This is a genomic window from Geodermatophilus normandii (assembly GCF_003182485.1).
Taxonomy (GTDB): domain Bacteria; phylum Actinomycetota; class Actinomycetes; order Mycobacteriales; family Geodermatophilaceae; genus Geodermatophilus; species Geodermatophilus normandii.
Map to the genome: position 1 here is coordinate 447,239 of NZ_QGTX01000001.1, position 57,671 is coordinate 504,909.

Sequence of the window (57,671 nt, forward strand, 5' to 3'; positions counted from 1 at the left end):
CTGGGCAGCGCCGTCGACGAGATCGGTGACTCCGTGCTCGGCGGCAGCGGCGTGCGGGAGGCGCTGCGCGAGCTGCTGCGCCGCGGCATGGACGGCCGGCGCGGCCTGGACGAGCTGCGCCGCTCGGTGCGCGAGCGGCTGCGGCAGGCGCGCACCGCCGGCCGGATGGACGGCACGCTGCAGGAGGTCCGCGAGCTGCTCGACCGGGCGCTGGACGCCGAGCGCCGCGCGCTGTTCCCCGACCCCGACGACGCCGCCCGCCTGGCCGAGGCCGAGCTCGACGCGCTCCCGCAGGACACCGCGGGCGCCGTGCGGGCGCTCAAGGACTACCCGTTCCGCTCCCCGGAGGCGCGGGAGGCCTACGACCGCATCCAGGACCTGCTGCGGCGGGAGGTCCTCGACAGCTCCTTCGCCAACATGAAGCAGGCGCTGGAGAACGCCAGCGAGCAGGACATGCAGGCGGTCAAGGACATGGTCGCGGACCTGTCCCGGCTGGTGGACGCGCACAACCGCGGCGAGGACACCGACGAGCAGTTCCGCGAGTTCATGGACCGGCACGGGCAGTTCTTCCCCGACGACCCGCAGTCGGTGGAGGAGCTGATCGACTCCCTCGCCCGCCGGGCGGCCGCCCAGGAACGCATGATGGCCGGCCTGTCGCCGGAGCAGCGGGCCGAGCTGGCCGACCTCATGGCCCAGACCATGTCCGACATGGGGCTGGCCAGCGAGATGGCGCACCTGCAGGACGCGCTGCGCCGGGCCCGCCCGGACCTCCCCTGGGGCCAGCGCGGCCAGGTCCCCGACGGCGAGCAGGCCCTCGGCCTCGGTGACGCCACCAGCGCCGTCGCGGAGCTGGCCGACCTCGAGGCGCTGTCCAACCAGCTCTCGCAGGGCTACGCCGGCGCCTCGCTGGCCGACGTCGACGAGGAGCTGCTCGAGCAGGCGCTGGGCCGCGAGGCCGTCGACGACCTCGCCGCGCTGCGGCAGATGGAGCGCGAGCTGGAGCGGCAGGGCTACCTCAACCGCTCCGACGGCAAGCTGGAGCTCTCCCCGAAGGCGGTGCGCCGGCTCGGCGCCACCGCGCTGCGGCGGGTGTTCGCCAAGCTCGACGCGGCCGGCCGCGGGGAGCACGACGTCGCCGACGCCGGTGCCGCCGGGGAGCTCACGGGCAGCTCGCGGGAGTGGCAGTTCGGCGACGAGCAGCCGCTCGACGTCGTCCGGACGGTCCGCAACGCGGTGCTGCGCACCGCCGGCACACCCTCCGGGGACGGCGACCGGAAGGTCCGCATCGCGGTCGAGGACTTCGAGGTCGTGGAGACCGAGCGGCGCACCGGGGCCGCCGTCGCGTTGCTGGTCGACCTGTCCTACTCGATGGCGCTGCGCGGCACCTGGGGTGCGGCCAAGTCGACGGCGATGGCGCTGCACTCGCTGGTGACGACGCGCTTCCCGCAGGACGCGATCCAGATCATCGGCTTCTCCTCCACCGCCCAGGTGCTCAAGCCCGAGACGCTGGCCGAGCTGTCCGTGGACACGCTGCAGGGCACCAACCTGCAGCACGGGCTGATGCTGGCCCGCCGGTTCCTGGCCCGGCACCGCGACGCCGAGCCGGTGGTCCTGGTGGTCACCGACGGTGAGCCGACGGCGCACCTGGAGGAGGACGGCACGCCGTACTTCTGCTGGCCGCCGATGCCCGAGACGATCGCCAGGACCGTCGCGGAGGTGGAGCGGGTGGCCCGGTCGGGCGCGACGCTGAACGTGTTCGCGCTCGACCCGGAGCCGAGCCTGGTGCACTTCGTCCACGACATCACCGCGCGGGCCGGCGGCCGGGTGTTCACCCCGGACAGCGACCGGCTCGGCGAGTACGTCGTCGCGGACTACCTGCGCACCCGCCGGGGCGCCGGGCGCGCTGACCGGGCCGCCGCGGGCTGCGCGCCCGCGGCGGCCCGCCGGACGACGTCGAGGAGACTGGGCCGGTGACCAGTGAGCCCGCGGCCGTCTCGGTCGAGGAGGTCGGCGTCGACGTGGTGCTGCCCCTGCGCAGCGCCGTCCTGCGCGACGGCGGGCCGGCGGCGCTCCCCGGCGACGACGACCCCGCGACCGTGCACCTGGCCGCGCGGACCCCCGACGGCCGGGTGGTGGGCGTGGTCCGGCTCGCCCCCGCCCCCTGCCCGTGGCGGCCGGCGCGGGAACCGTGGCAGCTGCGCGGCATGGCCACCGACCCGGGGGTCCGGGGCACCGGCGCCGGCCGCGCGCTGGCCGCGGCGTGCCTGGCGGTGGTCGCGGCACGCGGCGGCGACCTGCTGTGGTGCAACGCGCGCGTGACGGCGGCCGGCTTCTACGAGCACATGGGCTTCACCGTGGTGACCGACGCCTTCGACGTCGACCCGATCGGCCCGCACGTCGGCATGCTCGCCCCCGTGCCCGGCCGCTGAGTCCCGTCGGCCCGACCGGTCACCCCTGGCATGACCGGGTACGTGCGCACCGCGGAGGGCACCCGCACCGCTCCGGGCCGCAGTGGCCGCTGTTCGAGCGGATGGCGCCCACCCTCGAGGCCGACGCCGAGGCGCTCGCCTTGACGCAGGCGGCGCCGCGGGCGCGGCTGTGGGCTCCGGTCACCGCGCACGCGGTCGTCCTGCTCGGGACGGAGACCTCCCCGTTCACGGCCGGGGCGGCCGACTCGCTCGTCGCCGCCCTGACCTCCGCGGAGCGCGTGGAGGTGCCCGGCCGCGACCACCGCTGGGAGGCGGCCGGCCTCGCCGACGTGCTGGCCGCCTCCCTGCCGGTCAGCGGCGGATCGGGTGCGAGCCGCTCGAGCTGATGCCCGGGATGCGCCCGGCGCGGAAGGCGTCGACGAACAGCCGGTGGTCCTCCTGCGTCTGCCGGGCGTAGGAGTGCGCGAAGTCGACCAGGTCGGCGACGAACTCCTCGCGCCGGTCGCCGACCATCGCCGCGACCGCGTCCTCGGTCTGGAAGTCGACCAGGGTGTGGTCGCTGTCGGCGTCGCCGACGCAGTGCATCTTGGCCGTCGCCCGGCCGAGCTGGGCCACGACCGGCGCCATCTCCTCGGGCTCGGTGAGGTCGTCCCAGTCCAGGTCGACCTCGTAGGGCGAGAGCTCCTGGACGACGAACCCGACGCCGTCGATCTCGGTGTGGCCGAGGAACTGCGAGGCGTTGGCCTGCAGTGCCCGCTGGCTGACCGCGGTCCGGTGCCCGTGGTGCTCGAAGTACGACCCGATCCGCTCGTCGCGGACGATCCGGCTCGGCGCGGCCACGTTGCCCTGCTTCAGCGACAGGACGACGTCGTTCTCCAGCGCCTGGTCGTAGCCCTCGAGCAGCACGTTGTAGGCGGGCAGCCCCGCGCTGCCGATGCCGAAGCCCCCGGTGCCGATGACGTCCTTGACGTCGTAGGCGACGTCGCGGCGGCGCACCGGCGGGTGGACGGTCTCCCGCCACCGGTCGAGCGCGGCCAGCACCCGCCCGCGCTCGTCGTCGTCGAGGCGGCGGGTCCGGCCGCCGTCGGTGAAGCGCCGCTGGTAGCCCTCGACGACGGTCATCCGCTCCAGCAGCGAGGCCCGCGTCCGCGTCGTCGTCTCGAGGATGGCCTCGCGGACGGCGCCCTCGGTGTTCGCGAGGGTCAGCGCGAAGCTGCGGTCGTCCTCGGAGCGGCGGAACGCCTCCACCTGGTCGAGGTAGGCGCCCAGGTAGGTGCGCAGCAGGTCGGCGATGACGTCGTCGCCGAGCGCCTTGCTCCACGACAGCAGCGCGAAGCTGGCGGCGAAGCGGCGCAGGTCCCAGGTGACCGACCCGACGTAGGCCTCGTCGAAGTCGTTGACGTCGAAGACGATCCGCCCGGCACCGTCCATGTAGGTCCCGAAGTTCTCCGCGTGCAGGTCGCCCTGGATCCACACCCGGGCGGTCCGCTCGTCGACCCACGGGTCGTCGGAGGCGGCCATGTCGGCGTAGAAGAGGCAGGCGCTGCCGCGGTAGAAGGCGAAGGGGTCGGCGGCCATCTTGCGGAACTTGGTGCGGAAGGCGTCGGCGTCGGCGGCCATGAGCTCGGAGAAGGCCTCGACCAGGACGTCGACGATCAGCTGCGAGCGGTCCCCGGACGTTCTCCCGGAGGCCACCCGTCGGGGGGATTCGGGCACGGGGGGCACCGTAGAGGGCGGCTAGCCTGCAGGACAGGCGGTTGTGCGGGGGGACGATCGGAGTGGCGGTGACCAGAGCGGGCACGGCACGGCGGCTGGCGTCCGCCGCCGCGTACGGCGGCGGCGGCCTCGGCCTGGCCGGTGCGGGCCTCCTCGGGCTGCTGCGCCTCGAGGCCCGGGCGGCGCGCAGGCGGGTGGAGGCGCGGACGTCGAAGCAGGACCCGCCTCCCGGCGACGGCGTCTACGGCCGCGGCCGCGGCAAGCCGCTGGTCTTCACCGTGCTCGGGGACTCCAGCGCCGTGGGCCTGGGCGTCGAGCGGGCCACCGAGACCCCCGGCGTGCTGCTGGCCGCCGCGCTGACCGAGCTCGCCGAGCGTCCCGTCCGGCTGGTCCGGCTCGCCGTCTCCGGCGCGGAGTCCTGCGAGCTGGACCCGCAGGTCGAGCGCGCCCTGGCCGAGCGCCCCGACGTCGCCCTGATCATGATCGGCGCCAACGACGTCACCACCCGCACCCGCCCCGCGGTCTCGGTGCGCCACCTCGCCGACGCGGTGCGGCGGCTGCGCGAGTCGGGCGCGGAGGTCGTCGTCGGCACCTGCCCCGACCTCGGGACGGTCCGGCCGATCGGGCAGCCGCTGCGGCTGCTCGCACGGCGGTGGAGCCGGCAGCTGGCGGCGGCGCAGACGATCGCCGTGGTCGAGGCCGGCGGGCGGACGGTGTCGCTGGGCTCGGTGCTCGGGCCGAGCTTCGCGCAGGACCGCTCGCTGTTCAGCGTCGACGAGTTCCACCCGAGCGCCGCCGGCTACGCGCAGGCCGCCGCCGTGATCCTCCCGGCGCTGGCCGACGCGCTCGGCGTCTGGCCGACTCCCACCGGGCGCCGCCGGGAGCGCCGCGGCACGGTGCGTCCCGTGGCGCGGGCCGCGGCGCGGGCGGCCGGCCGGCCGGGCACCGAGGTCCGGGCCACCGAGGTCCGGGGCTCCCACACCGGGCCGCTGGGCACCTGGGCGCGGCTGCTGCGCCGGCGGCCCACCGAGCTGCCGACGCCCGAGGAGGCCGGGGAGGCCGCCGAGGCCGTGGAGGTCCCGGTCGGGTAGGCCGGCCTGTAACACCCCGGGGGTCTGTAGCAGGCGCGGCCGCAGGAGATCCGGGGTACGGGGGTAGTTTCCGGGGTGACCGATCCCGGCGCTCCCGGCCCCGGGAGCCCCTCAACGCGGAGGACCCCATGCCCGAAGCCGTCATCGTCGCGACCGCGCGCTCCCCCATCGGGCGCGCGTTCAAGGGGTCGCTCAAGGAACTGCGTCCCGACGACCTCGCCGCCACCATCGTCCGCGCGGCGCTGGACAAGGTCCCGGCGCTGGACCCGACCGACATCGACGACCTGATCCTCGGCTGCGGCCTGCCCGGCGGGGAGCAGGGCCACAACATGGGCCGCGTCGTCAGCGTCCTGCTCGGCATGGACCACCTGCCGGGCACCACGATCACCCGCTACTGCTCCTCGTCGCTGCAGTCCACCCGCATGGCGATGCACGCCATCAAGGCCGGCGAGGGCGACGTCTTCATCTCCGCCGGCGTCGAGATGGTCTCCCGCTTCGTGAAGGGCAACAGCGACTCGCTGCCCGACACTCACAACCCGGTGTTCGCCGAGGCCTCGGCCCGGGTGGCCAAGACCGCCGAGAGCGGCGCGGACTCCTGGACCGACCCGCGCGAGCACGGCGACGTCCCGGACATCTACATCGCCATGGGCCAGACCGCCGAGAACCTGGCGCTGCTCAAGGACGTCTCCCGCCAGGAGATGGACGAGTTCGCCGTCCGCAGCCAGAACCTGGCGGAGAAGGCGATCGGCGAGGGCTTCTGGGAGCGGGAGATCACCCCGGTGACCACGCCCGACGGCACGGTCGTCAGCAAGGACGACGGCCCGCGCGCCGGCACCACGCTCGAGGGCATCTCCGGTCTCAAGCCGGTCTTCCGCCCCGACGGCCGGGTGACCGCGGGCAACGCCTGTCCGCTCAACGACGGCGCCGCCGCGGTCGTGGTCATGAGCGACACGAAGGCCCGCGACCTCGGCCTGACCCCGCTGGCCCGCATCGTCTCCACCGCGGTCACCGGCCTGTCGCCGGAGATCATGGGCTACGGCCCCGTCGACGCCTCGAAGCTGGCGCTGCAGCGGGCCGGCATGACCATCGACGACATCGACCTGGTCGAGATCAACGAGGCCTTCGCCGCGCAGGTCATCCCCAGCTACCGCGACCTGGGCATCGACATCGACAAGCTCAACGTGCACGGCGGCGCGATCGCCGTCGGCCACCCGTTCGGCATGACCGGCGCCCGCATCACCGGCACGCTGCTCAACGGCCTGCAGACCACGGACGGCACCTTCGGCCTGGAGACCATGTGCGTCGGTGGCGGCATGGGCATGGCGATGGTGCTCGAGCGCCTCAGCTGATGTGAGGACCTCCTGACACGACAGTGGCCCGGCCCCCGCGAGGGGACCGGGCCACTGTCGTGTGCGGCCCCGCTGCCCACGCCGGGCGTGGGACAGCGGGTCGTTGCTCAGTTGTCCTGGAAGTAGGACAGCAGTCGCAGGATCTCCAGGTACAGCCAGACGACCGTGACGAGCAGGCCGAAGGCGATGTACCAGGCGAACTTGGCCGGGGCGCCGCGGCGGATCGCCTGGTCGGCCATGTCGAAGTCGAGCAGCAGCGAGAAGGCCGCCACACCGATCACGACGAGGCTGAAGACGATGGCCAGCGGGCCGCCGTCGCGCAGGCCCAGGCCGCCCGGGACGAAGAACGACACGAGCAGGTTGACCAGGACGAGCGCCAGGACGCCGAACAGCGCGCCGACGATCCAGCGGGTCAGCTTGGGGGTGACCCGGATGGCGCCGGTCTTGTAGACGACCAGCATGCCGGCGAAGACACCGAAGGTGCCGATGATCGCCTGGACCACGATCCCGGGGTAGATCGTGTTGAAGGCCTCGCTGATGGCGCCGAGGGCGACACCGTAGAGCGCGCCGTAGGCCAGCGTCGCCACCGGGTTGGCGATCTGCTTGAAACTGATCACCAGGCCCAGGACGAAGGCCACGAGCACGGCGGGCAGCGCCAGGCCCCACGCGGCCTGGCCGGGCAGCGCCCAGACGGCGGCGGCGGCCAGGACGGTGACGAGGAACGACAGGCCCGTCTTCTGGACGACGTCGTCCATCGTCATGTAGCGGGTGGTCGGCGGGCCGTACGGAGCGCCGGCGGGGGCCGGGGCGCCGTACTGCTGGTCGTAGCCCTGCGGGGCGCCGTAGGGCTGGCCGTACTGCTGGCCGTAGGCGGGAGCGCCGTAGCCGGGGGCGCCGTACTGCTGCTGGCCGTACCCCTGCTGGCCGTACTGCTGCCCGTAGCCCGGGGCGCCAGGGCCCTGCTGGCCGTACTGCTGGCCACCGCCTGATCCGGCGTTGGCGAAGCCCCGGCCGAAGACCGGGTTGTGGCTGGGCATCGTCATCTCCTCGAGGTGACTGGTCGGTCGGTGGGCCACGATCTCGCATCCCACTCGGTCGGTACAACGCAGCAGGTGGCCCGCGCGTTCCGCTGGGGACCACCTACCCCGGGAGGGTGACCGGACACGCCGGGGGCGCGGCACCGTGCGGTGCCGCGCCCCCGGACCGGGTCGCTCGGACAGTCAGATCTCCTCACCGCCGTGGTCGTGGTCGTGGTCCGGCGAGAGCCCGCCGCCGCCGGCCTTCTGCTCGGGCGTCACCCGGAACTGGCGGTCCGTCGGGTCCCCCTGGAAGGTCCCGCCCGGCACCGGACGGCCCTGGGCGCCGTTGACCCGCGAGGTGTCGTAGGACAGCGTCAGCACGGAGTACGCGATGGCGTCGGAGTTCGTCTCGAGCGCCTTCGGGTCGACGTTGCCGATCGTGTCCCCGGCCTGGTGGTAGTTCCGGTCGTAGGCGACACCGGCGAGACCGCCGTACAGCGGGACCTGGTACTCCTGCTTGAGGACCTCGGCGCCGGTGAACAGGCCACCGGAGGGGATCTCGGCCTCGATGAAGGCCTGGTAGTCGCTGCGGCCGCTGAACTCGCTGCCCTCGTACCACAGGCCCTGCGCCTCGAAGTAGTCCTCGAGGACGTACTCGATCTGGTCCGACCCCTCGGGCACGGCGACCGGGGCGGTGAAGTCCGACTGGTCGCCGTCGTAGATGAACCGGGCGAAGTTCGGCGACCCCACCATGTCGAAGTTCAGGTAGAGGCCGATGTCGGCGACCTGCGCGTCGCTCAGCTGCGAGACGTAGTGCTCGGAGCCGAGCAGGCCCAGCTCCTCGGCGCCCCACCAGGCGAACCGGACGGTGTTGACCGGCTTGACCTCCGCCATGTTCTCGGCGACCTCGAGGATCGCCGCGCTGCCGCTGCCGTTGTCGTTGATGCCCGGGCCCGCGAGGACGGAGTCGAGGTGCGCACCGGCCATGACGACGTTGTCCGAGGTGCGGCCGGGCAGCTCCGCGACGACGTTGTAGGTGGTGCGGGTCTCGCTGGTCGAGTCGACCGCGAGGTCCACGGTGGTGCCCGGCGCGGCGAGCTCCTGGCCGAGGGCCGTCGAGACGCCGATGACCGGGATCCTGGTGCCGGGGGCGCCCAGCGTGCCGGCGAGCGGCCCGGCGGTGTTGTTGAAGACGATGACCGCGCTCGCGCCGGCCAACTGGGCGTTCTGCGCCTTCACGGCGAAGGCGCAGCCACCGCGCTGGACGAGGGCGACCGTCCCGGCGGCGAAGCCGGTGAAGTCACCGGTCTCACAGCCGCTGCCGAGACCCGTGGCGGGGAGGTCGACCGGGGTGACGACGCCGTCGTCCACCGTCCCGGCGGCGGTGTAGGTCATGGGGGTGAAGTCGGCGGCGGAGTAGGTCGCCGGCGCGGGCGTGACGCGGCTGAACGAGCTGCTCCTCAGCTGGAAGAACGGGAACTCGAAGGACTGGCGGGTGGACTCGTAGCCGGCCGCCTGGAGCCGCTGCTCCACGTACTCGACCGAGGCCTCGTAGCCGGGCGTGCCGGAGGCGCGGTTCCCCTCGTTGTCGTCGGCGATCTCCTGGAACGCCTCCAGGTGCTCGGTGACACCCTCGAGCGTCACGCACTCGGTCAGCTTCGCCACGGTGTTGTTGTTGCGGTTCTCGCAGCCGTTGCCGCCGCCGGCCGCGGCCGGGAGCGCGGTGACCACGCTGCCGGCCAGCGCCAGCACGCCGCCGGCGGTGCCGGCCACGGCGATGCGCGATCGGCGGGACGGATGGGACTGGGTCATGGACGTCTTTCCCCTCGAGCGTCGGTGAGCTCCGTTGCTCACGAGGGGTAACCCTGTCAATACGGTCACGGGGGACGTCAAGACCTGTATTTCCTGCGGCCGGTGGTGTATAGGGCAGGAAGAAGTCGTGAGGTCCGCGCAGGACCGCTGGGGTGCCCCCGGTGGGGTTCGAACCCACACTGCGACCCTTTTAAGGGGCCTGCCTCTGCCGGTTGGGCCACGGGGGCGGTGCGGGCCGTCGGCCCGCCGGTGTCAGCCGGCCTGCGCGCGGTCGGCGGGCGACGGCGAGGGCAGCTGCGCGGTCCCGCCGGAGGTGGCCGCGGTGACGAACTCCCGGCGCGGGTCCTGCAGCTGGCCGAGCGCCACGACCTCGCGCCGGAACAGCGAGGCCAGCGTCCAGTCGGCGACCACGCGGGCCTTGCGGTTGAACGTCGGCACCCGGCTGACGTGGTAGCTGCGGTGCATGAACCAGGCCGGCCAGCCCTTGAGCTTGACCCCGTAGACCTGCGCGACGCCCTCGTGCAGGCCGAGGCTGGCCACCGACCCGGCGTAGGCGTGCCGGTAGGGCCGCGGCTGCTCACCGCGCAGGGTCGCCGCCACGTTGTCGGCCAGCCGCTTGGCCTGCCGGACGGCGTGCTGGGCGTTGGGTGCGGTGGTGGCCCCCGGGTCGGGCTTGGTGAGGTCGGGGACGGCGGCGAGGTCACCGGCGGCCCAGGCGTCCTCGAGCCCGCTGACCTGCAGCGTCGGCTCGCAGCGCACCCGGCCCCGCTCGTCGAGGGGCAGGTCGGTCGAGGCGAGCAGCGGGTTGGGCTTGGTGCCGGCGGTCCACACGAGGGTGTCGCTGGCGTACTCCTCGCCGTCGGAGAGGCGGACGACGCCGTCGGAGACCGACTCCAGGCGCGTGTTCAGCCGCACGTCCATCCCGCGGGCGGTGAGCTGCTTGACCGTCCAGGCGGCCATGTCCAGGTCGACCTCGGGCAGGATCCGGCCGGTGGCCTCGACCAGCACCCACCGCATGTCACCGGGCGACAGTCGCGGGTAGTAGTGGGTGACGGCGTAGCGGGCCATGTCCTCGAGTTCGGCGAAGGCCTCGATGCCGGCGTATCCACCGCCGACGAACGTGAAGGTCAGCGCGCGCTGCCGGACCCGGGGGTCGTCGGTGGAGGCGGCGGCGTCGAGCCGGGCGAGGACGTGGTTGCGCAGGTAGATGGCCTCCCCCACCGTCTTGAAGCCGATGCCGTGCTCGGCCAGCCCCGGGATCGGCAGCGTGCGGGCCACGGACCCGGCCGCCATCACCAGCACGTCGTAGGACAGCTCGTACGGGTCGCCCTCGGCGGGGAGGACCCGGGCCCTCCGGTCGGCGTGCGACAGCCCGACGACGGCACCGGTGACCACCCGGCAGCGCGGCAGCGTGCGGCGCAGCGGGACGACGACGTGCCGCGGTTCCACCGAGCCGGCCGCCGCCTCGGGCAGGAACGGCTGGTAGGTCATGTGCGGCTGCGGGTCGACCACGACGATCTCGGCGCGGCCCCGGGACAGCTTCCGCTGCAGCCGCAGCGCCGTGTAGAGGCCGACGTACCCCCCGCCGACGACCAGCACCACCGGACGGGACCCCAGATCCGGACGAGACGCCATGGGCCCACCCTAGGGGCGCACGCCCCGGCCGCGACCCGGTTCAGCCGGGGCCGGCGAGCTCCGTGGCCCGGGACAGGACGGCGTCGAGCATGGGCTCGGTCAGCCGGCCGGTGAAGGTGTTCTGCTGGCTCACGTGGTAGCTGCCGAGCAGCGTCAGCGGCCCGCGCGGACCCTCGAGCGTCACCTCCACGCCGTGCCCGAAGGCCGGCCGCGGCCGGGGCAGCGGATAGCCGGCGCCGGCGAGGACGGGCCACAGCGCCGTCCAGCCGAAGCCGCCGAGGACGACGACCACCCGCAGGTCCGGCAGCAGCGCCAGCTCGCGCGCCAGCCAGGGCGAGCAGGTGTCGCGCTCGGCCGGCGTCGGCGCGTTGTCGGGAGGCGCACACCGGACCGCGGCGGCCACCCGCACCCCGGTGAGCTCCAGGCCGTCCCCGACGTGCGTCGACGTCGGCTGGTTGGTCAGGCCGGCCCGCCACAGCGCGGCGAAGATCCAGTCCCCGCTGCGGTCACCGGTGAAGACCCGGCCGGTGCGGTTGCCGCCGTGCGCGGCCGGCGCCAGCCCGACGACGGCGATCCGCGCGGAGGCGGGACCCAGCCCCGGCACCGGGCGGCCCCAGTACTCCTCGTCGCGGAAGGACGCCCGCTTGACCCGGGCGACCTCCTCGCGCCAGGTGACCAGCCGCGGGCAGGCGCGGCAACCGGAGATGCGGGCGTCGAGCACGGCGAGGTCGCGGGCGCCGCGCGCGGAGCGGGCCACCCCCGCCGGTGTCCGCGTGACCGGGAAACCCTGCGCGTCGACCGCCACGCGCCCAGTGGACCACCCGGCGGCGGTGCGGTCGCCGGGTGGGGTGCGCCCGTGCATCTCCCCCTTCGGAGGGTCGGCGGCGGGCCGCCCGGTCCCTACGCTCGCTGTCGTCAGCGACCCGGCCGGACGGCGGGAGGCGCCGGACGGAGAAGGGGTGGGAACCGGTGAGTGCTGCCGTGGGTGCGTCCAGGAGCGGGCCCGGGCCCGCGGCCGCACGTCCGATCCCTCCCCCACCGACCCCGGGACGGCCGCGCACCGCGGTCGTCGCCGACCACGCGGGCCTCGACGCGCTGGCCGGGGCCTGGGACGACCTCTGGCGCCGCACCCCGGCCGCCACCGCGTTCCAGACGCACGCGTGGAGCAGCGCCTGGGCCCGGGCCTACGTCCCCGCCGGGCGGCTCGCCGTCGTCACGGTGTGGACCGGTGACACGCTCGTCGCCGCCGCGCCCCTGCACCGGGTGCGCCGCGGTCCGGTCGTGACCCTCGCGCCGCTGGGCGGCCCCCTCAGCGACTCCACCGACGTCCTGGTCGACCCGCGGGTCCCGGACGCGGGGGCGCGGCTCGCCGAGGCGCTGCTGCGGGTGCCCGGGTGGCGGGTCCTGGACCTGCCGGAGGTCCTGCCCGGCTCCGCCGCGCAGGCGTGGTCGCGGACCTGGCCCGGCCGGGTCCGCCGCGCACCGTCGTCGCTGAACCTGCAGCTCCCCGTGCTGCCGCAGGCCGACGTCCTCGCGCGGGTCCCCGCCCGGACGGCGGGGACGCTGCGCCGCAAGCTGAAGAAGGTCGACCGGGCCGGCATCGAGCGCACCGAGCTGACGCCCGACGCCGTGCCCGCCGCCGTGCCCGAGCTGGTCCGGCTGCACGAGGCGCAGTGGGCGGGCCGGCGCGGCAACCCGGAGCACCTCACCGCGCGGTTCCGCACGTTCCTCACCGGGGCCCTGGTGCCGATGGTGGAGCGCGGCCAGGCGGTGGTGGTGGAGTACCGTCTGGACGGCCGGCTGGTGGCCAGCGAGGTCGACCTCGTCGGGGAGCGGCAGCTGGCCTACTACCTCGCCGGCATCGACCCCTCGCTGCGGCAGGCCATCGACACCTCGGTGCTGCTCGTGAGCGGCGCGCTGGGACTGGCCCGCCGGCTGGGGCTGGCGGAGTACTCGTTCCTGCGGGGCGACGAGGACTACAAGCTGCGCTGGCGCCCCGACCACGTGACCGCCGAGCGGGTGCTGCTCGCGCGGCCGGGGCTGCTGGGGTCGGGCGGCTACCTCCCCGTGACCGCCGCGTCCTCCGCCGTCATGGCCCTCGCCCGGCGGGTGCTGGCGGGCCGCGCTCGGGAGCTGGCCCGGGCGGTCATGCACCGCGTCCGGCAGCTCCGCGCGAGCGGGTAGCTCGCCCGGACCGGGGGTCCACCCGGCCGGGGACGCGCGGGCCGCGGGGACGCCAGGCATGATCACCCCCATGGCCCGCAAGCAGAAGCCGCCGTTGACCTGGAAGCTGCTGGGGACCGGCTCGGCGACCCTCTCCGGCATCGCCGTCCGCAAGCTCACCGACGCGGCCTGGTACGCGGCCCGCGGCAAGACCCCGCCGAAGAACCCCGCCGCACCGGGCGTCACGTGGCCCGAGGCGCTGGCCTGGGCGGCGTTCTCCGGGCTCACGGTGGCCGGTGGCCGGCTGCTGGCCGCCCGGGGTGCCGCCGCGGCCTACCAGTCCCTGACCGGAAAGCTCCCGCCCGGGCTCAACGAGGCCGGCTGAGGCGGCGGAGCCGACGGTCCCGCGGCCCCTTCCCGGGTCCCGCCCCGAGCCTGCGAGGGGTGGGGAGGAAGGGGGTCCTTCATCCGCGGGCGAGCCGCAGCGCGATGCCGTCGAGGATGTCGTGCTCGCTGACGACGACCTCGTCCAGGGCGAAGGCGTCCATGACCACCCGCAGCACCAGCGCGCCGGCGCCGATGACGTCGACCCGGCCGGGGTGCATCACCGCGGAGGCGGCCCGCCGCTCGCGGGTGGCGGTCAGCAGCCCCGCGGTGACCGAGCGGACGGCGCCCACCGGGATGCGCGAGCCGTGGATGGCCTCGGCGTCGTAGCCCGGCAGCCGCAGCGCGAGGGCGGCCACGGTGGTCACCGAGCCGGCGAGGCCCACGAGGGTGGCCGCCTCGCCCACCGGGACCGCCGCGGCGACCTCGGCCAGCGCGGCCCGGATGTCGGCCTCGGAGGACCCGATCTCGTCCGCCGTCGGCGGGTCGCCGTGCAGGTGGCGCTCGGTCAGCCGCACGCACCCGACGTCCACCGAGCGCGCGGCGCGCACGCCGGCGGCGTCGCCGAGGACGAACTCGGTGGACCCGCCGCCGATGTCGACGACGAGGTACGGCGGGCGCGGGGGCGGGCCGCCGTGGGCGGCGGCCGCGGCGTCGAGGGAGGCGGTGGCGCCGAGGAAGGACAGCCGCGCCTCCTCGTCCCCGGCGACGACGTCGGGCGGCTGGCCGAGCGTGGCCTGCACCATCGCCTCGAAGTCGGCGCGGTTGGCGGCGTCGCGGGTGGCGCTGGTGGCGACCATCCGCACGGCGGTGGCGCCGAGGTCGCGGGCCTGGGCGGCGTACTCGGCGAGCACCACGCGGGTGCGCTCGATGGCCTCGGGCGCCAGGCGGCCGGTGGCGTCCACGCCCTGGCCGAGCCGGACGACCTCCATCCGGCGCAGCAGGTCGGTGTGCGCACCCTCGGGCGGCACGTCGGCGACCAGGAGGCGGATGGAGTTGGTGCCGCAGTCGACGGCGGCCACACGGGTCACGACGCCTCCTCCGGCTGCGCGCAGGGGCCGGCGGCCCACCACTCCCCCATCTCGGCCACCGCGCGGTCACCGACCGGGTTGACGCCCGGCCCCGCGGCGAGCGCGTGACCGGCCAGGGCGTGCAGGCACTTGACCCGGTCGGGCATGCCGCCGGCGGTGCTGCGGGTGGGCAGCTCGCCCAGGGCGTCGCGCTCGGCCAGGTATGCCTCGTGCGCCGCCCGGTAGGCCGCGGCGAGGTCGGCGTCGGTGCCCAGGTCGGCCTGCCACTCGCGCATGCGGCCGGCCGACTCCAGCCGGCTGGCGGCCGCCGACGCGCGCGGGCAGGTCAGGTAGTACAGCGTCGGGAACGGCGTGCCGTCCTCCAGCCGCGGGGAGGTCTGGACGACGTCGGGCTGGCCGCACGGGCACCGGTGCGCCACCGCCCGGACCGCGCGCGGCGGCCGGCCGAGCTGCCGGCCGACGAGCTCCCGCTCCTCCGGGGTGATCGGCTCGGAGACCCGCTGTCCCGGGGCGGTCACCCGTCCTCCCCGTCGGCGTCGGCCACCGAGCCGAGCAGCTCCTCGTACCAGCGGCGCGGAGCGGCGTCGAGGGCAGCGGGCAGCGTGCCGGCGTCACCCTCGGCCGCCTCGCCGTCGACCACGACGACGAGCCGGTCACCGGGCAGCACGTAGGCCAGCCGCTCGCGGGCCTCGCGGGCGGTCCAGGCGGGATCGGACTGGCGCTCGAGCTCGGCCTGCAGGTCGGTGATGCGCTCGTCGTAGGCGGTGCTCTCGGCCGCCAGCCGGGCGATCTCGGCGCGCCCCTCCAGCCACTGCCGCACGGGACCGGCGAGGGTCAGCGACAGCAGCAGGAGCAGGCCGACGAAGACGACGGCCCGGCCGGTGAACAGCGGCCGGCGGGCCGCCGCGGGACGGGCGGGCGTGCGTGGCGTGCGCCGGCCGGGACGCCGGGCGTCGGGACGGCTGCCGGCGCCCGACCGCGTCCCGGCCGGGACGGGCCGGGACGCGGCGTGCGACAGCGGGCGGCCGGTCGAGCGCCGCCGCCCCGTACCGGCGCTCACCGGGTCAGGAGGTCCGCAGGCGCGGGAAGGCCGCGGCGCCGGCGTAGCGCGCGGCGTCGTCGAGCTCCTCCTCGATGCGCAGCAGCTGGTTGTACTTGGCCACCCGCTCGCTGCGCGCCGGCGCGCCGGTCTTGATCTGCCCGCAGTCGGTGGCGACGGCGAGGTCGGCGATCGTGGTGTCCTCGGTCTCGCCCGAGCGGTGGCTCATCATGCAGCGGTAGCCGTTGCGGTGCGCCAGGTTGACGGCGTCGAGGGTCTCGGTGAGCGTGCCGATCTGGTTGACCTTCACCAGGAGGGCGTTGGCGGCCCCGCGCGCGATGCCGTCGGCCAGCCGGGTGGGGTTGGTGACGAACAGGTCGTCGCCGACGATCTGCACGCGGTCGCCGAGGGCGGAGGTCAGGGCGATCCAGCCGTCCCAGTCCTCCTCCGACAGCGGGTCCTCGATCGAGACGATCGGGTAGTTCGCGACGAGGTCGGTGTAGTACTCGGTCAGGTCGGCGGCCGACAGGGTCCTGCCCTCGAAGGCGTAGCCGGCCTCGCTGTGGAACTCCGTCGCCGCGACGTCGAGGGCGAAGGCGATGTCGGTGCCCACGGAGTAGCCGGCCTGGTCCACGGCCCGGACGATGAGGTCGAGGGCCGCGCGGTTGCTGGTCAGGTTCGGGGCGAAGCCGCCCTCGTCGCCCAGGCCGGTGGCCAGGCCGTCCTTCTTCAGCACCGACTTCAGCGCGTGGTAGGTCTCGGTGCCCATGGCCAGCGCCTCGGCGAAGGTCGCCGCGCCGATCGGGGCGATCATGAACTCCTGCACGTCGACGTTGCTGTCGGCGTGGGCGCCGCCGTTGAGGATGTTCATCATCGGCACCGGCAGCAGGTGCGCCGAGGGCCCGCCGACGTAGCGGAACAGCGGCAGGCCGGTGGAGTCGGCGGCCGCGCGGGCGACGGCGAGGCTGACGCCCAGGATCGCGTTGGCGCCCAGCCGGGACTTGTCGGGCGTGCCGTCGAGGTCGAGCAGGCGCTGGTCGACCAGCCGCTGCTCGGTGGCCTCGTAGCCGACCAGCTCCGGGCCGATGACGTCGAGGACGCCGTCGACGGCCTTGGTCACGCCCTTGCCGCCGTAGCGCTCGTCGCCGTCGCGCAGCTCCACCGCCTCGAAGGCGCCGGTGGAGGCGCCGCTGGGCACCGCCGCCCGGGCGATCGTCCCGTCGTCGAGGGCGACCTCGACCTCCACGGTGGGGTTACCGCGCGAGTCCAGGATCTCCCGCGCGCCTACGGCATCGATGCTCGGCACGGGGAGCAGCCTAGCGAGGAGGGCAGGCTCGTCCGACCACGACGCGTGGGCGCGGGACTCCTGTAACGGAGCGGTCACGGTGCGGCCTCGGCGGAACCGATCCGGCGGTAATCTCGTCCCTGCGGGCGTCTCCCCGCACGTCTGCGCCGTCGGAGGACCCGATGACCGAGCGCCAGCAGCAGCGCCTCCCCGCGGACGCGGACGCGGAGACCCGTCCGTCCATCCTCGGCTTCCCGACGGACACCGCCGAGGACGCCGACCAGGACGTGGAGCCGGTCCCGGACGGCACGGAGGTGGCCGGGGTGGCGGTCCCCCGCGACGGGCTGGTCTACGTGCGGCGCCCCGACCTGGCCGGCGGGGTGCTCGCGCTGCTGGCCGGCGTCGCCGACGCGGCGAGCATGTGGCTCCCGTGGGAACGGGGCGGGGAGACCACCGGGCTGCAGCTGGTGGTGCGGTCCGTCGACGCGGTCCGTGAGGGGGTCGCCGAGCTCGGGCGCACCGGCCTCTGGCAGCCGGCGGCGGTGGCGGTCGGCGGTGCGGTGCTCGTCGTCCTCGGGCTCCTGCTGCTCCGTCCCGCGCGCGGCCACCGGGTGTCCGGGGTGCTGGCGCTGGCGGTCACGCTGGCCGTGGCCGCCGCGGTCGTGGCCCGGGCGGTGGACGCCGGCTGGGACGCCCGCCTGCTCGGGCCGGGCGTCTGGTGCGCCGCCGCGGTCGCCGGGCTCGGTGTGCTCGGCGCCCTGAAGGCCATGCTCACCGCGCCGCGGGTCACCACCGCGCCGGCCGAGCCGCTCCCCGTCAGCTAGGGGCGGCCGGCGCCGCCGCGTCGGCGGCCGCGTCCAGCTCACCGGCGTAGCGGCGCACGGCCTCGCGCAGCGCGTCCTCGGCGTCCCAGCCGCGCTGCTCGGCCGCGGCGACGACGGCCAGCAGCCGCTCCCCCAGCTCCTCCGGCGAGGTGGAGCCCAGGTCGGCCGGCTCCGGCGTGGGGAACCCGGCGCGCGCGGCCCGCCGCACCAGCGCGGACCCCCAGGCGGTGGCCGGCTGCGAGCGCGAGACGCCCTCGGTGGGCGAGCGCCGCTGCTTCTCGGCCTTCTTGATCTCCTCCCAGCCCGCCTCGACGCCGGCGACGTCGCGCGGGCCGGCGTCGCCGAACACGTGCGGGTGCCGGCGGACGAGCTTGTCCACCAGGTCACCGGCCACGTCGTCGACGTCGAACCGCCGGCCCTCCCCCGCCTCCGCGGCGACCCGCGCGTGGAAGACCACCTGCAGCAGCACGTCGCCGAGCTCCTCGCGCATCGCGACCGGGTCGTCGTCGACGATCGCGTCGTAGGCCTCGTGCGCCTCCTCGAGCAGGTAGCCGCGCAGCGAGGCGTGCGTCTGCTCGGCGTCCCAGGGACAGCCGCCGGGCGAGCGCAGCCGGTCCATGACGGCCACGACGTCGAGCAGGCGGGCGCCGGGGGGCTCGGGCGCGGCCTCGGCGACGGGCGCGCCGGGCACCTCCTCCCCCGGGCCGGCCAGCACGGCGACCGCACCGGGCAGCGCGTCCGCGGCCGCGGCGTCGGGCACGTCGGTGACCTCGCGGCCGGCGGCCCGCAGGGCCTCGGCGGTGGCCGCCGCGCCGGGCAGCGCGGCGAGCGGGCGGTCGGCGAGCGCGGCCCAGCCGGCGGGACCGAGCAGGCCGGGCAGCCGCGCGCTGACCGGGACGACGACGGCGACGGGCACCGCGCGTCAGCCCCCGGTGCCGGGCGCGGTCGCCGGAGCGGCGCCGGTGCCGTCGTCGAGCAGGTCGACCACGCCGCCCTGGGCCTCCTGCACGACGTCCTCGTCGGTGAACTCGCCGTAGCGCGGGTTGACGGTGACGCCCACGTCGTCGCGGACGCCGTCGACGACGGTGGCCCCCGCCTCCTCCGCGCCGGTCGCCGCCTCGCTCTCCAGCTGCGGGCGGACCTCCTCGAACGACGGCGTGACCCGCTGCCCGACGAAGGCGACGACCACGCCCTGCAGGTCGGGGACGGTGACGCTGAAGCCGGTGTTCGGCGCGGCGGCGGTGACGCCCTCGGCCAGCGGCGGCGGCACGTCGGCGGTGCCGGTGGGCTGCAGCGCCGGGAGGTTCACCTCGCCCGGGTAGCGGGCCGCGACGGCCGGGTAGGACGCCGGGGCGGCGGCCAGCTCGGCGACGACGGCGTCGGCGGTGAGCTGGTCGGGGACGACGAAGTAGCCGAGCTCGACCTGCTCGAGGCTGCCGCGCACCTCCTCGTAGCGGGCGCGCAGCGCGGCGTCGTCGGTGCCCGGGTCCTCCCCCGAGGCGACGCCGAGCTCCCGGCGCAGCAGCTGCTGGCGGGCGCTCTCCCGGACGTCCTCGGGCGAGTACCCCTGCGCCGCGGCCTGGGCGTAGAGCTCGGCCTCGTCCCGGCCGGCCAGGGCCGCGTCGACGAAGGCGGTGACGTCGGCGTCGGTGACCTCGACGTCGTTGCGCCGCGCCGCCTCGGCGTAGAGCTCCTCGCGCACGAGCAGCGTGAGCACCTGACGGGTGAAGCCGCTGCCGGCGCCGCCGACCGCCTCGGCGACCGCCGGGTCGGCCAGCCGCTCGTCGACGGCGGACTGCAGCTCGGCCACCGTCACCTGCTCCTCGCCGACGTACGCGGCGACGTTGGGCGAGGTCCGGCAGCCGGCCAGTGCGGCGACGGCGGCCAGGCCGACGGCGAGCGACGTGGTCAGCCGGCGGGTCAGCACGTGCGGAGCGTGCCACACCCGGTGTGGTGCACGGCGCAGGCGGCGGGCCACCCGGGAGGGTGGTGTCCCCAGGAGGGGGGATGGCCGCGGTCCCGGCCGCTGCCAGCATCGCCGGCATGCCGCCGTCCGCCCGCGCGCGCCCGGGCCCCCGGGCGTGACCGTCACCGTCGTGCCCCTGGTGGCCGGCGACGACGAGCTCGCGCGCGCGGAGTCGGTGCTCACGCCCGGCGAGCTCGCCCGCGCCCGCCGCGGGACGCCCGCCGTCCACCGGCGCCGGGTCCTGCTGCGTGCCGCCCTGCGGACCGCGCTCGCCGCCGAGCTGGGCACCGACCCGCGCCGGGTGCCGCTCACCACCGCCGCCACGGGCCGCCCGGAGCTGCCGGCGGCCACGCGCCTGGACGCCGGCTGCTCGGCCGGCGGCGACCTGGGCGTGGTCGCGGTGGGCCGCCGTTCCCGGATCGGCGTCGACCTGGAGCCGGTGGCGCCCTGGACGCCGGACGTCGCCGACGAGGGCTGGCTGTCCCCCGTCGAGCTGCGGGCGATAGCCGCCCTGCCGCCCGCCGCCCGCCCGGCCGCGGCCACCCGCGCCTGGACCCGCAAGGAGGCCGTCCTCAAGGCCCGCGGCACCGGCCTGCGCGACGACCCGGCCGCCGTGGTCACCGCCGTCGGGCGCACCGGCGGGACGGTGGCCGGCTGGTCCCTGCACGACGTGCCCGTTCCCGACGGGTGGGTGGCCAGCCTCGCGGTCGCCCCTGACGAGGAGACCCCCCGATGACGCTCGCCCCCGCCGCTCCCCAGCTCGCGCTCTTCCGGGCCCGCTGCGAGGAGGTGGCCGGCACCGCCCTGGACGCGCCCGGAGCCCTGCACGCCTTCTCGGTCGAGCGGCCCGCGGAGTTCTGGCGCACCCTGCTCGACTGGTCCGGGGTGCCGTGGTCCGGCTCGGCCGACGTCGTCCTCACCGGCACCGACGTCGAGACCGCCCGCTTCTTCCCCGACCTGCGGCTGAACTACGCCGAGGCGCTGCTGCGCCCGCTGGAGGGCGCCGGGGACGACGCGCCCGCGCTCACCGCGGTGCACGCCGACCGCCCGGCCGACTCCTGGACCCGCGGCGAGCTGCGCGACGCCGTCGCGCGGACGGTGACCGCGCTGCGCCGGCTCGGGCTCGCCGAGGGCGACCGGGTGGTGCTCATCGCCGGCAACACCGGCGAGACCGCCGTGGCCGCCCTCGCCGTGGCCGCCATCGGGGCCGCCGTCTCCACCGCCGCACCGGACATGGGCGCGGCGTCCCTGCTGGGCCGCTTCGGCCAGGTCGACCCGGCGGTGCTCGTCCTCGACCGCCGGGCGGTCGGCGACGACGTCGTCGCCGAGGTCGTCGCCGGCCTGCCGACCCTGCGCCGGGTCCTGCTGCTCGACGACGGTCCCCTGCCCGACCTCGGCCTGCCGGTGGACCGGCTGGCCGACGCCACCGCGGACGCCGAGCCCACCCGCGACTGGCCGCGGCACGCCTTCGACACCCCGCTGTTCGTGATGTTCTCCTCGGGCACCACCGGCCCGCCGAAGGCGATGGTGCACGGCGCCGGCGGCACGCTCCTCGAGCACGTCAAGGAGCACCGGCTGCACGTCGACCTCGGCCCCGGCGACACGCTCTACTTCCACACCACCACCGCCTGGATGATGTGGAACTGGCAGCTGTCGGCCCTGGTCACCGGCGCGCACGTCGTCGTCTACGACGGTCCCGTCGCCGGCCCGGAGACGCTGTGGGAGCTGGCGGCCGACCACGGCGTCACCGTCTTCGGCACCAGCCCGGCCTACCTGCAGCTCGGCCAGGACGCCGGTCTGCGTCCCGCCGAGGCCGCCGACCTCTCCCGGCTGAGGGCCGTGCTCTCCACCGGCGCCGTCCTGCACGACTGGCAGTTCGACTGGGTGGCCGAGGCCGTCGGCCCGGTGCCGCTGCAGTCGATCTCCGGCGGCACGGACATCATCGGCTGCTTCGTCCTCGGCGCCCCCGACCGGCCGGTCCGCCGGGGCCGCAGCCAGACCCGCAGCCTCGGCCTCGACGTGGCGGCGGTCGACGAGGACGGCCGCGAGGTCGTCGGGCAGGTCGGCGAGCTCGTGTGCCGGCGCCCCTTCCCCAGCCGTCCCGTCGGTTTCCTGCGCGACCCCGACGGCCGCCGCTTCCACGACGCCTACTTCGCCGACCACCCCGGGATGTGGACCCACGGCGACCTGGTCGAGTTCGACGCCGACGGCTCCTCGCGGCTGCACGGGCGCTCCGACGGCGTCCTCAACATCGACGGCCTGCGCATCGGGCCCAGCGAGATCTACACCGTCCTGCGGCAGGTGCCCGAGATCGCCGACGCGATGGCGGTGGAGCAGCGCGACGGCAGCCGGCCCGGGGGCTCGCGCATGGTGCTCCTGGTCGTCCTGCGCGAGGGCGCCCGGCTCGACGGCGGCCTGGACCGCACGATCCGGCGCACGCTGCGCCGGGAGGCGTCGGCGGCGCACGTGCCCTCGCTGGTCGTCGCGGTCGGCGACCTGCCGCTGACCCACAACGGGAAGCGCTCCGAGCGCGCGGCCCGCGACGCCGTCAACGGCGACCCGATCGCCAACGCCGTCGCGCTGCGGAACCCCGGGTGCCTGGAGGAGATCGGCCGGGCGGTCGCCGCGGCCTCCGCCGCGCCGGCCGCGCCGGAGGAGGACGACGGCCTGGTCGGCCGGGTCTCCCGCATCTGGTGCGAGGTGCTGGGCCTGCGCTCCGCCGACCCCGACGACGACTGGTCCGACCTCGGCGGGACCTCCCGCCAGGTGCTCAGCCTGCTGCGCCGGGTGCGCCTGGAGCTCGACGCCGACGTCCCGGTGCAGCGCTTCGCCGAGGACCCGACGCCGGCCGGCCTGGCCCGGGCCGCGGAGGCCGCGACCTCCGCCGCCCCGGCGGGCGTGGCCGTCCTGCGCGCCGGGGAGGGCCGCCCGGTGTTCCTCGTGCCGGACGCCTGGGGCCAGCTCAACCTGTACGCGGGGCTGGTCGACCGGCTCGCCACCGCGCGGCCGGTGGTCGGCCTGCGGCTGCCGCTGCTGGACGCCGAGGGGCGGCACCGCACCGTCGAGGACGTCGCCGCCGACGCGCTGGCGCAGGTGCGCGAGACCCAGCCGGAGGGCCCCTACACGCTGCTCGGCTACTCCTTCGGCGGCCTGGTGGCCTACGAGGTCGCGACCCGGCTGCGCGCCGCGGGCGCGGCGGTCGGCTGCCTGGGCCTGCTCGACGCCCGGCCGCCGCAGGCGGCACTGCGCCGCTGGGAGGTCGAGCGGGTCCGCTGGGCCGGCCGCTGGGCCACGCTGCGCTCCGGCGACCCGCTGCGCAGCGCGCTGCGGCGGCTGACCGGCCGGCGACGGCCGCCGGCACCCGCGACCGCCCCCGCGGCGCCGGACCCCGAGCTGCGCTTCTTCCTCGGGACGCAGGAGGTGTCGGAGGCCTACCGGCCCGGCCGCTTCGACGGGCCGGTCGACTACTTCCTGGCCGAGGGCTCACGGGCGGCGGCGTCCCGGACCCTGGGCGCCTGGCGGCGCCGGGTCCGGGAGCTGCGGGTCGTCGACGTCCCCGGCTGGCACGGCGACCTCGACGACGAGCGGATCGGCATGCTCAGCGACCGGCACGTCGGCACGCTGGCCGGCCACGTCTCCGCGGCCCTGGACCAGGAGGCCTCCGGGGTCGGCCCCGTCCAGGGCACCGCCCTGAGCCAGCTGTACTGATCAGCGAAGGGCGGGGAGGACGGGGTCCTTCTGCGGCTGCTCGAGCACCGCCTCCAGCAGCGAGTGCAGGTGCTCGAGCAGCGCGACGTCGCGCAGCGAGGTGCGCCGGTCGGGGCCGACCGGGACCTTGAGCGACACCGTCTCGACGGCGGACTTGTACGTGGCGCCGTCGGCCATCCGGGCCAGCCGCATCTGCTGGGACTCCCGCAGCGGCACCGGCGAGATCCGGATGACCCGGCCCTGCAGCGACACCTCGGTGATCCCCAGCTCCCGCATCGCGACGCGGAAGCGGGCCACCGCCAGGAGGTTGAGCACCGGCGCCGGCGGGGTGCCGTAGCGGTCGGTGAGCTCGTCGAGGACGGCCTGCGCCTGGTCGTCGTCCTGCACCGAGGCGACCTTGCGGTAGGCCTCCATCCGCAGCCGCTCGCCGGGGACGTAGTCGTGCGGCAGGTGCGCGTCGACCGGCAGGTCGACCCGGACCTCGACCGGCTCGGCCGGCGCCTCCTCGCCGGTGACCTGCGCCCGGTAGTCGGCCACGGCCTCGCCGACCAGCCGGACGTAGAGGTCAAAGCCGACGCCGGCGATGTGCCCGGACTGCTCGCCGCCGAGCAGGTTGCCCGCGCCGCGGATCTCGAGGTCCTTCATGGCCACGGCCATGCCGGCGCCGAGGTCGGTGTTGTGCGCGATCGTCGTCAGCCGGTCGACCGAGGTCTCGGTCAGCGGCCGCGAGGGGTCGTAGGTGAAGTAGGCGTAGGCGCGCTCGCGGCCACGGCCCACCCGGCCGCGGATCTGGTGCAGCTGCGACAGGCCGAAGGTGTCGGCGCGGTCGACGATCAGGGTGTTGGCGTTGGGGATGTCCAGGCCCGACTCGACGATCGTCGTCGCGACCAGGACGTCGTACTCCTTCTCCCAGAAGCCGACCATGATCCGCTCGAGCTCGTGCTCCTTCATCTGCCCGTGGCCGACGGCGACGCGGGCCTCGGGCACCAGGCCGCGGATCTTCGCGGCGGCCTTGTCGATCGACTGCACCCGGTTGTGGATGACGAAGACCTGGCCGTCGCGCAGCAGCTCGCGGCGGATGGCGGCGCCCATCTGCTTGTCGTCCCAGGCGCCCACGTAGGTGAGCACCGGGTGCCGCTCCTCGGGCGGGGTGAGGATCGTCGACATCTCACGGATGCCGGTGAGGCTCATCTCCAGCGTGCGCGGGATCGGGGTGGCCGACATCGACAGGACGTCGACCGCCGTCCGCATCGTCTTCAGGTACTCCTTGTGCTCGACGCCGAAGCGCTGCTCCTCGTCGACGACGACCAGCCCGAGGTCCTTGAACCGGGTGGTCGGCTGCAGCAGCCGGTGGGTGCCCACGAGGATGTCGACCTCGCCGGCGGCCAGCTCGCGCAGGATCTGCGTGGACTCCGCGTCGGACTGGAAGCGGGAGAGCACCCGCACCTCGACCGGGAACTGGGCGACCCGCTCGGAGAACGTCTTGTAGTGCTGGTTGGCCAGCAGCGTCGTCGGCACCAGGACGGCGACCTGCTTGCCGTCCTGCACCGCCTTGAACGCGGCGCGGACGGCGATCTCCGTCTTCCCGTAGCCGACGTCGCCGCAGATGATCCGGTCCATCGGGACCGGGTTCTGCATGTCCGCCTTGACCTCGTCGATCGCGGCGAGCTGGTCGGGGGTCTCCTGGAACGGGAAGGCGTCCTCTAGCTCGCGCTGCCAGACGGTGTCCGGGCCGAAGGCGTGGCCCTTCGTGGCCATGCGCGCGGAGTAGAGGCGGATCAGCTCCGCGGCGATCTGCTTGACCGCCCGGCGCGCCTGGCCCTTGGTCTTCGCCCAGTCGGCGCCGCCCAGCTTGGACAGCGCCGGCTGCTCGCCGCCGACGTAGCGGGTGAGCTGGTCGAGGGCGTCGGTGGGCACGAACAGCCGGTCCGGCGGCTGGTTCCGCTTGCCCGGCGCGTACTCGACGATGAGGTAGTCGCGCTGGCCGCCGTGCACGGTGCGGCTGACCATCTCCACGTAGCGGCCGATGCCGTGCTGCTCGTGGACGACGAGGTCGCCGGGCTGCAGCTGCACGAGGTCGACGGCGTTGCGGCGGCGCGCGGGCATCTTCACCGCGTCGCGCATCGTGGTGCCGCGCTGGCCGGTGAGGTCGTGCTCGGTGAGCAGCGCCAGGCCCACGCCGGGCAGCGCGAAGCCGGACTCCAGGCCGCCCTGGGTGATCGAGGTCAGGCCGGCCTCGGGCGCGGACTCGATCCCGGGCACCAGCCGCACGCCGAGGTCGGCGCCGGTAAACTGGTCGGCGGCCCGCTGGGCCGGACCGGGGCCGGCGAAGGTCACCACGACCCGCCAGCCGTCCCGCGTCCAGCCGCGCAGCGACTCGACGGCGCGGTCGACGTCGCCGGCGAAGCGCTCGACCGTCGTCGCGTCGAGTGTGACGTGGATGTCGTCGTCGTCGACGGCGAGGGTGAACGCGCCGGTGGTCCACCACGGCAGGCCCCGGCCGCGGGCGGCGGCCTCGACGTCCTCGAGGTCCCGGAACGACGACGCCCCGAGGTCCAGCGGCGCCTCGCCCGCCTCGGCCGCCGTGGCCCAGGACGCGGCCAGGAACTCCTCGGCGGTGCGGACCAGGTCCGCCGCGCGGGTGCGGACCCGCTCGGGGTCGGCGACCAGCACGTGGGTGCCCGCCGGCAGCAGGTCGGTGAGCAGCTGCATGCGCTCGTCGCCGATCAGGGCCGGCGTGAGCGACTCCATGCCCTCGACGGCGATGCCCTCGGCCAGCTTGCCGAGCACCTCCAGCAGGCCGGGGTGCTCTCCCGCGAGGGCGGCGGCGCGGGCGCGCACCTCGTCGGTGAGCAGCAGCTCGCGGCACGGCGGCGCCCACAGCCGCTCGGGGCGGTCGTCGAGGGAGCGCTGGTCGGCGGCGGAGAAGTAGCGCAGCTCGTCGACCTCGTCACCCCAGAACTCCACGCGCACCGGGTGCGGCTCGGTGGGCGGGAAGACGTCGAGCAGGCCGCCGCGGACGGCGAACTCGCCGCGCTTCTCGACCAGCTCGACGCGGGTGTAGGCGGCGTCGGACAGGGCGCGGGCGACGTCGTCGAGCTCGGCGGTGTCGCCCGGCCTCAGCTCCACCGGCACCAGGTCGCCGAGGCCGGGGGCCAGCGGCTGCAGCACGCTGCGCACGGGGGCGACCAGCACGTCGATCCCGCCGTCGCCCTCCGGGTGGGTGAGCTCGCGCAGCACGGCCAGCCGGCGGCCGACGGTGTCCGCCCGCGGGGAGAGGCGCTCGTGCGGCAGCGTCTCCCACGCCGGGAAGGTCTCCACGCGGCGGTCGGGCAGGAAGCAGCGCAGCAGGCCCGCCGCGGCGTCGGCGTCGCGCTCGCCGGCGGTGACCAGCAGCACCGGCACGCCGGCACCCGGCGCCCGCGCCGCCAGTGCGGCGGCCACCAGCGGCTGCACCGGCGGCGGTGCGGTCACGGCGAGCTCGGCGGACCCGGCGGCGGACACCACGCGGGCCACGCCGGGATCGGTGAGGACGACGTCGAGCACGCCGCGCAGACTCACGAGGGACTTCCTCCGGGGTAGGTCGGCCCGCAGAGGTGCCGCCGAGTGCGGCGCCGGGCCCATCCCGAGGTTAGTCCGCGAGCCGGACGCCCGCCGGGGTGCGGACCGGAGGGAACGATCCCGCTGCCGAGGAGCCGAGGATCACGGGCGAGCGCCGTCCGTCGTGGGCAGGAAGGGGTCGGCGGCTCGGCCTCGAGCCCGTGGAGCGACCTTCTCCAACCAGATGGCGCCGCCGCGGACGCTCCGGTTCTCCGGGGCGACGAGTTCAGGGTGCTCGGTCGCCAGCCAGTCGACGAACAGCAGCACCCGGAAGCGCTCGTTGTAGGCCAGGAAGGCCTCGAGGAAGTACGCCTCGTTCCAGTCCCGCCCCTCGCGCAGCCACTGGTCCGGGTACTCGAAGGGCCAGTGCACGTCGTGGACGTGCACCAGGACGCCGTCCGGGAGCTCCGGCAGGACGCGCAGCAACAGCCATGCGACGTCCGACCCCGCCTTGACGACGTGACTGGAGTCGATGAGCAGGACGTCGCCCGCGGTCATGCCCTCGGTCAGCTCGCCGACCCCCACGTCCTGGACGGGTTCCTCGTGCAGGGTCAGCCGGTCGGCGTCGCCCGGGCGCAGACGGGAGCGAAGCCGGTCCGCGTAGGGCTCGACGCAGGTGATGCGCAGGTCGGGCAAGTGTCGTTCGGCCACGTCGAGGGCCAGCGCCGTGGAGTACCCGGAGCCGATCTCGACGATCCGCCGCGGACGGAAGTGCAGCAGCATGCCGCGGAGGACGGACGCGTCCGCAGCGCCGTACATCGAGTTGTCCGGGATCCAGCGGTCGGACGGTGGGCGGCTGAGGTCCAGTTGCCCCGCCAGGCGGCACTGGTCGTCCTCCCGGAGGTCGACCGCCCTCGACGGCCGGCTGCGTCCGGCGATGGCCCGCTCCCGGTCCGCCGGCGTGGTCGCCGGGTTGTAGAAGTGGCCCGGCGCCGTGTACGGAGGTGCGACCACGTCACGCGCGACGGCTCGGCCCGCCCTGACCAGGTGGTCACGCACCCTGCCGCCGATCCTCATGCCAGCGGCTCCGGATCGACGCTGCGGGAGGCCGCGGGCCCCAGCGGTCCGGTCACCGCCACGGGTTCCAGGTCCGCGGCCGTCGGGCGGACCGTGTGCGAGTCCGTGGTCCCGGAACGGTCGGCACGCCACGACTCGGTCCCGGCAGCGGGACGCGGACTGGGGAGCATCCAGTCGCCGCGGTCGTCGTCCTGTCCGGCGCCGGCAGGCATCCGGGTCGCGACGAGCGCCCTGAGCAAGTCGGCGCCGGACTCCGCTGGCGCGGCGGCGCGGACGCCCCGGGGCCGCACGCTCCCGACCGCGTCGGCCATCCCGAGCGCCCGGCGGTGCACGCCGACGTAGCGGATGGCCTGCTGCGCCCAGTCGAGGTCCTCGACGGCCCGCTGTCGCGCGGCCAGGGACAGCGCGATCCGGCGGTCGGGGTCGTCGAGCAGCGCGGCCACGGCGTCAGCCAGCCCTGCGGCGCCGGCACGCGGGTCCACGAGGACACCGGTGTCCCCGGCCGACACCCGCGTCTCGGTCAGGTCGAAGGCCACCACCGGAACGGCGTAGGACATGTACTCCATGACCTTGTTCATCGTGGAGACGTCGTTGAGCGGGCTGCTCGGGTCGGGACACAGGCCCACGACGGCCGTGGAGAGGTAGCGGGCGATCATCTCGGTGTCGGCCCGCCCGGTGAAGGTGACGTGGTCGTCCAGCCGCAGCTCGGTCGCGAGACGGCGCAGGTCCCCGAGGGAGTCACCGAAGCCGAGGAGAGCGAGGTGGACGTCCTCGCGGCCACGCTCGTGCACCAGTTCGGCCATCGCGTGCAGCGCGATGTCGACGCCGTCCTGCGGACCCATGATCCCGAGGTACACCAGCAGTGAGCGATCGTGTCGCAGCCCCGGCTCCGGCGGCCGGGGACGCATCCGCGAGGTGTCCGGCCCCGAGCGCACGACCGTGACGTGGTCGGGATCGCAGTTCCCTCGGGTGACCGCTACGCGGCGGTAGGACTCGTTGGTCGAGATGACCTCGTCAGCGGCGCGGTAGGTGCAGCGCTCCAGCCAGGTGAGGGCGCCGTACTCCAGCCGGGCTCGCACACCGCGGGGCTCACCGAACCGGGAGCGGAAGACCTCCGGGTTGAGGTCGTGCTGGTCGTAGACGAAGCGGACACCCCGTGTGCGCCACAACCGGGCCAGGAGCCAGTAGGTGTCCGGCGGGTTGCAGGCCTGGATGACCGAGAAGCCGTCGCGCCGCCACACCCGCAGTGACAGCAGCGCCGTGCGTATCCAGCAGTACACGAACTCGAAGAGGTAGGACAGCGCTCCCGAGGTCGCCGGCGCCGGCCGGTACTTGTAGACGGGGACTCCGTCGATGACCGCGAACGACGGGTCGCCGGGGCCCTTGGGGCAGATGACGGAGACGCCGATCCCCTCAGCGACGAGGGCCTGGCACTCCAGCCACACCCGGCGGTCGAGCGGCACAGGGAGGTTCTGGACGATCACGAGGACTCGGGCCTTCGAGCGCTGGGACATGCATCCCCCATGGTGAGCACGGCGTCGTGCAGTGACCCGCAGTGACGGGTTGTCCTTCCGGCGACCGTCCCGTCCGCGGCGAGCGCGGCGGACAGTAGTGAGGCGCCGACCTGCACAGGGCCTTCCGCAACCCGGCGGAACCACTCGAACGGGGGAACAGCCCGTCGACGGCCCGGCGCGCGCTGTACGCTCCGTTCCCCGCACTCTCGGTGACCGCTCGGATAGCCGCGCGCGAGGCCATGGTCAGGACTCTGAGCCCCGGCCATCATCTCGCTATGCAGCGCAACGGGGATGGACCGGGACGAGTGCGCCGCCGGCCAGATGCCGACTCCCCACCGGGCTACGTCTGCTTCTCTGCCCAGGACTGGTGGTATCACAACCAGGCCCACTCGGACTTCCAACTCATGCGCCGGGTCGCGCGGACCCGCCCCGTCCTGCTGGTCAACTCGATCGGCCTGCGGATGCCGCTGCCAGGTCGCAGCTCGCAGGTGCTGAGGCGCATCGCTCGGAAGGCGGCCAGCACGGCGAAACTCGTCCGGCGTCCGCTACCGGACACGCCGCGATTCCATGTGATGACCCCGCTGGTCCTGCCGTTCTACGGCAGGCCTCTGTTGCGGCGCCTGAATGCCTGGAGCATCCGCGCTCAGGTCCGCCTGGTCAGCCTGCTCATCGGCATGCCGCCCGACCCCGTCGTCGTCTGCACCATCCCGACGGCCTGGGACGTCGTGCGGCCGATGTCCCGCCGCGCGCTCCTCTACAACCGGTCCGACCGGCACTCCGACTTCCCGGAGAGCGACCGCTCCACCATCGCCGCGCTCGAGGAGGCGCTCCTGCGCTACTCCGACTCCGTTCTCTACGTGAGCCGGGCGCTGATGTCCGAGGAGGCGGCACTGACCGGCGGGCGAGCCTGCTTCCTCGACCACGGCGTGGACCTGCAGCACTTCGCACCGTCGGCCGGCCCGGAGCCGGCCGACCTGGCGCCCATCACCCACCCTCGCATCGGCTTCTTCGGCGGCCTCGACTCATTCCTCGTCGACTTCGACCTGCTGGAGCGGGTCGCCCTCGAGGTGCCGGAGGCACACCTGGTGCTCGTCGGCGACGCCGACCGTTCGACCGACCAGCTCACCCGGCACCCGAACGTGCACCGGCTGGGCCGTCGGCCCTACGAGCAGATCCCGCGGTACGGCGCCGGTTTCGACGTGGCCCTGATGCCCTGGCTCGACAACGAGTGGATCGCCCGGTGCAACCCCATCAAGATGAAGGAGTACCTCGCGCTGGGACTCCCGGTGGTGAGCACCGACTTCCCGGAGGTCCGGCGCTACGTCGACACGGTCGCCGTCGCCGCGGGCCCCGACGACTTCGTCGACCTCGTCCGGCGGGCCCTCAAGGACGGCGGACCGGCCGACCCTGCGCGCCGGCGCGCCGCCGTCCAGTCCGACTCGTGGGACGCCCGCGCCGCCGACCTGATCACCGCGGCCGAGCGGAAAGGGACGGCCGGCTGATGTGCGGCATCGCCGGCGTCCACCGGTGGGACGGTGAGCGTGTCGACCCGGACCTGCTCGACGCGATGACCGAGCAGCTCGCCCACCGCGGACCCGACGGGCACGGCAACTGGATCTCCGGCGGGACCGGGTTCGGCCACCGCCGTCTGTCGATCATCGACCTCGAGCACTCGGCGCAGCCGATGGCCGGTCCCGGCGGCCGGCAGCACCTCACCTTCAACGGGGAGGTGCTCAACTACCGCGAGGTCCGGCGCGCCTGTGCGGGCTACCCGTGGACGACCGACGGCGACACCGAGGCCATCCTCGCGGCCTACCGGCAGTGGGGCGTCGACTGCGTCCGCCGGCTACGCGGCCAGTTCGCCTTCGCACTCCACGACGCCGACACCGGCGAGCTCCACCTCGTCCGCGACCGCATGGGCGTCCTCCCGCTCTACTGGTATGCCGACGACCGAATGGTCGCCTTCGCCAGCGAGGTCAAGGCCCTGCTGCCTGCGCTGCCGACGGTGGACGTCGACCTGCTCAGCCTGGGTGACCACCTGGCGCACCGGTCGGTCCCTGCGCCGCACACCCTCGTCTCCGGGGTCCGCAAGCTGCGTCCGGGCCACCGGCTCCTCGTGCAGCCCGGCGGCCGGATCAGGGAGGTCTCGTACTGGGAGCTCCCCACCGACCCCCCAGCGGAACGGGCGCACGATCCGCGGGAGGCGGTCGAGGACCTGCACGCGACCCTGCGGGCGGCCGTCGAGGAGGCGCTGGTCGCCGACGTCCCCGTCGGCGCCTACCTCTCCGGCGGCATCGACTCCAGCCTGATCGTGGCGCTGGTGTCGGAGGTCCGTGGCCGGCGGGGAGTCTCGACCTACGCTGCTGGCTTCGACGATCCGCGGGTCGACGAGCTGCCCTGGGCCCGCAGGGTCGCGGACCTCGTCGGCGCCGACCACCACGAGGTCACGGTGGGCGCCGCGGACTTCACCGCCCTGCTGCCAAAGCTCACCTGGCACCGGGACGCTCCGCTGTCCGAGCCTGCCGACGTCGCCGTCCACCGCCTGGCCGAGCTCGCCCGCCGGGACGTGACCGTGGTGCTCTCCGGCGAGGGGAGCGACGAACTGTTCGCTGGCTATCCCAAGTACCGTGCCGCCGCGCTGGCGTCCTGGGTGGGCCGGGTGCCCCGGGCGGTCCGCGGGCCGGCCCTCTACACCGCTGCCCGTGCCCTCCCCCCGCGCTTCTCCCGGGCCGCTGTCCTCATGCGCGCCCTCTCCGCCGACGACGAGGCCGAGCGTATGCGCAGCTGGTTCGCGCCCTTCTCACCGCGGGAGCGCCATCGGCTGCTCGGCGACCTGCCGTCCCGGCCCGCCGCGGCCGCCTATCGGCGGGCGAGCGGCGACGTCGTACGGCGGATGCTCTACGCCGACTGCCACGCCTGGCTGTCGGACAACCTCCTCGAGCGCGGCGACCGGATGTCGATGGCGGCCTCGCTCGAGATGCGCCCCCCGTTCCTGGACGCACGGGTCGTCGACCTGGCCTTCTCGCTTCCGACGGAGGTCAAGCTGCGGGGCCCCGTCGGCAAGTGGGTGGTCAAGGAGGTGGCCCGGAGGTACTTGCCCGACGAGGTGGTCGACCGCCGGAAGTCCGGCTTCAAGGTCCCGCTCGACGCGTGGTTCCAGGCCGGGGACCTGCGGGACATGGCGCGCGACCTGCTGCTGCGGCCGGCGTCGTTCGTAGGGGAGGTGCTCGACCGAGCGGCGGTCACCCGGGTGCTGGACGATCACGAGGCGGGCCGCAGCAACGAGGCGAGTCGTCTATGGGCCCTGATGGGCCTCGAGGTCTGGCACGACACGGTGGTCCGCGGCGGCAGGCCCGACGCCATCACGTCATGAGCGATCTGAGCGCCCGTGCCGGCGCCCCGCACGGGACCGGCGTCCCCGCCGCGCCTGCGGGGACCACCCCGCTCACCCACGTGCTCCTGACGCGGTTCAACCTGCCCTCGAAGGGCCACGAGAGCATCGTCCGCGCCAAGGAGAACTGGCTCCGGGACCGGGTGTCGCTCTTCGAGCGGTACTGCCTGCCCACCGTGCTGGGACAGAGCGAGCAGTCGTTCACCTGGATCGTCTACCTCGACCCGCAGAGTCCCGGCTGGCTAATGGACTGGGTCCGCGGGCACGAAGCCCAGCGCCACTTCCATCCCGTGCTCCGGGAGGAGGTCCCCCGACGCGTCCTCCTCGCCGACATCCAAGCCATCACGGGGTCGGACGGGCGGGGTGACCTGCTCACCACGAACCTCGACAACGACGACGGCCTGGCGCGGGACTTCATCGCGAGGCTGCAGTCAGCACCGACGGCCGGCGACCCGACGGCGGTCTACCTCGGCGACGGCCTCATCATCAGCGGCGAACGGCTGTACCGCCGGACCGATCCGCACAACGCCTTCTGCTCGGTTCGGGAGAGTTGGCGCGACCCTGTGACGTGCTGGAGCGAGTGGCACAACCGGCTGCCCGAGTTGATGCCTGCGGTCGTGCTACGGGGCGCGCCCGGCTGGCTCCAGGTGGTGCACGGCGCCAACGTCAGCAATCGGGTGCGAGGACGGCGGACGCCGCCGGCCCCATACCGGCCCGCGTTCCCACGTCTCCTCGACGAGGTCGCCGACCCCGGGCGGGCAGACCTGCTCCGAGAGGCCGCGCAGGTACCGCTGCGCCAGTTCCGCGAACTGGCCCGCGCAGGTGTGAAGGCGGCGGTCGTCCGGCTCCTCGGGAAGGACGGTCTTGACCGCGCCAAGCACCGGTGGGCGTCCGTCGGAGGTCGGCATGCGTGACTGTCGCCAGCGGGCCGACAGGCTCCCGGGACGGGTTCGGTTGACCGTACGCAAGACCGGTGACGGGGGCTTCACCTGCCCGTATGGTGCGCACACCCCGAGGCACCGCGCGGGGCGTGGCGGGGGTCGTCCACCGCGTCACCCGACGACACGGCGAAGAGACGGATGACCGAGACGCCCACGGCAGACGAGCCGGCAGCCCCGCGGCCGGCCGCTGCGGTGACCGCTCATGCGGTTGTAGGCCGCCGCTCCCGGACGGCGGTCCTCGCGCTGGGCGACCCGACCAGGTCCGAGCGGCACGCCGTCATCGCGGTAGGCACCTACGCCGTCGCGCTGTTCGTCTTCCCGTCGAACATGGTCCTCGAGGTCGTGGGCGGACAGGGATCGGTCGCCGGGCTCCTCGCCCTCACGCTGTTCGTGGTCTACGTCGCTTCGACCCTTATGGGCTCGCACGACCCCCTGACCGTGCGCCACCCGACGAGGGGCGCCCTGTTCCTCCTCACGGTCATGAGTCTCGTCGCCTGGGCCCTGACTCCCTTCCACGGCCTGACCGCGACGCAACAGGTCGGCGCCGACCGGTGGGTCCTCATGCTCGCCGGCTTCGCGGGGGTCGTCCTGGTCGCCGCGGAGGGCCTCCGGACCGTCGACGGGCTGGTGCGCGTGTTGCGGCTCGTCGTGCGGGGCGCCGCCTTCTGCTGTGCCGTCGCGCTGGTCCAGTGGCTCTTCCGCTTCGACCTCAGCGCGCTGCTGCGCCAATCGCTGCCTGGGTTCTCCGTGCAGTTGTCGCACGACGTGTACGAGGACAGGGCAGCGCTGCAGCGTGTCTTCGGGACGACGGCGCACCCGATCGAGCTCGGGGTCATCGCAGGCATGCTGCTGCCGCTGGCTCTCGTCCTCGCGACGCAGGACCGGTCTCACTCCCCCGTCCTCCGCTGGGGCCCGGTCGTGCTCATCGCCACCGCCATCCCGGCCTCGGTGGCCCGGTCGGCTGTCCTGGCCGTGATCGTCTCCTCGGCCGTCCTCGTCGCGTGTCTCCCGGCCCGTCCGCGGGTGACGGCGATGGTTCTCCTCCCGCTCGGGACCTTCGTCGTCGGCCTGGCGCGCCCTGGCTACCTTCGGACGCTCGCCGACCTCGTCGGGGCGGGGGCCGACGACGCGTCACTGCAGGGCCGGCTGGTGGACCTGCCGCTCGTCGGCCGGTTGGTGTCGGAGCACCCGTGGTTCGGCACCGGCCCAGGGACCTACACCGCGGCCAACGCGCTGGACATCTTCGACAACCAGTACTACACGAGCGCAACAGAGCTGGGACTACTCGGTCTCACCGGCCTGCTGGCCTGGTACCTCGTCCCCGTGGTGACCGCCGCCGCGGCCCGCCACCGGTCCTCGGACCCGCCGCTCCGTGCGGTGGCGGGAGCGCTCGCCGGGGCCGCCACCGCCAGCGCCGTCTGCGCCTTCACCTTCGACGGCCTGTCGTTCAACATGTACGCCGGCCTGCAGGCACTCGTCGTCGGGTGCATCGGCACCTGCTGGATCCTCTCCGGCCGGGAGGGGCGGGTGGCCCGGGCAGCGGGCCGCGACGCGCACCCGGCCGCTCCACCACCGTCGCACGGGAGCTGACCCATGGACCTTCTCGCGATCGTGTCGTCACTGCGGCGGCACTGGGTGATCACCGTCGTGATGACCTTGCTGACCGTCGTGGGGGCGCTCGGCGTGGTGGCCCTTACCCCCCGCGTCTACAACAGCAACGCCTCTTTCGTCCTGGTCAATCCCGAGCCCCAACCGTCCGGGGCCGAACTGTTGGTCGACCCGTCACTGGCCGGCGTCAACTGGGACAACCCTTACCTCCGCTTCGCCAACGAGGGCACCGTGGGACAGGTGCTGGCTGCTCGCATGAGCAGCGACAGCGTCCGGGGGGCTCTGTCCGGCCAGGGCGCCGACCCGGACTACGAGGTGTCCCAATCCGCCGTGTCTTCGCAGATCATCGATGTGGTGGGCACCGGTTCGACTGCGGAGGCCGCTGACGCCACCCTCGCGCTGGTCAACCAGCGCATGGAGGACGAGCTGGCGGCCATGCAGAAGGTCTACGGTGCAGATGACCGGACACTGATCACACTGCTACCCGTCGCGACCCCGACCTCGGCGCACCTTATGGTCTCCGGAACCATCCGGACGCTGGTCGGCGTCGGAGCGGCCGGAGCGCTCCTCCTCTTTGCCGCGATCTCCCTCGCGGAGGCCCGCAGGCACGCTCGCGAGGAGGTAGAGGAGGCCAGGAGGCCCACCACGGGTCGGCACGGCTACACGGGCCCCCAGTCACCGGGTGGCAGACGAGAGAGATCCGGCAGCACCGCGGCCGAAATCCAGCCCGAGGCTCGTCCGAGCGGTATAGACGTCATCCGGACACCGCACGGAGGCGAAGAATCCGACCTCGCTGACACCGGTCCGCGGTCCGTGAGACTGCAGCTGTCGGCGACCGCGGGTGCCAGGGACGCCTGACGTGGACCCGCTATCCCTCGGCCGCGGTTTCGGGGAGAACGACGTCGCCCTGGTCGTCGTCACTTACAACTCGGTCGCGGACGTGGCCGGCCTCATCGCGAGTCTCGACGTCGGTCTCGCCGGGATTGACCGGTCCGAGCTGGTTGTGGTCGATAACGCCTCTTCGGACGGCACCGCGGACGAGGTGGCACGCCTTGCGCCCTGGGCAACGCTCGTCCGGGCTGCGGATAACCGCGGGTTCGCCGCAGGGCTCAACGCCGGGTTCGCCGCAGCGCGACCGGCCCGCGCGGTCCTGGTGCTCAACGCCGACGTCCGGCTGCAGCAGGACTGCGTCGCCCGCATGCTCCGAGGCCTGGGTCGTCCTGGCGTCGGCATCGTCGCGCCGCGCATGCTCGACGCGGACGGGCACCTCTTCCCCTCCCTCCGCCGCGAGCCGACGCTGATTCGAGCCCTGGCGGCCGCTGTCCTTGGAGGACGGCGGGTCGCCCAACTGGCGCCGCTGAGCGAGACGGTCACCGATCCAGGTGCCTACGCCGCTGCGCGGATGGCCGACTGGGCGACGGGAGCGGTCCTGCTCGTGTCGACGACGTGCTGGCGCGACGTCGGAGGCTGGGATGAGTCGTTCTTCCTCTTCTCCGAGGAAGTCGACTTCGCCCTCCGCGCGCGTGACCTCGGCTACCGCACCGCCTTCGAGCCGACGGCGGTGGCAACGCACATCGGCGGGATCACGAACAGTCAGGACCCCATGATGTACGCGCTGTTGACGAGCAACCGAGTACGCCAGTACGCGAAACGACACTCGGCGGTCGCGACGAAGGCGTACTCGGCCGCCCTCCTGCTGCACGAGACACTTCGGGCGCTGCAACGAGGGGAACCGCACTGGAGCGCAAGGGCCGCCGTCGCGGCGGCAAGTGCGGGAGCCGCCGCGCATGAGACGATGGCGGCACTTGGAGCGACCGCTGGACAGCCTGTCCATCCCTCGATCGGTGACCCCGTCCCGAAGCTGTTGCGGAGTGATGAACTGAGTCTCCGCTCACAATCCACCTGAATCGGGAGGACCGGAGCTCGGTCGTTACGGGTCTCCCGTGTCCCACGGATCACTCTTAGTCGTGGTGGCGAGGTCGACGTGCACACCGGCCGGAAGAGGAGCGGTTGGGAGGTCGTCCCACAACGGCCGCCAGCCGACGGTGGCAGATACGAGCGCGGACCGACTGCGGTAGGTCCAGGCGGAGGCCAGCTCGGCGTGCACGGCGCCGCGCCGCACGGCTACCCAAGCGCCAGACAGTATGCCACTGCTTGCGGACGCCGTACGGACCGCAGTCGGCTCGGTGGAGGTCCACCAGGGCGCCGGCGGTGTCGACCGTCCGGCCAATTCCGCCGCGCTGATGGGTGCGGTGGCGCGGGCGCGTAGGGCTCGGGCGAGCGGCTTTCCGCACACGGCGAACACCGGATACATCAGCCCGGTCCCCAAGTCGTCCTGGACGCGGGGATTCTGTCGACTACTGCATGAGTGGGCGGTCCAACTCCGCCTGCGCACAGGATGTCGAGTCGGTTTTGCGCATCTCCTGAGGCGGCGCAACTCGGGGACTCTTCGCAACCACGTCGGGTCACATCACGCGGGCCGACGCCACCTCCGCTGCTGGTCGCTTGGACGAGCGGAGCCACGACCTTGTATGGAGCGAGGTCACGGCTCCGGGACCACCGCCCCCCGCGCGTCGTCGGCGGCAGGGTTGAACAGATAGTTCTCGCTCCAAACACGCCAACCGTGACCGATCTCGCTTGCGGCAAATTGCACCGGCCCGTACGTACCGCCATCGAAGCGGTTGTTCGTAGCGCGCAGGTTGCGGCCATAGGCATGTGCCCCGGGGCTCACCACCAGGTTGTATCCCCGGCCCTGGAAGAGGTTGTCTGCAAGGACGACGTTGTCGATCGGCCCGTCAATGGCCTGGATGAAGAGTGAGCCCGAGTCGTTCCCCGACGCGGTCACGAGGCGATTGCCCCGGAAGGTGACCTGGCGATCGGACCGCCTCGTGGCGGGGAAGTCACGGACGGTTGCAGCCTCGTTGTGCGAGCCCGTGGACTCAGGCTCGCCGTACGCCCGCAGGTTGGTCACGTAGTTGTTGACCGCTACGGCGTCATGTTCGTTGTCCGTGTACCGGAAACAGATGCCTGACCCGACGTCATGAATGAAGTTTCGCTCGAGGACACCGACCCCATGGAACCCGCACGCTCCTGCGATGTCTTTCCGGGACACCATCGACCCGTCAATCTCTGAGTCGCGAATCCACACCTGCGCTGCGGAGGGTCCACAGCAGGTGTTGTAGTCGGTGTTCGTGACCACTGGCTCCCAGCCCGAGAAGCCCGAATCAGCCGTTGGTCTTATGCACGACCGCTCAACGGTGACGTCGCCAAGGTGCAGGTCCAGTCGCGTGACGATGCGCACGTCGCTGATGACCGTGCCAGGCGGCGGCGTCGACGATCCTGTGTACACCGGCAGGGAGTCGCAGGACAGCCCGTGCGGAGCCAAGCCAACGCTTGTCTCGTCGACCTGCCAACCAGTCATCCCCACAGTGATCGAAGGAGCTGCTTCCGCCCCTGCGGGGGGCTCAGACGGTGCAAAGCTCTGCGCCGTCAGCCACAGAGCCAAGCCGACGCTGCCACCCAAGGCCGCAGCAAACACAAGACCCAGTGGTCGGCGATGCGTCCACATGGTGACGGGTCCTCTCCTTCCAACCTCACAGCGGTTGCCGGGGCCACCAGGCGATCTCCGTGGGGGCCGAGGTCCGTCGTCCGTCTTCCGTGTGCTTCCCCTCGAGCTGGAGAAGGCTCGTGTAGGCAGTCACCACGTTCTCCCGCTCGTGAGCCGGCGAGTACTCACGTGTGATGAAGGCAGCTGCAGCGCGTCCCCGTTCACCACACCACCCCGGTGCAGCCGCCTCCTGCATCACAATGTGTTCGACCGCGCGGGCAAAGCCCAGCAGGTCTCCCGAATCGACCGTGGTGCTGAAGTCCGGGTCGAAGAGCTCACGTCCGCCGTAGCCGTGGTTCCCCACGACGTAGGCGCCGCAGGCCATGGCCTCGGCAGCCGGTAGCCCGAACCCCTCCCGCCCAGTGAACGCCATGAAGACCATGGTTCGCCGCAACGCCTCGGCCACCTCCGTGGTGGTCAGCCCGTGCAGCGGCAGGACCTCCCAGCCGTCGAGTACCCCCCGCGAGCGGAGCAGGCGCAGAACCGCTGAGGCATCATCGCCAGCCCGGCGCGGCATGTAGCTCATGCGCCGCGGACGGGGATCGCTTGCCCCGTCCGGCAGCCGAAACACCGCCGGCTCGATGCTGTGGCGCACCCTCTGCACCGCCACATCGGGGAAGGCGTACTTGAGGAGCTCTTCGTCGTAGCGCGACACACACACCAGACCGAACAGGTCCGGGCTGTCCGCCAGATGGTGTCCGACGGCATCGCCATCCTGGCTCCAAGTCATGTGCGCCCCTTGGTTGAAGACCACGTGTCGCACTCCATCAAGCGCCTTCAGCAGCGGGGAGACGTAGATCTCCGGAATCACGAGAGTGTCCGACGGCGAAACGGCCGTCGCACGCACGTCCGTGACGACGGTGTCGTTGGGGAACCAGCGGCAATGGAAGCCCGGCCGTTGGTGCAGGACCGCTGCGGGCAAGCCGGCGGCGTTCAACAGATCGACGTGGCGATACATCGCGCGTACGCCGCCGGACGGTTCAACACTGTCCGGGGTCAGGAAGTAGACCGTCGCAGTGGACCGGGACCTAGATGTCCGCCGAAAGATGGGCGGACGTGACCGCAAATAGCGCACAGCCCGACGCCCCAAGGCGGAGTAGGAGGCGCGGGTCACGAGCGGCGCATCCCGGTGTGTGCAGCAGCACCGCCGAGGCGAGATGACGACCGCTCGGTGACCGCACGCAGAAGTTCCGCATGGGCCTGCACGCAGCGCTGAGGGTCGAACCGGGCGATAGACTCAGCGCGGAGTTGACCGCGAGCCTCTGCCCACCGGTCCCGCTCGGCCATCACTTGCGCCATGGCACAGCTCAACTCTGCCTCGTTGTGTTGCCTTGCATAGCGGAGGTCGCTCATGCGCTCCCAGCTGACGTCCTCGGCGCGGCCAGCCGGATTGGCGACGAGATGTCCCCGCCTGCCATCCTCGCCGAGTTGTTCACGCCCTCCACCGACGTCCGACATGACCACGGGAAGTCCGGCGTAGAGAGCCTCCATGGACGCCAGGGACCATCCCTCGAAGAACGAGTCGAGCACGAAGGCGTCTGCCGCGGCGAGGACGACTGCAGGTCGGGGACAGTGATCGCGGAGGTGCACCTGCCGCCTGTGCGCGGACCGGTCACGTAGACTTACGACCTGCTCCGCGTAGGCTCGGTCGTCCGGCCTACCGGCCACCAGCAGATGCGCCTCGGGATGAGCCTTCGCAACCTCCAAGAACACTCGGACAAGCGCATACGCATTCTTCTGCATGGAGAAGCGGCCCAGCGACACCCAGAGAAACTCCCGGTCGAGGCCCAGTGTGGCGCGTGCCAACTCCCGGTCCACTGGACGGTGTTGCCGGTCGTCGACCGCGTTGGGGATAGTGACAACCGAGGCCGAGTCCATGACGGGGTTCCCTCGGAGGTACTGACTTTTAATTAGTTCTGACACGGTAACGACGGCCGCTATCCGGTGTCCACGCTGACGCTCAGCCGCCCAATCGGTACGGAAGAGGTCGTGCATGCCATGCAGGGTGTCGACGTACGGAACGTCCAAGTCGTTCGCTAGATCCAGGACCCACGGCGCCGCGCCATGTCCGGACACGACATCGGGCTGCCAGCGGCGCACGCCCTCGCGGACTTCCGCACAGCTGGCATCCAGGACGAGGATCCCCTCCGCGGAGAGGGCACGGGCAAGTCGGCCGGCCTGAGAACCCGAGGGTGAAGCGTGCAGAACCGCCACCTCGACCCCTTCTGCAGGGAGCCGCCTGGCGAGGAAGGCGACGACCTCCTCCATACCGCCAACGTCCAGAGACCCCGCCGCCAGCAGGCAGCGCACGGCGGGGCGGCGATGAGTGCCTCGTTCGCTTCTACCCCAATTGCCCGGGTCGGTGGGGGGATGAAGAGGATACGAGTGCCACACGTGATCCGCCTCGCGGCCAGAGGCCGGGGAGGGATGGCCCAACAGAGGAGCGCTCCAATCGACATCGACGACGACTGGCGGCTGTACTCCGATCAGACGACGGAAGTACGGCGCGACACAAACTCGCACAGCCCGCGGCATCGGCGGGCGATGGCGCTGCAGAAAGAGAAGCGAACGCTGGACTCGGGTCCTCATCAGACCCCCACGATGCGGTTTCGATGCCATGCGAACCGCCCCTCGAGGTCCCTGACCCGCTCGCGCGCACGGAAGGCCAGCATCTTGCGAGCTCGGTCGCGCCCGACCGCTTCGCGGCGCGTCAGCGCTCGCCACCACCGGGTCTCGGCCACGCCGGGGAACACAGACAGAGCGAACTCACGGTAGGCGGGTGAGTTGTCGACCCCGTCCGGGCTGGACATGTACTCCCAGACAGCGAGCCACAGTGCCTTTCGCGCCAACGCTCGATAGGCGATCTGGCGAAGCCTCTCGAGGTTCTCTTCATCACTCCCCACATCCGCACTCAACGCGGCGTCAAAGGCCTTACGAGTCTCGTGCAGATTGGCAAGCGCGCTCGCGTACTGAGTTCGACTCATGTTGGAACCATGCAACCGGTAGTACAATTGATCAACCCCGCCCAGCCTTCCCACGTCTGCGACCTGCGCCGCCCGCAGCCACCATTCATGATCGCCACTGTGGGGCAGATCCTCACGATATCCGCCCACTCGGTCAAGAAGACTGCGGCGAAAGACCGCGTCGCTCGAGCGAATGACGTTGGTGGCGCGACGGCAGTTGTCCTCGAGCCAGTCCTTGCCATCCCAGACGGACCAGGTGAGAGTCTTCGTTCGCGCAACCGGAAGCACGTCATCGATCACGTCCAAGGACCATCCGTAGACGAACCCCACCGAGGGGAATTCCTCCATCAGTCGGACGGCACGCGATAGAGCACCAGGGGTCAGCATGTCGTCTGCCGAGAGGAGGAGGACATAGTCCCCGTCCACGTGCGAGAAGCCGATGTTGTATGTGGCAATGTGCCCACGATTGACCGGGTTGTGCAGGACGCGCACGCGAGGGCGCTGGGCCGCAACAGACTCGGCCATCAGGCCGCTGCCATCCGGCGATGCGTCGTCGATTATCAGTACGTCAACATCGACGCCAGGCTGCCCGAGCACACTGTCCACACAGGCCTCGAGATAGCGCCCGTAGTTGTAACAAGGCACCACCACGGAGACGCGTGGAGCCGCGCTCGTGCATCCGCGTGGCCGCGTCAGGACCGGCCTTGAGTATCCCGTAGGCCAGAGCTGCTGGATCAACACTTCTAGCCTGCCGTCCCCCCACGTCCCCACATGCACATCAGGAGGACGCTGAATGCCTCGGCCGCCCCGTTCTTGCGCGGGAGAGGATCGTATCGAGAGATTCGTCCCGGTCATCACGATGTCAACCCTCCGAATTCGAGAGGTGCGGCTGCTGCTTGTTCGAGTTCCTGCGGACAACCGAGTGCATTAAGGCAGAACGAGGAAGATCGGCCAGTTCGAGTATTCGACGTAATCCGGTGGACAATCGACCGAGGGTGCCGTTTTCGGAGTCAGGGAGCACCGTTTGCGCCAGCCGGGCCACTAGCAGCAGATACACCATGCATCCCACAGCCAGGCCGCTTAACAGTCTGCTCCACGGGCTGGTCAGCTGTTCAGCAACTAACCAATCGGCGCCGGCCGCCAGGACAGCCGCGCAGGCGATGGGGACCACCGTACGGATGACTCCGCTCGATGAAACACCGCTCATCCGCCGGACCGCGATGAGATACGTCGGAGCCACGACGAGCACGATGACGACGACGTGGGCCACCGCAGCCCCCATGACGCCTTCCCACTGGACCCCGAGCCACATCGCCGGGATGAGTGTCGCCAACCAGATCAACTGGACGTACAGCAGCATCCGCGCATGGGCCGCGCCCCCCACCAGGACGTTGGAGTACAGGAGCGCGTGCACAGCGAGGACTCCGTACGGTGCGAGCACCGCCAGGACGGGAGCGGCCGCAATCCACGTGCGTCCGTACACGGTTTCGATCAACGGGCCAGCGCTTGCCGCGCTCAACGCCGCGATCGGCCAGCCGATCACAGCGACGGCCTGGTGCGCTCGCCATAGAGCTCGGGCCAGGGCCGCAGGGTCGTGTCGCAATCGCGAGAACATCGGCACGGCGACACCATTGATCATGGCGTTCAACAGAGACATCGACCAGTTCGCCACGTTGAAGGCCAGGACGTAGACACCCAGCTCGACAGGGCCGAGAAGACGGCCGATGAAGGCGTAGTCGATGTTCAGGAGGGTGTAGCCGACGAGGTTGGCGCCGGCCAGAGGCAGCCCGACGCCGAGCACGAACCGCAGCACGCCCCGGTCGAATCCAAAGCCGTATCGCTTGTCGGCGCTGAGTGCCATCACGACGCCGACGACCAACTGGCCGAGCACGCGGGACCACGCGAAGGCCAGCGCACCTTCCCCGGCTGACGCGAGCACCAGGAGCAATGCGCTCGACGGCACGAAGGCCACCAGATTCGCCCGAAAGATTCGGTTCTGCTGGAAATCACGCGCCAGCATGGCTCCCGGAACGGCGAAGACACCCACCATCAGGACGGCAAGAGCCATGACCCTGATTGCCGGCGCCGCCTCATCGGCACCGAGCGCGGTCGCCAGCGGCGCGGCCAACAGATACATCCCCGTCGCCACGGTGGCCGCACTGACCAGCGATACCGTGGCTACGGTGGGAGCCAGCTTGTCTGGGTCGGTGTCACCCCGCTGCAGGACTGAGACAACGCCGAGCTCACTCATGCTCGTGACGACCGCATGAACTGTGAAGGCCACCGCGAATACGCCGAACTCACGAGGTGTGACGAGCCGTACGACCACGGCCATGAGGACCAGATTGGCCAGCTTCAGCAGGAGGGTACTGGCTCCGCTCCACAGCGCTCCCGAGGTGACTCGGCGCAGAGCATCGGCGTCCTGACCACGAGCTTCGGCAGACAGGAAATGGCCGTTGCCCGCACCTGTCTGGTCCGCGACTGTCCGGTCGACCGCTGTCACCGAGACCCAGCCCCCGATAGGATCGACGTGACGGGGTCACCCGTCCGCACAAGCTCGAGCGCACCGTCCTCAACAACGCGGTAGCAGGCACGGCAGGTGCAGGACAGATCGCTCCCGAGGCGCTCCCCGCAGGCACAGACCCAGCCGCGCTGCCGCGCCGGGTTGCCGGCCACGAAGGCGTGGGCGGGCACGTCCCGGGTGACCACCGACCCGGCGGCGGCGAAGGCGTGCCTGCCGATGCGGATCCCGCAGACGACGACGGTCCCGGCGCCGAGGGTGACGCCGTCCTCCACCACCGTGGGCAGCAGCGCGTCGGCACCCTTCTTCACGTGCGCGCGGGGCCGCAGGTCGTTGGTGAAGACGACGCCGGGGCCGAGGAACACGTCGTCGCCGACGTCGACCCCGTCGAAGACGAGGACGCCGTTCTTCACGGTGACCCGGTCGCCGAGCCGGGCGCCGCCCTCGACGTAGGCGTGGTCGCACACGTTGCAGTCGGCGCCCACCCGGGCGCCGGGCAGGACGTGCGCCCACGCCCAGATCCGGGTGCCGGGGCCGACGTCGTCGCTCTCGCACAGCCCCAGCGGGTGCACCCGCACCCCGTCCGGCTCAGCCACGGCGGGCCACCGCGGTGGCGAGCGCCTCGGCGACGCGCTCCTGCTGGGCGGGCGTGATGCCGGGGAACAGCGGCAGCGACAGGATCTCCCCCGCCGCCCGCTCGGCCACCGGGAAGTCGCCGGGGCCGTGCCCGGCCGGGGCCAGCGCGCCGGTCAGGTGGACCGGCACGGGGTAGTGGACGCCGGCGCCGATGCCGGCCGCGTCGAGGTCGGCGAGGACGGCGTCGCGGTCGGGCACCCGCACCACGTAGAGGTGCCACACGTGCGCGTTGCCCGGTGCCGCCGACGGCAGCCGGACGCCGGGGATCCCGGCGAGCAGCTCGGCGTAGCGCTCGGCCGCGGCGACCCGCTCGGCGTTCCACCCGGCCAGCCGGTGCAGCTTGGCCCGCAGCACCACCGCCTGCAGCGTGTCGAGCCGGGAGTTGAACCCCAGGACCGGGTGCTGGTACTTGACCTCGCTGCCGTGGTTGGCCAACAGCCGTACGGTGCGCGCGACCCCGGGGTCGTCGGTGGTCACCGCGCCCGCGTCGCCGTAGGCGCCGAGGTTCTTGCCCGGGTAGAAGCTCGTGCCCGCCGCGGTGCCCCACCCGCCCATCGGCACGCCCCGGTGGGTCGCGCCCTGCGCCTGCGCGGCGTCCTCGACGACGACCAGCCCGTGCCGCCCCGCGACCTCGGCGATCTCCGTCATCGGCGCCATCTGGCCGAACAGGTGCACGGGCAGCACCGCGCGGCACTCCCCCGCGACCGCCTCCAGGGCGCGCGGGTCGAGCAGCAGGTGCTCGTCGTCGACGTCGACCGGCACCGGGCGGGCGCCGGCCCGCAGCACGGCCTCGGCGCTGGCCACGAACGTGTTGGCCGGGAGCGCCACGGGGTCGCCCGGGCCGACGCCGGCGGCCCGGAGCGCGAACTCCAGCGCGTCGGTGCCGTTGCCCACGCCGACGCAGTGCGCGCGCCCGGTGAACGCGGCGAACTCCTCCTCGAAGGCGGCGACGTCGGGACCCTGCACGAAGGCGGTCGTGGCCAGGACCCGCGCGAACCCCTCGGCGACCTCGCCGGCGACCCGGTCGCGCTGGATGCCGAGGTCGACCAGCGGCACCCGGCCGGTGGTGACGGGGCGGTCGACGGTGGTCACAGCGAGGCCTCCTGGAGCGCAGCCGGGGACGGGGCGAGCGGGCGGGCCGGGTTGCCGGCCCAGGTCTGTCCGGGCGGGACGTCGCGGACGACGACGCTGCCCATGCCGACGACGGCGCCGGCGCCGATGCGCCGGTGCTCGCGGACGAGCGCGCCGGAGCCGAGGTAGGCGGCCGCGCCGACGCTGACGCCGCCGGCGAGCCGGACGCCGGCGCCGAAGGTGGCCGCGTCGCCGACCTCGTCGTCGTGGGTGAGCACGACGTGCGGCATGGCGTAGACGTGCCGGCCGACGGTGACGGCGGCGGTGAGGACGACGCCGGCGTGCAGCACGCTGCCGGGGCCGACGGTGCTGTCCGGCGAGACACTGGCCAGCGGGTGCACCACGGTCGCCCACACCTCGTCGGGGAGCCCGAGCCGGTCGACCAGCCGCTGCCGGGACGCAGGCGCGCCGGGGTTGCCCACGCACGCCAGCAGCAGGGCGCCGCGGCCGGCCTCCCCGGCGGCCTCGGCCGTCGTCCCGAGGACCGGCACGCCGTCGACCGAGGTGGCGGCCCGCGCGGGGTCGTCATCGAGCAGGCCGGTGACGGTGACCGGCTCCCCGGCGGCCTCCGGGCAGGCGCGCAGCAACTGCACGACCTCCCGGGCGGCGCCGCCCGACCCGAGGACGACCAGCGGCCGCCGGGCCCCGCTCACCGCAGGGCCGCGAGGAGGGCGTCGACCACGCGGTCCTGGTCGGCGTCGGTCATCTGGTGGAACACCGGGAGGACGAGGCTGTCGGCGGTCAGCCGCTCGGTGGCCGGCAGGGACACCCGCGGCCGGTCGGCGTAGGCCGGCTCGAGGTGGGCGGCCATGATGCCGCGGCGGGCGGAGATGCCGGCGGCGCTCAGCCGCCCGAGCAGCGCGTCGCGGCCGACCGGGGCGTCCTCGGGCAGCAGCAGCCAGCAGGACTGGTAGTTGGTCGTCCCCCACGGCGGGTCCTCGACCAGCCGCGCACCCGGCAGGCCGGCGAGCAGCTCACGGTAGCGGTCGGCCCGCTCGCGGCGCCGGGCCACCATCGCGTCCAGCCGGGTGAGCTGCACCAGCCCGATCGCGGCCTGCACGTCGGTCATCCGGAAGTTGAAGCCGGGCTCGAGGTACTGCTCGGGGGTCACGCTGCCGCTGGCGTGCCGCTCGGCGGCGCTGACGCTCATCCCGTGCTCGCGCAGTCGGCGGGCGCGGGCGGCGACCTCCGCCGAGGGGGTCACCAGCATCCCGCCCTCGCCGGTGGTGACCAGCTTGCGCGGGTGGAAGGAGAAGGCGGCCAGCTGCGCGCCCTCGCCGACCGGCCGGCCGTGCAGCGTGCTGCCGATGGCGCAGGCCGCGTCCTCGACCACGGCGATGCCGCGCGGCTCCAGCAGCGCACCGAGCGCCACGGTGTCGGCCGGCACCCCCGCCTGGTGCACCACGATCACCGCCCGGGTGCGCGGGGTCAGCACCTCCGCCACCGTGGCCGGGGTCAGGTTGCCGGTGACCAGGTCGACGTCGGCGAAGACCGGCTCCGCGCCCACGTGCCGCACGACGTTGGCGGTGGCGATGAAGGAGAAGGACGGGACGACGACCTCGTCGCCGGGCCCGACCCCGAGCAGGTGCAGCGCCAGGTGCAGCGCCGTCGTGCAGTTGGAGACGGCGACGGCCTCGGTCGCGCCGACCCGGCGCGCGAAGGCCTCCTCGAACGCCGCGACCCGCGGCCCCTGCGCCACCCAGCCCGAGGCCACGGCCTCGGCGGCGGCCGCGGCCTCCTCCTCGCCCAGCCACGGCCGCATCACCGGGATGGTGGGCAGCGCGGTCACCGGCGCGCTGGAGACGCTCACGCCAGGCTCCCCTCCGCCGGGGCGCGCTCGGAACGCCACCACTCGACCAGGCCGCGCAGCCCGTCGTCGAGACCGATCCGCGCCGTCCAGCCGAGCTGCTCGCGGGCGGCGGTCACGTCGGCCAGCCGGCGGGTCACCGCGTTGACCTTCCGGGCCTCGCCGTGCACCGGCGTCAGGCCCGAGCCCATGGCCGCCAGCAGCCCGTCGGCGAGCTCCCGCAGGCTGGTCTCGGTCCCCGACGCGATGTTGAAGACGGTGTCGGTGACGTCGGCCTGCGCGGCGAGCAGGTTGGCGCGGGCGATGTCCGCGACGTGGACGAAGTCCATCGTCTGCAGCCCGTCGCCCATGATCAGCGGCGGCTCACCGGCGGCGATGCGCTCCATCCAGCGGATGAGCACCTCGGTGTAGACGCCGTACACGTCCATCCGCGGGCCGTAGACGTTGAAGTACCGCAAGGCCACCGAGTCCAGGTCGTACATGGCCTTGAAGCTGCGCAGCATGCCCTCGTTGAAGGCCTTGGCGGCGCCGTAGAAGGTGTCGTTGTTGTACGGGTGGTGCCGCTCGGTGGTCGGGAACTCCTCGGCCAGGCCGTAGACCGAGGCCGACGAGGAGGCCACCACCTTGGCGACGCCGGCCTCGACGGCGGCCTCCAGCACGGTGAACGTGCCGTCGACCAGCGACTCCAGCGCCAGCCGCGGCTGCTCGGCGCACTGGGTGATCCGCAGCGCGGCGAGGTGGAACACGAGGTCCTTGCCGCGGGTCAGCTCGTGGACGAGTGCGACGTCGCGGATGTCGCCCTCGACCACCCGGACGACGTCGCCGCCGCGCTCCAGCGCCCGGTCGAGGTTGGCCAGCCGCCCGCGGACGAGGTTGTCGAGGACGACGACCTCAGCAGCACCGACGTCGACGAGCTGGTCGACGACGTGCGAGCCGATCGTGCCCGCGCCGCCGGTGACCAGCGCCCGGCTGCCGGCGAGCTCCACCGCCGCGCTCACGCCGCCACCTCGGCCCCGACCGGCTCGACGGGGACCGCGACGCCGCCGCCGCGGAGGCTGGCGCTGGCCGCCTCCAGCATCGCCAGCACCCGCAGGCCCGAGCGGCCGTCGGTGAGCGGCGGCCGCCCCTCGGTGATCGCCGCGGCGAACTCGCCCATCATCGTGCGCAGTGCCTCTCTCTCGGGGAGGGCCGGGGCGACCATGTCCCCGATCCGGTAGGACACCCGCGTCTGGTTGCGGGCCTCGACGCCCAGCTCGGCGGGGTCGCGGGTCTCGATGGAGCGGTCGTAGACGGCCACCCGCTGGGTGGGGTTGAGGTCGTCCCACACGACCGTGCGCCGCGAGCCGCCGACGATCGTCGTGCGGACCTTCGTGGGTGACAGCCAGTTGACGTGCACGTGCGCGAGCGCGCCGGAGCTCAGCTCGATCGACAGGTGGGCCACGCAGACCTGCCCGCAGCCCAGCGGGTCGGCGCCGTGCGCGGCCACGCTCACCGGCGTGACGCCGTCGGGCAGCAGCGAGTCGAGGATCGACAGGTCGTGCGGCGCGAGGTCCCAGACGACGTCGACGTCGGCCTGCACCAGGCCCAGGTTGATCCGCACCGAGTCCAGGTACTGCAGCGTCCCGAGCTCGCCGCCGCGCACCAGGTCGCGCAGGTGGGACACGGCCGGCGTGTAGCAGTAGGTGTGGTCGAGCATCAGGACCAGCCCGGCGTCCTCCGCCGTCCGCACCAGCTTCGCGCCGTCCTCGAGGTTGGCGGCGAGCGGCTTCTCGACCAGCACGTGCTTGCCCGCCGCGAGCGCCGCCATGGCGATGCCGGCGTGCGTGGCCGCCGGGGTGGCGACGGCGACCGCGCCGACCGCCGGGTCGGACAGCACCGCGTCGAGGTCGGCGGTGACCCGCACGGTGCTGTAGCCGCCGAGGACGGTCCGGGCCCGGGCGACGTCGAGGTCGCACAGGTACTCCAAGTGCAGGCCAGGGACGGCCTGGGCGTTGCGCACCAAATTGGGTCCCCAGTAGCCCGCGCCGATGACGGCGATGCCGACTGGTTCGCTCACTGTGTCTCCCCGTGTCGTGAGACTGGCCGCGCGGTGCGTCAGTCTGGTGGCCGGACGCTCCCGGTGGGTGGTTTCGCGTCGCGGCATCCGGGACGGCCTGGCCCTGACCGGCGCCGCCGGCTCAAGGTGCCGCGAAGGTCCAGGTCACCGGCTGCGCGAGCGGGTTGCCGGCACCGTCGCGGGCGGCCTCGACCGTGACGGTGTGGGTGCCGGGCCCGAGCTCGTCCGTCGGCGTCAACCGGGCGACGAGCGTCGTCGGGTCCCAGGCGAGGACGGCCGGGACCGGCGCGCCGTCCGGTCCGGTCAGGGTGATCCGGACGCCCTCGACCGCCTCGCTGAAGAGCACCGTGACCGCCTGCCCGGCCGCTGCCGTGCCGCGCGGGCCGCTGTCGGTGACCGCCGGCGCGACGGTGTCCTCCTCGGCTCCCGACGGCGCCTCGGTGGTGACGACGACGTCGATCCAGAACGCCGCAGCACCGGCCGCGACCGTCGGGAAGGTCCCCGCGGGCCCGGTGACGCCGTTCGGGGTCCGCCCGTCGGCCGGCGCGGTCAGCGGTCCGCTGCTGCGCGCGGCATCGAAGAAGGACGGCGTCTGCGCCCACCTGCCGAGCGGCGCGGAGTAGCTGACCAGGTACTCGCCGCCCGCCTCCAGCCGGACCGGCTGCGCGAGCCGCGCGGTGCGCCACCCGGTCACCGGGTCGTCAGCGAACGCGACCGTCGCGATCCGCTGGCCGGCGGCGGTCCACAGGCTGCCCACCAGCGACCCGGTAGTCCCGTCGGCCACGTAGAGACGCAGCGCGGTCACCCACGCCTCGGCAGAGGTGGTGAACCTCGTCCCGAGTTCCGTCGGCGTCGTGTCGGCGATCGCCTCTGCGGGCGGGACGTCCGCGTCGGTGAACAGTGACACCGGCGCGGCCGGCGCGCTGCTCGCCGGCGGGGTTGAGCTCGTCGTCGGCACACTCGATGGCGCCGGCGGCGCACTGGATGTCGCCGGCGGCGTGGACGTCGCTGGTGGGGTGGACGCCGCCGGGGCCTCTCTCGGCGCCGGCGCCTCACTCGTGGTCGCCGGCTCGCTCGAGCTCGACGGCGGCGGCTCGGAGGTTGTCGGCGGCTCGGAGGTCGTCGGCGGCTCGGAGGTCGTCGGCGGCTCGGAGGTCGTCGGCGGCTCGGAGGTCGTCGGCGGCTCGGAGGTCGACGGCGGCTCGGAGGTCGACGGCGGCTCGGAGGTCGACGGCGGCTCGGAGGTCGACGGCGGCTCGGAGGTCGACGTCGCAGTCGACGTCGTCGACGGCTCGCCCGGCGCCGGCGTGGTCGTGCTGCCCGCCGGCTCGCTCGGCTCCGACGTCGTCGCCGGTGCCGCAGCTGCCACCGCCGCCGGGGGTTGCTGCGGCGTGAACAGGACGTCGACGTGGTAGTTCGTGGTCGTCCCGTTGACCGGCATGGCCGAGGCGCCGTAGCGGTAGACGCCGTTGGGCTCGGTCGCGGTGGCCTGCGGCGCGCGCAGCGGCGCCCGGTCCACCCCGGCCGACTCGAAGCCGCCCCGGGTGTAGCTGTAGCGCCCCACCTCGGTGTGGTAGCTGGCCACGTAGGTCACCCCGGCCGCGATCGCCACAGGCTGGTCGAACAGCACCTGCTGCCAGCCCCCGGCGGTCTCACCCACGAACGTCGCCGTCGCAAGCAGCGTCCCGTCCGCGGTCCACAGGCTGCCGGTGTGCGTGCCGGTGTTGCCCGCCCCCTTGTAGAACCGCACCCCGGTCACCACCCCAGACGTGTCCGCCGAGAAACGCACCCCCAGCTCCACGGCCGAGGCGTCGTCGGTGGCCGTGGCGGCCGGGACGTCGGCGTCGGTGAACAGCGTGCAGGGGCAGGCGCCTGCCGTCGGCGGGGGCGCGTCGTCCCCGGTGGTGAAGGTCCATGTCACCGGGGTCGCCATGGCGTTGCCGGTGCGGTCGGCAGCAGCGAGCGCGGCCGTGTACGCCGTCTCCGGCGCCAGGGGCGCCGCCGGGCTCGCGGTCACCCGGGTCCCGGTGGAGTCCAGCCCGACGACGACCGGCACCCTACCGCCGGGACTGGACAGGGAGAACTGCACCGAGGACGCCGTCACCGGCTCTGACAGCACAGCCGAAACCGCGGTGCCGGTGGGCACGGAGGTGACGCCGGCCGCGGGCGCCGTCGAGGTGACCGACGGCGCCGTCGTGTCCGTACCCGGCGGTGGTGGTGGCGGCGCGCTGTTCTCGTCGGTCTCGAACACGACGTCGACGTGGTAGTTCGTGGTCGTCCCGTTGACCGGCATGGCCGAGGCGCCGTAGCGGTAGACGCCGTTGGGCTCGGTCGCGGTGGCCTGCGGCGCGTGCAGCGGCGCCCGGTCCACCCCGGCCGACTCGAAGCCGCCCCGGGTGTAGCTGTAGCGCCCCACCTCGGTGTGGTAGCTGGCCACGTAGGTCACCCCGGCCGCGATCGCCACAGGCTGGTCGAACAGCACCTGCTGCCAGCCCCCGGCGGTCTCACCCACGAACGTCGCCGTCGCAAGCAGCGTCCCGTCCGCGGTCCACAGGCTGCCGGTGTGCGTGCCGGTGTTGCCCGCCCCCTTGTAGAACCGCACCCCGGTCACCACCCCAGACGTGTCCGCCGAGAAACGCACCCCCAGCTCCACGGCCGAGTTGTCCGTGGCCGCTTCCACCTCGGGCGTCGTGCCGTCGGGGAACAGACTGCAGGGGCAGCCCGCCGCCTGGCCGGCGGCGGTCGTGAAGGTCGTCGAGACCGGTGCGGCCATGGCGTTGCCGGCGGCATCACGGACGCCGCTGACCGTGGCGGTCACGGTCGTTCCCGGCGGCAGGGACGCGTCGGGCCGGAAGAGCAGCAGCCGCTGCCCGACGGCGGAGACGGTGCCGGTCAGCGTGGCACCCTGCGCCGTCGTCACCTGCACGACCGCGGTCGAGGCCTGGACAGCCTCGTCGAACGAGAACTGAACCGGGTTGGTGACGGCTACGTCGGTCCATCCGTCCCCGGGCGACGAGGACACCACCTGCGGCGGTGTCGTGTCGACTGGCGGGACCGTCATGAAGACCGCGTCGACCCAGTAGTTCGTGCTGCGGTGGCTGTCCTGTGGGAAGGACGACCTGGCTCCGTATGCGTAGACGCCGTTAGGACCGTCAGCACCGTCGCGGAGGGCACGGACGGGCGGGTTGTCGCGGCCGCGCGCGTTGAAGGCCTCGACATCAGCCGCGTAGTGACCGGCTGGCGCATGGTAGGAAGCCACGTACGTAGTCCCTGCCGTCACCGGCACCGGGTTCGCGAACCGCAGCTCCTGCCAACCGGTAGCCGTCTCGTCGGCGAAGGTGCCGGTGGCCAGCAGCGTCCCGTCGTTGGTCCACAGGCTGCCGGTATGGGTGCCGGTGTTCCCGGGACCCTTGTAGAAGCGCACGCCGGCCACCCAGCCGTCGGCGTCAAAGCGCAGGCGAGTGCCGAGCTCGACCGGCCGGCCGTCGTCGGCCGCCGGCATACTTGGCACGGCATCGCTGAACAGCGTGCACGGGCACGCGCCGAGACCTGCCGTGGTGAAGGACCAGGTCAGCGCCCCGGTCATGACGTTTCCGCTCACGTCGGCTACACCGCTGACCGTGACGGTGTGGCCGGTCGCAGCCTGCAGCGGTGCCGCCGGGGTGAACCGGGCGGTGTGAGTGGAAGGCTCGTAGGTCGTCGTCCCGGCGACCGGAGTCCCCGAGGCCGTCGTCACCGTCAGCGACGCCGTCACCGGGTCGATCGGCTCGTTGAACGTCGCGCTGACCGTGCCGTCAAGCGGCACGCTGGTGACGCCCGTGCCGGGAGCCGTGCCCGTCACAGTGGGGGGCAGGACATCGGGAGCCGACTGGAAGACCACGTCGACCCAGTAGTTGGCGCCACCGGCAAGCCGATCCGGGAAGCCCCCGGCGCCGTAGAGGTAGACGCCGTTCGGCCCGTCCTGGCCGTTGCCCAGCGCCGTCAGCGGACCGCTGGTCACGGCGCCCGTGAGGCCGCCCGACGTCACCGAGTACCAGCCGGAACTCGTGTGGTACGAGACGACGTAGGTCGTGCCCGCGGTGATCTCGACCGGCTGGTCGAAGGCCGCTTCCTGCCAGCCGCTGGTGGACTCGGCCGAGAACGAGGCACGGGCGAGTTGCCGGCCGTCGGCCGACCACAGGGTGCCCGTGTGCGTGCCGGAGTTCTGCGGGCCCTTGTAGAAGCGGACGCCGGTGACCGTGCCGTCGGTGCTCGCCCGGAACCTCATGCCGAGTTCCACCGCGGACGGGTCGACGACGGTCACGACCGCAGGGACCACCGTGTCGTCCCAGATGCTGCAGGGGCACACCCCCGGGATGGCCGCGGCACGCATGGTCGTGAACGACCATGCCATCGGCGCGGCGAGGGCGTTGCCCGCCTCATCCTGGGCGGAGCTCAGGGTGGCGGTGAAGCGGGTGCCGGGTGCCAGTTGCTCAGTGGGCCGGAACGTCGCCGTCCGGGTGCCCGGGTCGTAGCCGGTGGCACCGGCGATGGGCGAGCCGCCTGCTCCGGTCACCTGCATCCGGACGCTCGTCGCCTGCACCGGCTCGTCGAACACCACGCTGACCGCCGTGGTGGGCGGGACGCTGGTGCTGCCGTCGAGGGGGCTGCCGACGGTTGCCACAGGGGCACGGGTGTCCGGGGGCTGGGTGCTCTGAAAGACGACGTCGACCCAGTAGTTGGTCGACTGATAGGTGCTCGTCGGGAAGCCAGGGCCGCCCAGGTGGTAGACGCCGTTGGGCGCTCCCTGCACGTCTCGGAGTGCTGTGAGCGGCTCGGTGGTGACGCCCGCGAGGGCGAAGGCGGTGGTGTCGGCGGCGTACCCGCCGACCGGCGCGTAGTAGGAGGCCACGTAGTCGGTACCGGCCTCGACCGGCACTGCCGTGGGGAAGGCCAACGTCTGCCACCCGCTGGCCGTCTCGTCGGTGAAGGTGCCGGTAGCGAGGAGCCGGCCGTCGGTGGTCCACAGGCTGCCGGTGTGCCTGCCCGAGTTGCCAGTGCCCTTGTAGAACCGCACGCCGGTCACGTAGCCGGCAACCTGCGACTGCCAGCGGACACCGAGCTCCACCGGCGTCGAGTCGGCTGTGGCCGGCGTCCGCGGTACAGCGGAGTCCGGCCAGATGGTGCAAGGACAGGTGCGCTGTTCGACGGAGGCGTCCAGGGTGACCGGCTCAGAGAGACGTGCGCTGTCGTCGACCGCGCGCACCTGCACGGCCAACAGCCCAGAGACGGTGGGGGTGTGGGTGTAAGACCACGTTTCACGTCCTTGGGCCGGGTGCCAGGTGGCACCCCCGTCGATGGAGACCTCGACGCCAGTGACGACACCACCGGTGTCGGCAGCGGTGCCGCGGACGGTGACCGGGGACCCCACGGTCACGGTGTCGGTGGGTGTGGGGGCGGTGATGGTCACCGTCGGTGGCGTGATGTCCGTGCTGGCGGAAGCCTCGACCAACTCGCTCTGCAGCGTGACTGGCTGCACGCCCATGTCGGCGAACAAGTTGACCGTCGCCTGGCGCATCGGGTCGTTGGCGACCCGATCACCACCGTCGTGCTCGTCGTCGAGGCCCCAGGACCACTGCACGGTGCCGGCCGCGAAGACGAGTGCCTTGCTCGAAGGATCTCGGTAGAGGGACAGGTTGTGTGTCGCCTGCCCGGGCGCGAAGACAATTCCGTAGTCGTCCTGGATGACGTCTCTCTCGGCCACGTCAACGACCGTCTCCGACAGGTGAGCCAGCCCGGGGGGGCGGAAGCCGTTGTGGAAGTCCGCATCCCACTCGTAGCCCAGCGTGCCGGGACCGAACGTCCACGTGCGTCCGGCGTTCTGTGTCGCGACGGGCGTGTTGCGCCACAAGCGGGTCCTGCCGTACTCCGCCGGGACGGCGATGGAATCCCTACGGGTGTCCACATTGTTTCCATTAACCTTAAATTGTTGACCGATGAGCGCGTTCTCCGGCTGGACCCCTGCACCCGCCCGCGGGTCGCGCCACAGCCCGGTCCATTCACCCGATGGGTCCGCTGGTGCGTTGGGCAGGCCGGTCTTGTAGCAAACGAGCGTGCGGTGCTGTGTGCCAGAGCCGTCGATGGCCGGCTCCCAGCGAGTTCGCCAGTACATCTCGTTGCCGCTGAAGAAGCCCAGGTTCACTCCGGCCGCCTTGGCGCGCTCCACCGCGGCTCGCTGGGCTCCGGACCAGTACTCGTCGTGGCCAACGGACAGGAAGAGACGGTGGTTGGTCAGCCGGCCACCGGATCGGTCGGTGTCGACCCCGGAGATGTAGGTGACGTCGTAGCCGTTGCGCTCGAGAAACCTGATCATGGGGTACTCGGCCCAATAGACCTGTCCCGCCATTTCACCGGCGGCCAGCGGGCGGTTGTAACTCACTTTGTAGGCGCGCCCTGGACCGTAAGCGCCGCCCGCCGGACCCGGCCCGTCCCCGGCGTAGAGGTTGGCACCGCCCCACGTGTTGTACGCCTGCCAGGTGGTGTCGGAGGTCTGGAACACGACGTCAGAGCGGCTCCTGTCGTCCCGCACGACGAAGGTGACCTGGTTCTCCCCGATCCTGTCCAACCGTCGCAGCACGGCGAGGTAGACGCCCGTGACGGCGTCGGCCGGGACCATCCAACTGGCAGAGACACCCCAGTTTCCGCAGTCGACAAGGCCAGTGGCCGCGTCACGGAGGCAGTCGGGTTGACTCTGCGGCATCGGCGCTGAAGGCAACACCGAGTCGACGAGTCGGCCTCCCGTGCCGCCGTACCAGCCCAGCCGATAGATGTCGACTCGGTAGTTGTGCGAATCCGTACGGATCTTGAAGTCGACCCGCTGACCGATGTCGACGCTCATGTCCGTCGCAAAGCCCTCGATGCTGCTGTCGGGCGAGACGAACCAGTCGGTCGTGCCGGCGCGGGTGTTCTCGCATGCCACCGCGCTGCGGACTGGGGCCGCGCATGGATCGGCGGCGAGCGCGCGCGTGGGCACGGTGACCAGACCCACCGTCACCAGTGTGACCGCGACGAGCACCAGCCCGAGCCGGCGCAGGACCGAGGAGGTGCGCGGGGTGTCCATCAGTACGCCCCCAGGGGCCGGGTGACGGCCCGGAAGGTCTTCCAGATGATCTGCAGGTCCAGGGCCAGCGACCAGTTCTCCACGTAGCGCAGGTCCAGCCGCACGGCCTCGTCCCAGGTGAGGTCGCTGCGGCCCGAGACCTGCCACAGACCGGTCAGTCCCGGCTTGACCAGCAGCCGACGGGCGACCGAGTCGTCGTAGACGGCGACCTCGTCGGGCAGCGGTGGCCGGGGCCCGACCAGCGACATCTGCCCGACCAGGACGTTGAGCAGCTGGGGCAGCTCGTCGACGGAGTAGCGGCGCAGCACCCGGCCCACCCGCGTCACCCG

Annotated in this window: 43 protein-coding genes and 1 tRNA gene (2 of these 44 running past the window's edge); 16 read left to right on the forward strand and 28 right to left on the reverse strand. The window is 73.2% G+C overall.

The features are described from left to right. The 3 genes from JD79_RS02365 to JD79_RS02375 all read left to right on the forward strand — a co-directional run. A protein-coding gene (locus JD79_RS02365; protein ID WP_245899562.1) for a VWA domain-containing protein crosses the window boundary here: on the forward strand, window positions 1-1,974 show its 3' portion. Its footprint begins 81 nt before the window's first position; the window shows 1,974 of its 2,055 coding nt (coding positions 82-2,055); its start codon lies beyond the left edge, outside the window; the stop codon is at window positions 1,972-1,974. Next, window positions 1,971-2,429: a GNAT family N-acetyltransferase gene (locus JD79_RS02370; RefSeq protein WP_110004244.1), complete on the forward strand. Its 459-nt coding sequence runs from the start codon at window positions 1,971-1,973 to the stop codon at window positions 2,427-2,429. The genes JD79_RS02365 and JD79_RS02370 overlap by 4 nt, the downstream gene beginning before the upstream one ends. Before the next feature lie 101 nt (window positions 2,430-2,530). Further along, window positions 2,531-2,815 (forward strand): hypothetical protein, encoded by a 285-nt coding sequence (locus tag JD79_RS02375; protein WP_110004245.1) that lies wholly within the window; start codon window positions 2,531-2,533, stop codon window positions 2,813-2,815. On the opposite strand, the gene JD79_RS02380 is transcribed toward JD79_RS02375, so the two are convergent. Continuing rightward, window positions 2,781-4,145 (reverse strand): DUF2252 domain-containing protein, encoded by a 1,365-nt coding sequence (locus JD79_RS02380; RefSeq protein ID WP_245899564.1) that lies wholly within the window; start codon window positions 4,143-4,145, stop codon window positions 2,781-2,783. The two genes, JD79_RS02375 and JD79_RS02380, sit on opposite strands and share 35 nt — an antisense overlap. Before the next feature lie 68 nt (window positions 4,146-4,213). On the opposite strand from JD79_RS02380, the gene JD79_RS02385 reads away from it, so the two are divergent. Next, entirely contained in the window at window positions 4,214-5,236 is a 1,023-nt protein-coding gene (locus JD79_RS02385; RefSeq protein ID WP_110007342.1) for an SGNH/GDSL hydrolase family protein, read from the forward strand. A 128-nt stretch (window positions 5,237-5,364) separates the two neighbouring features. Beyond that, window positions 5,365-6,585, forward strand: coding sequence for an acetyl-CoA C-acetyltransferase (locus tag JD79_RS02390; protein ID WP_110004246.1), 1,221 nt, complete (start codon window positions 5,365-5,367; stop codon window positions 6,583-6,585). Between the two features lie 107 nt (window positions 6,586-6,692). On the opposite strand, the gene JD79_RS02395 is transcribed toward JD79_RS02390, so the two are convergent. From JD79_RS02395 to JD79_RS02415, 5 genes are all read right to left on the reverse strand, one after another. Continuing rightward, window positions 6,693-7,622: a Bax inhibitor-1/YccA family protein gene (locus tag JD79_RS02395; RefSeq protein ID WP_110004247.1), complete on the reverse strand. Its 930-nt coding sequence runs from the start codon at window positions 7,620-7,622 to the stop codon at window positions 6,693-6,695. 183 nt (window positions 7,623-7,805) lie between these two features. Further along, window positions 7,806-9,416 carry a M28 family metallopeptidase gene (locus JD79_RS02400; RefSeq protein WP_110004248.1) on the reverse strand — a complete coding sequence of 537 codons (1,611 nt, stop codon included), beginning with the start codon at window positions 9,414-9,416 and terminating at the stop codon, window positions 7,806-7,808. Between the two features lie 153 nt (window positions 9,417-9,569). Beyond that, window positions 9,570-9,643 (reverse strand) — tRNA-Leu (locus JD79_RS02405). A 25-nt stretch (window positions 9,644-9,668) separates the two neighbouring features. Beyond that, on the reverse strand, window positions 9,669-11,051 hold the full coding sequence (locus JD79_RS02410) for an NAD(P)/FAD-dependent oxidoreductase (protein WP_110004249.1): 1,383 nt from the start codon (window positions 11,049-11,051) through the stop codon (window positions 9,669-9,671). 40 nt (window positions 11,052-11,091) lie between these two features. After that, entirely contained in the window at window positions 11,092-11,856 is a 765-nt protein-coding gene (locus JD79_RS02415; RefSeq protein WP_110007343.1) for a uracil-DNA glycosylase, read from the reverse strand. A 176-nt stretch (window positions 11,857-12,032) separates the two neighbouring features. On the opposite strand from JD79_RS02415, the gene JD79_RS02420 reads away from it, so the two are divergent. Further along, window positions 12,033-13,235: a GNAT family N-acetyltransferase gene (locus JD79_RS02420; protein WP_170149081.1), complete on the forward strand. Its 1,203-nt coding sequence runs from the start codon at window positions 12,033-12,035 to the stop codon at window positions 13,233-13,235. 58 nt (window positions 13,236-13,293) lie between these two features. After that, entirely contained in the window at window positions 13,294-13,599 is a 306-nt protein-coding gene (locus JD79_RS02425; RefSeq protein ID WP_245899568.1) for a DUF4235 domain-containing protein, read from the forward strand. A 79-nt stretch (window positions 13,600-13,678) separates the two neighbouring features. On the opposite strand, the gene JD79_RS02430 is transcribed toward JD79_RS02425, so the two are convergent. Genes JD79_RS02430 through eno form a run of 4 tightly spaced genes read right to left on the reverse strand, consistent with a single transcriptional unit; the run spans window position 13,679 to window position 16,974 of the window. Then, window positions 13,679-14,629 (reverse strand): Ppx/GppA phosphatase family protein, encoded by a 951-nt coding sequence (locus JD79_RS02430; RefSeq protein ID WP_211307831.1) that lies wholly within the window; start codon window positions 14,627-14,629, stop codon window positions 13,679-13,681. After that, window positions 14,626-15,147: a DUF501 domain-containing protein gene (locus tag JD79_RS02435; protein ID WP_110004251.1), complete on the reverse strand. Its 522-nt coding sequence runs from the start codon at window positions 15,145-15,147 to the stop codon at window positions 14,626-14,628. The genes JD79_RS02430 and JD79_RS02435 overlap by 4 nt, the downstream gene beginning before the upstream one ends. Next, window positions 15,144-15,689: an FtsB family cell division protein gene (locus JD79_RS02440; RefSeq protein ID WP_110004252.1), complete on the reverse strand. Its 546-nt coding sequence runs from the start codon at window positions 15,687-15,689 to the stop codon at window positions 15,144-15,146. Before JD79_RS02440 ends, JD79_RS02435 begins: the two co-directional genes overlap by 4 nt. Before the next feature lie 4 nt (window positions 15,690-15,693). Beyond that, window positions 15,694-16,974, reverse strand: coding sequence for a phosphopyruvate hydratase (eno, locus tag JD79_RS02445; RefSeq protein ID WP_110004253.1), 1,281 nt, complete (start codon window positions 16,972-16,974; stop codon window positions 15,694-15,696). Between the two features lie 161 nt (window positions 16,975-17,135). Between eno and JD79_RS02450 the strand changes: the two genes are divergently transcribed. After that, window positions 17,136-17,777, forward strand: coding sequence for a hypothetical protein (locus JD79_RS02450; RefSeq protein WP_110004254.1), 642 nt, complete (start codon window positions 17,136-17,138; stop codon window positions 17,775-17,777). Here the strand turns inward: JD79_RS02450 and JD79_RS02455 are convergent. After that, on the reverse strand, window positions 17,770-18,693 hold the full coding sequence (locus tag JD79_RS02455) for a nucleoside triphosphate pyrophosphohydrolase (RefSeq protein ID WP_110004255.1): 924 nt from the start codon (window positions 18,691-18,693) through the stop codon (window positions 17,770-17,772). The two genes, JD79_RS02450 and JD79_RS02455, sit on opposite strands and share 8 nt — an antisense overlap. A 6-nt stretch (window positions 18,694-18,699) precedes the next feature. After that, the gene (locus tag JD79_RS02460) at window positions 18,700-19,704 is read right to left on the reverse strand and encodes a SurA N-terminal domain-containing protein (RefSeq protein WP_170149082.1); all 1,005 of its coding nucleotides are present in this window, start codon (window positions 19,702-19,704) and stop codon (window positions 18,700-18,702) included. 154 nt (window positions 19,705-19,858) lie between these two features. Here JD79_RS02460 and JD79_RS02465 point away from each other — a divergent pair, with 154 nt between their 5' ends. Beyond that, window positions 19,859-20,479, forward strand: a complete 621-nt coding sequence (locus JD79_RS02465; RefSeq protein ID WP_110007346.1) for a 4'-phosphopantetheinyl transferase family protein — start codon at window positions 19,859-19,861, stop codon at window positions 20,477-20,479. Beyond that, a complete protein-coding gene (locus JD79_RS02470) occupies window positions 20,476-23,451 on the forward strand; it encodes an acetoacetate--CoA ligase (RefSeq protein ID WP_110004257.1) in 2,976 nt (991 codons plus the stop codon). Before JD79_RS02465 ends, JD79_RS02470 begins: the two co-directional genes overlap by 4 nt. Here the strand turns inward: JD79_RS02470 and mfd are convergent, their stop codons facing one another. The 3 genes from mfd to JD79_RS02485 form a co-directional block, all read right to left on the reverse strand. Further along, complete coding sequence (mfd, locus tag JD79_RS02475) at window positions 23,452-27,012, reverse strand: transcription-repair coupling factor (RefSeq protein WP_110004258.1); 3,561 nt, start codon at window positions 27,010-27,012, stop codon at window positions 23,452-23,454. Window positions 27,013-27,153: 141 nt separating this feature from the next. Then, on the reverse strand, window positions 27,154-28,005 hold the full coding sequence (locus JD79_RS02480; RefSeq protein ID WP_170149083.1) for a class I SAM-dependent methyltransferase: 852 nt from the start codon (window positions 28,003-28,005) through the stop codon (window positions 27,154-27,156). 59 nt (window positions 28,006-28,064) lie between these two features. Continuing rightward, on the reverse strand, window positions 28,065-29,582 hold the full coding sequence (locus JD79_RS02485) for a glycosyltransferase family 4 protein (protein WP_110004260.1): 1,518 nt from the start codon (window positions 29,580-29,582) through the stop codon (window positions 28,065-28,067). Between the two features lie 572 nt (window positions 29,583-30,154). Here JD79_RS02485 and JD79_RS02490 point away from each other — a divergent pair. From JD79_RS02490 to JD79_RS02515, 6 genes are all read left to right on the forward strand, one after another. Next, complete coding sequence (locus JD79_RS02490) at window positions 30,155-31,084, forward strand: glycosyltransferase (protein ID WP_211307832.1); 930 nt, start codon at window positions 30,155-30,157, stop codon at window positions 31,082-31,084. Continuing rightward, entirely contained in the window at window positions 31,084-32,955 is a 1,872-nt protein-coding gene (gene asnB / locus JD79_RS02495) for an asparagine synthase (glutamine-hydrolyzing) (protein WP_110004262.1), read from the forward strand. The genes JD79_RS02490 and asnB overlap by 1 nt, the downstream gene beginning before the upstream one ends. 80 nt (window positions 32,956-33,035) lie before the next feature. Then, window positions 33,036-33,887: a glycosyltransferase gene (locus JD79_RS02500; RefSeq protein WP_211307833.1), complete on the forward strand. Its 852-nt coding sequence runs from the start codon at window positions 33,036-33,038 to the stop codon at window positions 33,885-33,887. A gap of 165 nt (window positions 33,888-34,052) precedes the next feature. Then, on the forward strand, window positions 34,053-35,504 hold the full coding sequence (locus tag JD79_RS02505) for an O-antigen ligase family protein (RefSeq protein ID WP_110004264.1): 1,452 nt from the start codon (window positions 34,053-34,055) through the stop codon (window positions 35,502-35,504). A gap of 3 nt (window positions 35,505-35,507) precedes the next feature. After that, complete coding sequence (locus JD79_RS02510) at window positions 35,508-36,380, forward strand: Wzz/FepE/Etk N-terminal domain-containing protein (RefSeq protein WP_110004265.1); 873 nt, start codon at window positions 35,508-35,510, stop codon at window positions 36,378-36,380. 1 nt (window position 36,381) lies between these two features. Further along, on the forward strand, window positions 36,382-37,428 hold the full coding sequence (locus JD79_RS02515; protein ID WP_170149084.1) for a glycosyltransferase family 2 protein: 1,047 nt from the start codon (window positions 36,382-36,384) through the stop codon (window positions 37,426-37,428). A 636-nt stretch (window positions 37,429-38,064) separates the two neighbouring features. Here the strand turns inward: JD79_RS02515 and JD79_RS02520 are convergent. The 13 genes from JD79_RS02520 to JD79_RS02580 form a co-directional block, all read right to left on the reverse strand. Beyond that, window positions 38,065-38,943: a hypothetical protein gene (locus JD79_RS02520; protein ID WP_146220368.1), complete on the reverse strand. Its 879-nt coding sequence runs from the start codon at window positions 38,941-38,943 to the stop codon at window positions 38,065-38,067. A 172-nt stretch (window positions 38,944-39,115) separates the two neighbouring features. Continuing rightward, entirely contained in the window at window positions 39,116-40,087 is a 972-nt protein-coding gene (locus tag JD79_RS02525) for a glycosyltransferase (RefSeq protein ID WP_211307834.1), read from the reverse strand. Window positions 40,088-40,239: 152 nt separating this feature from the next. Beyond that, window positions 40,240-41,397, reverse strand: coding sequence for a glycosyltransferase family 4 protein (locus JD79_RS02530; RefSeq protein ID WP_170149085.1), 1,158 nt, complete (start codon window positions 41,395-41,397; stop codon window positions 40,240-40,242). 320 nt (window positions 41,398-41,717) lie between these two features. Beyond that, window positions 41,718-42,947: a glycosyltransferase family 2 protein gene (locus JD79_RS02535; RefSeq protein ID WP_281270339.1), complete on the reverse strand. Its 1,230-nt coding sequence runs from the start codon at window positions 42,945-42,947 to the stop codon at window positions 41,718-41,720. Between the two features lie 7 nt (window positions 42,948-42,954). After that, window positions 42,955-44,595 carry an oligosaccharide flippase family protein gene (locus JD79_RS02540; protein WP_170149087.1) on the reverse strand — a complete coding sequence of 547 codons (1,641 nt, stop codon included), beginning with the start codon at window positions 44,593-44,595 and terminating at the stop codon, window positions 42,955-42,957. Beyond that, window positions 44,592-45,209, reverse strand: a complete 618-nt coding sequence (locus JD79_RS02545) for an acyltransferase (RefSeq protein WP_110004271.1) — start codon at window positions 45,207-45,209, stop codon at window positions 44,592-44,594. The genes JD79_RS02540 and JD79_RS02545 overlap by 4 nt, the downstream gene beginning before the upstream one ends. Then, window positions 45,202-46,341, reverse strand: a complete 1,140-nt coding sequence (locus tag JD79_RS02550; protein ID WP_211307835.1) for a DegT/DnrJ/EryC1/StrS family aminotransferase — start codon at window positions 46,339-46,341, stop codon at window positions 45,202-45,204. Before JD79_RS02550 ends, JD79_RS02545 begins: the two co-directional genes overlap by 8 nt. Continuing rightward, window positions 46,338-47,033 carry an acetyltransferase gene (locus tag JD79_RS02555; protein WP_110004272.1) on the reverse strand — a complete coding sequence of 232 codons (696 nt, stop codon included), beginning with the start codon at window positions 47,031-47,033 and terminating at the stop codon, window positions 46,338-46,340. Before JD79_RS02555 ends, JD79_RS02550 begins: the two co-directional genes overlap by 4 nt. After that, window positions 47,030-48,190, reverse strand: coding sequence for a DegT/DnrJ/EryC1/StrS family aminotransferase (locus tag JD79_RS02560; RefSeq protein WP_211307836.1), 1,161 nt, complete (start codon window positions 48,188-48,190; stop codon window positions 47,030-47,032). Before JD79_RS02560 ends, JD79_RS02555 begins: the two co-directional genes overlap by 4 nt. Beyond that, window positions 48,187-49,185, reverse strand: coding sequence for an NAD-dependent epimerase/dehydratase family protein (locus JD79_RS02565; RefSeq protein WP_110004273.1), 999 nt, complete (start codon window positions 49,183-49,185; stop codon window positions 48,187-48,189). Before JD79_RS02565 ends, JD79_RS02560 begins: the two co-directional genes overlap by 4 nt. Beyond that, a complete protein-coding gene (locus JD79_RS02570) occupies window positions 49,182-50,243 on the reverse strand; it encodes a Gfo/Idh/MocA family protein (RefSeq protein ID WP_211307837.1) in 1,062 nt (353 codons plus the stop codon). Before JD79_RS02570 ends, JD79_RS02565 begins: the two co-directional genes overlap by 4 nt. A 121-nt stretch (window positions 50,244-50,364) precedes the next feature. Beyond that, window positions 50,365-57,297 (reverse strand): DUF4082 domain-containing protein, encoded by a 6,933-nt coding sequence (locus tag JD79_RS02575; protein ID WP_170149088.1) that lies wholly within the window; start codon window positions 57,295-57,297, stop codon window positions 50,365-50,367. Window positions 57,298-57,341: 44 nt separating this feature from the next. Next, window positions 57,342-57,671, reverse strand: the end of a protein-coding gene (locus JD79_RS02580) for a sugar transferase (protein ID WP_245899570.1). The gene runs 1,200 nt beyond the window's last position; the window shows 330 of its 1,530 coding nt (coding positions 1,201-1,530); its start codon lies off the right edge, out of view; it ends in the stop codon at window positions 57,342-57,344.

Coding starts and splice junctions, on each gene's coding strand:
- JD79_RS02375 (WP_110004245.1), top strand. CDS start 2,531: ATGGCGCCCACCCTCGAGGCCGACGCCGAGGCGCTCGCCTTGACGCAG.
- JD79_RS02390 (WP_110004246.1), top strand. CDS start 5,365: ATGCCCGAAGCCGTCATCGTCGCGACCGCGCGCTCCCCCATCGGGCGC.
- JD79_RS02395 (WP_110004247.1), bottom strand. CDS start 7,622: ATGCCCAGCCACAACCCGGTCTTCGGCCGGGGCTTCGCCAACGCCGGA.
- JD79_RS02400 (WP_110004248.1), bottom strand. CDS start 9,416: ATGACCCAGTCCCATCCGTCCCGCCGATCGCGCATCGCCGTGGCCGGC.
- JD79_RS02410 (WP_110004249.1), bottom strand. CDS start 11,051: ATGGCGTCTCGTCCGGATCTGGGGTCCCGTCCGGTGGTGCTGGTCGTC.
- JD79_RS02425 (WP_245899568.1), top strand. CDS start 13,294: ATGATCACCCCCATGGCCCGCAAGCAGAAGCCGCCGTTGACCTGGAAG.
- JD79_RS02450 (WP_110004254.1), top strand. CDS start 17,136: ATGACCGAGCGCCAGCAGCAGCGCCTCCCCGCGGACGCGGACGCGGAG.
- JD79_RS02470 (WP_110004257.1), top strand. CDS start 20,476: ATGACGCTCGCCCCCGCCGCTCCCCAGCTCGCGCTCTTCCGGGCCCGC.
- JD79_RS02485 (WP_110004260.1), bottom strand. CDS start 29,582: ATGTCCCAGCGCTCGAAGGCCCGAGTCCTCGTGATCGTCCAGAACCTC.
- JD79_RS02490 (WP_211307832.1), top strand. CDS start 30,155: ATGACCCCGCTGGTCCTGCCGTTCTACGGCAGGCCTCTGTTGCGGCGC.
- asnB (WP_110004262.1), top strand. CDS start 31,084: ATGTGCGGCATCGCCGGCGTCCACCGGTGGGACGGTGAGCGTGTCGAC.
- JD79_RS02505 (WP_110004264.1), top strand. CDS start 34,053: ATGACCGAGACGCCCACGGCAGACGAGCCGGCAGCCCCGCGGCCGGCC.
- JD79_RS02510 (WP_110004265.1), top strand. CDS start 35,508: ATGGACCTTCTCGCGATCGTGTCGTCACTGCGGCGGCACTGGGTGATC.
- JD79_RS02520 (WP_146220368.1), bottom strand. CDS start 38,943: ATGACTGGTTGGCAGGTCGACGAGACAAGCGTTGGCTTGGCTCCGCAC.
- JD79_RS02525 (WP_211307834.1), bottom strand. CDS start 40,087: ATGTATCGCCACGTCGATCTGTTGAACGCCGCCGGCTTGCCCGCAGCG.
- JD79_RS02530 (WP_170149085.1), bottom strand. CDS start 41,397: ATGGAGGAGGTCGTCGCCTTCCTCGCCAGGCGGCTCCCTGCAGAAGGG.
- JD79_RS02535 (WP_281270339.1), bottom strand. CDS start 42,947: ATGACCGGGACGAATCTCTCGATACGATCCTCTCCCGCGCAAGAACGG.